This is a genomic window from Psychrobacillus sp. NPDC093180 (assembly GCF_044754065.1).
Lineage (GTDB): Bacteria > Bacillota > Bacilli > Bacillales_A > Planococcaceae > Psychrobacillus.
Map to the genome: position 1 here is coordinate 1 of NZ_JBIVOJ010000020.1, position 57,671 is coordinate 57,671.

The 57,671-nt window shown below is 37.8% G+C and carries 51 protein-coding genes and 1 pseudogene (1 of these 52 running past the window's edge); 27 read left to right on the top strand and 25 right to left on the bottom strand.

The window, feature by feature from the left end:
* The first annotated feature begins 391 nt into the window (after window positions 1-391).
* Window positions 392-700: an ArsR/SmtB family transcription factor gene (locus ACIP9W_RS21085; protein ID WP_400793122.1), complete on the top strand. Its 309-nt coding sequence runs from the start codon at window positions 392-394 to the stop codon at window positions 698-700.
* A gap of 13 nt (window positions 701-713) precedes the next feature.
* Window positions 714-1,661 (top strand): cation diffusion facilitator family transporter, encoded by a 948-nt coding sequence (locus ACIP9W_RS21090; protein ID WP_400793123.1) that lies wholly within the window; start codon window positions 714-716, stop codon window positions 1,659-1,661.
* Between the two features lie 75 nt (window positions 1,662-1,736).
* Here the strand turns inward: ACIP9W_RS21090 and ACIP9W_RS21095 are convergent, their stop codons facing one another.
* Entirely contained in the window at window positions 1,737-2,156 is a 420-nt protein-coding gene (locus ACIP9W_RS21095; RefSeq protein ID WP_400793125.1) for a pyridoxamine 5'-phosphate oxidase family protein, read from the bottom strand.
* A 1,007-nt stretch (window positions 2,157-3,163) separates the two neighbouring features.
* Window positions 3,164-4,036, bottom strand: coding sequence for a patatin-like phospholipase family protein (locus ACIP9W_RS21100; protein ID WP_400793126.1), 873 nt, complete (start codon window positions 4,034-4,036; stop codon window positions 3,164-3,166).
* Window positions 4,037-4,273: 237 nt separating this feature from the next.
* Here ACIP9W_RS21100 and ACIP9W_RS21105 point away from each other — a divergent pair, with 237 nt between their 5' ends.
* The gene (locus ACIP9W_RS21105; protein WP_400793127.1) at window positions 4,274-5,539 is read left to right on the top strand and encodes an Nramp family divalent metal transporter; all 1,266 of its coding nucleotides are present in this window, start codon (window positions 4,274-4,276) and stop codon (window positions 5,537-5,539) included.
* A gap of 50 nt (window positions 5,540-5,589) precedes the next feature.
* Here ACIP9W_RS21105 and ACIP9W_RS21110 read toward each other — a convergent pair whose 3' ends face one another.
* The 3 genes and pseudogenes from ACIP9W_RS21110 to ACIP9W_RS21120 form a co-directional block, all read right to left on the bottom strand.
* Window positions 5,590-5,769 (bottom strand): hypothetical protein, encoded by a 180-nt coding sequence (locus ACIP9W_RS21110; protein ID WP_282242113.1) that lies wholly within the window; start codon window positions 5,767-5,769, stop codon window positions 5,590-5,592.
* A 72-nt stretch (window positions 5,770-5,841) separates the two neighbouring features.
* A pseudogene (locus ACIP9W_RS21115) lies at window positions 5,842-6,932 on the bottom strand (threonine aldolase family protein).
* A 90-nt stretch (window positions 6,933-7,022) separates the two neighbouring features.
* Window positions 7,023-7,739, bottom strand: coding sequence for a gamma-glutamyl-gamma-aminobutyrate hydrolase family protein (locus ACIP9W_RS21120; RefSeq protein ID WP_400793129.1), 717 nt, complete (start codon window positions 7,737-7,739; stop codon window positions 7,023-7,025).
* 156 nt (window positions 7,740-7,895) lie between these two features.
* Between ACIP9W_RS21120 and ACIP9W_RS21125 the strand changes: the two genes are divergently transcribed.
* The gene (locus ACIP9W_RS21125) at window positions 7,896-8,777 is read left to right on the top strand and encodes an SDR family oxidoreductase (RefSeq protein WP_400793130.1); all 882 of its coding nucleotides are present in this window, start codon (window positions 7,896-7,898) and stop codon (window positions 8,775-8,777) included.
* 63 nt (window positions 8,778-8,840) lie between these two features.
* On the opposite strand, the gene fabF is transcribed toward ACIP9W_RS21125, so the two are convergent.
* From fabF to ACIP9W_RS21140, 3 genes are all read right to left on the bottom strand, one after another.
* Entirely contained in the window at window positions 8,841-10,076 is a 1,236-nt protein-coding gene (gene fabF, locus ACIP9W_RS21130; RefSeq protein WP_400793131.1) for a beta-ketoacyl-ACP synthase II, read from the bottom strand.
* 132 nt (window positions 10,077-10,208) lie between these two features.
* Window positions 10,209-11,048: an aldo/keto reductase gene (locus ACIP9W_RS21135; protein ID WP_400793132.1), complete on the bottom strand. Its 840-nt coding sequence runs from the start codon at window positions 11,046-11,048 to the stop codon at window positions 10,209-10,211.
* A gap of 3 nt (window positions 11,049-11,051) precedes the next feature.
* Window positions 11,052-12,260 (bottom strand): MFS transporter, encoded by a 1,209-nt coding sequence (locus ACIP9W_RS21140; RefSeq protein ID WP_400793134.1) that lies wholly within the window; start codon window positions 12,258-12,260, stop codon window positions 11,052-11,054.
* 182 nt (window positions 12,261-12,442) lie between these two features.
* Between ACIP9W_RS21140 and ACIP9W_RS21145 the strand changes: the two genes are divergently transcribed.
* Entirely contained in the window at window positions 12,443-12,817 is a 375-nt protein-coding gene (locus ACIP9W_RS21145) for a winged helix-turn-helix transcriptional regulator (protein WP_400793135.1), read from the top strand.
* Window positions 12,818-13,749: 932 nt separating this feature from the next.
* On the opposite strand, the gene ACIP9W_RS21150 is transcribed toward ACIP9W_RS21145, so the two are convergent.
* The 3 genes from ACIP9W_RS21150 to ACIP9W_RS21160 form a co-directional block, all read right to left on the bottom strand.
* Window positions 13,750-15,150 (bottom strand): SpoVR family protein, encoded by a 1,401-nt coding sequence (locus tag ACIP9W_RS21150; protein ID WP_400793137.1) that lies wholly within the window; start codon window positions 15,148-15,150, stop codon window positions 13,750-13,752.
* Between the two features lie 19 nt (window positions 15,151-15,169).
* Window positions 15,170-16,333 carry a sporulation protein YhbH gene (gene yhbH / locus ACIP9W_RS21155; RefSeq protein ID WP_400793138.1) on the bottom strand — a complete coding sequence of 388 codons (1,164 nt, stop codon included), beginning with the start codon at window positions 16,331-16,333 and terminating at the stop codon, window positions 15,170-15,172.
* A gap of 109 nt (window positions 16,334-16,442) precedes the next feature.
* The gene (locus tag ACIP9W_RS21160; protein ID WP_400793139.1) at window positions 16,443-18,338 is read right to left on the bottom strand and encodes a PrkA family serine protein kinase; all 1,896 of its coding nucleotides are present in this window, start codon (window positions 18,336-18,338) and stop codon (window positions 16,443-16,445) included.
* Between the two features lie 1,069 nt (window positions 18,339-19,407).
* Between ACIP9W_RS21160 and ACIP9W_RS21165 the strand changes: the two genes are divergently transcribed.
* Window positions 19,408-19,743, top strand: coding sequence for a L,D-transpeptidase (locus ACIP9W_RS21165; RefSeq protein WP_400793140.1), 336 nt, complete (start codon window positions 19,408-19,410; stop codon window positions 19,741-19,743).
* Between the two features lie 28 nt (window positions 19,744-19,771).
* Complete coding sequence (locus ACIP9W_RS21170; protein ID WP_400793141.1) at window positions 19,772-20,488, top strand: YwaF family protein; 717 nt, start codon at window positions 19,772-19,774, stop codon at window positions 20,486-20,488.
* 57 nt (window positions 20,489-20,545) lie between these two features.
* Here ACIP9W_RS21170 and ACIP9W_RS21175 read toward each other — a convergent pair whose 3' ends face one another.
* On the bottom strand, window positions 20,546-21,430 hold the full coding sequence (locus ACIP9W_RS21175; protein ID WP_400793142.1) for a DUF4349 domain-containing protein: 885 nt from the start codon (window positions 21,428-21,430) through the stop codon (window positions 20,546-20,548).
* A 407-nt stretch (window positions 21,431-21,837) separates the two neighbouring features.
* On the opposite strand from ACIP9W_RS21175, the gene hutU reads away from it, so the two are divergent.
* The 8 genes from hutU (at window position 21,838) to ACIP9W_RS21215 (ending at window position 29,033) form a co-directional block, all read left to right on the top strand.
* Window positions 21,838-23,514: a urocanate hydratase gene (gene hutU / locus ACIP9W_RS21180; protein ID WP_400793143.1), complete on the top strand. Its 1,677-nt coding sequence runs from the start codon at window positions 21,838-21,840 to the stop codon at window positions 23,512-23,514.
* Window positions 23,511-24,770, top strand: a complete 1,260-nt coding sequence (gene hutI, locus ACIP9W_RS21185; protein WP_400793144.1) for an imidazolonepropionase — start codon at window positions 23,511-23,513, stop codon at window positions 24,768-24,770. The genes hutU and hutI overlap by 4 nt, the downstream gene beginning before the upstream one ends.
* A 35-nt stretch (window positions 24,771-24,805) precedes the next feature.
* Window positions 24,806-26,305, top strand: a complete 1,500-nt coding sequence (hutH, locus tag ACIP9W_RS21190) for a histidine ammonia-lyase (RefSeq protein WP_400793145.1) — start codon at window positions 24,806-24,808, stop codon at window positions 26,303-26,305.
* Window positions 26,306-26,650: 345 nt separating this feature from the next.
* Window positions 26,651-26,824: a hypothetical protein gene (locus ACIP9W_RS21195; protein ID WP_400793146.1), complete on the top strand. Its 174-nt coding sequence runs from the start codon at window positions 26,651-26,653 to the stop codon at window positions 26,822-26,824.
* Window positions 26,825-27,095: 271 nt separating this feature from the next.
* Window positions 27,096-27,341, top strand: coding sequence for a hypothetical protein (locus tag ACIP9W_RS21200; protein ID WP_400793148.1), 246 nt, complete (start codon window positions 27,096-27,098; stop codon window positions 27,339-27,341).
* Between the two features lie 422 nt (window positions 27,342-27,763).
* Window positions 27,764-27,892 (top strand): sporulation histidine kinase inhibitor Sda, encoded by a 129-nt coding sequence (locus ACIP9W_RS21205; protein WP_142540426.1) that lies wholly within the window; start codon window positions 27,764-27,766, stop codon window positions 27,890-27,892.
* A 416-nt stretch (window positions 27,893-28,308) separates the two neighbouring features.
* Window positions 28,309-28,755, top strand: a complete 447-nt coding sequence (locus tag ACIP9W_RS21210; protein ID WP_400793150.1) for a hypothetical protein — start codon at window positions 28,309-28,311, stop codon at window positions 28,753-28,755.
* The gene (locus ACIP9W_RS21215) at window positions 28,743-29,033 is read left to right on the top strand and encodes a YxcD family protein (RefSeq protein ID WP_400793151.1); all 291 of its coding nucleotides are present in this window, start codon (window positions 28,743-28,745) and stop codon (window positions 29,031-29,033) included. The genes ACIP9W_RS21210 and ACIP9W_RS21215 overlap by 13 nt, the downstream gene beginning before the upstream one ends.
* A gap of 118 nt (window positions 29,034-29,151) precedes the next feature.
* Here ACIP9W_RS21215 and ACIP9W_RS21220 read toward each other — a convergent pair whose 3' ends face one another.
* From ACIP9W_RS21220 to ACIP9W_RS21235, 4 genes are all read right to left on the bottom strand, one after another.
* Window positions 29,152-29,361, bottom strand: coding sequence for an alpha/beta-type small acid-soluble spore protein (locus tag ACIP9W_RS21220; RefSeq protein WP_282242093.1), 210 nt, complete (start codon window positions 29,359-29,361; stop codon window positions 29,152-29,154).
* 133 nt (window positions 29,362-29,494) lie between these two features.
* Window positions 29,495-30,289: a VLRF1 family aeRF1-type release factor gene (locus tag ACIP9W_RS21225; protein WP_400793152.1), complete on the bottom strand. Its 795-nt coding sequence runs from the start codon at window positions 30,287-30,289 to the stop codon at window positions 29,495-29,497.
* A gap of 294 nt (window positions 30,290-30,583) precedes the next feature.
* The gene (locus ACIP9W_RS21230) at window positions 30,584-31,807 is read right to left on the bottom strand and encodes an amidohydrolase family protein (protein ID WP_400793153.1); all 1,224 of its coding nucleotides are present in this window, start codon (window positions 31,805-31,807) and stop codon (window positions 30,584-30,586) included.
* 3 nt (window positions 31,808-31,810) lie between these two features.
* Window positions 31,811-32,908: a hypothetical protein gene (locus tag ACIP9W_RS21235; RefSeq protein WP_400793154.1), complete on the bottom strand. Its 1,098-nt coding sequence runs from the start codon at window positions 32,906-32,908 to the stop codon at window positions 31,811-31,813.
* A 168-nt stretch (window positions 32,909-33,076) separates the two neighbouring features.
* Between ACIP9W_RS21235 and ACIP9W_RS21240 the strand changes: the two genes are divergently transcribed.
* Window positions 33,077-34,891 carry a sulfatase family protein gene (locus ACIP9W_RS21240; RefSeq protein ID WP_400793155.1) on the top strand — a complete coding sequence of 605 codons (1,815 nt, stop codon included), beginning with the start codon at window positions 33,077-33,079 and terminating at the stop codon, window positions 34,889-34,891.
* Between the two features lie 255 nt (window positions 34,892-35,146).
* Here the strand turns inward: ACIP9W_RS21240 and ACIP9W_RS21245 are convergent, their stop codons facing one another.
* The 3 genes from ACIP9W_RS21245 to cax form a co-directional block, all read right to left on the bottom strand.
* On the bottom strand, window positions 35,147-37,186 hold the full coding sequence (locus tag ACIP9W_RS21245; protein ID WP_400793188.1) for a Na+/H+ antiporter: 2,040 nt from the start codon (window positions 37,184-37,186) through the stop codon (window positions 35,147-35,149).
* A 280-nt stretch (window positions 37,187-37,466) separates the two neighbouring features.
* Entirely contained in the window at window positions 37,467-38,405 is a 939-nt protein-coding gene (locus ACIP9W_RS21250; RefSeq protein ID WP_400793157.1) for an MBL fold metallo-hydrolase, read from the bottom strand.
* 78 nt (window positions 38,406-38,483) lie between these two features.
* Window positions 38,484-39,542: a calcium/proton exchanger gene (gene cax / locus ACIP9W_RS21255; protein ID WP_400793159.1), complete on the bottom strand. Its 1,059-nt coding sequence runs from the start codon at window positions 39,540-39,542 to the stop codon at window positions 38,484-38,486.
* Between the two features lie 121 nt (window positions 39,543-39,663).
* Between cax and ACIP9W_RS21260 the strand changes: the two genes are divergently transcribed.
* From ACIP9W_RS21260 to ACIP9W_RS21280, 5 genes are all read left to right on the top strand, one after another.
* Entirely contained in the window at window positions 39,664-39,966 is a 303-nt protein-coding gene (locus ACIP9W_RS21260) for a YunC family protein (RefSeq protein ID WP_282242084.1), read from the top strand.
* Window positions 39,967-40,779: 813 nt separating this feature from the next.
* Window positions 40,780-41,265 (top strand): MarR family winged helix-turn-helix transcriptional regulator, encoded by a 486-nt coding sequence (locus ACIP9W_RS21265; RefSeq protein ID WP_400793160.1) that lies wholly within the window; start codon window positions 40,780-40,782, stop codon window positions 41,263-41,265.
* Window positions 41,258-42,982: an ABC transporter ATP-binding protein gene (locus ACIP9W_RS21270; RefSeq protein ID WP_400793162.1), complete on the top strand. Its 1,725-nt coding sequence runs from the start codon at window positions 41,258-41,260 to the stop codon at window positions 42,980-42,982. Before ACIP9W_RS21265 ends, ACIP9W_RS21270 begins: the two co-directional genes overlap by 8 nt.
* Entirely contained in the window at window positions 42,979-44,841 is a 1,863-nt protein-coding gene (locus tag ACIP9W_RS21275) for an ABC transporter ATP-binding protein (protein WP_400793163.1), read from the top strand. The genes ACIP9W_RS21270 and ACIP9W_RS21275 overlap by 4 nt, the downstream gene beginning before the upstream one ends.
* 125 nt (window positions 44,842-44,966) lie before the next feature.
* Window positions 44,967-45,335: a hypothetical protein gene (locus tag ACIP9W_RS21280; protein ID WP_142540444.1), complete on the top strand. Its 369-nt coding sequence runs from the start codon at window positions 44,967-44,969 to the stop codon at window positions 45,333-45,335.
* A gap of 5 nt (window positions 45,336-45,340) precedes the next feature.
* Here the strand turns inward: ACIP9W_RS21280 and ACIP9W_RS21285 are convergent, their stop codons facing one another.
* The 3 genes from ACIP9W_RS21285 to ACIP9W_RS21295 all read right to left on the bottom strand — a co-directional run bounded on the left by ACIP9W_RS21285 (window position 45,341) and on the right by ACIP9W_RS21295 (window position 47,144).
* Entirely contained in the window at window positions 45,341-46,336 is a 996-nt protein-coding gene (locus ACIP9W_RS21285; protein ID WP_400793164.1) for an LLM class flavin-dependent oxidoreductase, read from the bottom strand.
* Window positions 46,337-46,354: 18 nt separating this feature from the next.
* On the bottom strand, window positions 46,355-46,639 hold the full coding sequence (locus ACIP9W_RS21290) for a DUF3219 family protein (RefSeq protein ID WP_400793190.1): 285 nt from the start codon (window positions 46,637-46,639) through the stop codon (window positions 46,355-46,357).
* Between the two features lie 244 nt (window positions 46,640-46,883).
* Window positions 46,884-47,144: a hypothetical protein gene (locus ACIP9W_RS21295; RefSeq protein WP_400793165.1), complete on the bottom strand. Its 261-nt coding sequence runs from the start codon at window positions 47,142-47,144 to the stop codon at window positions 46,884-46,886.
* 165 nt (window positions 47,145-47,309) lie between these two features.
* Here ACIP9W_RS21295 and ACIP9W_RS21300 point away from each other — a divergent pair, with 165 nt between their 5' ends.
* The 6 genes from ACIP9W_RS21300 (at window position 47,310) to qoxD (ending at window position 52,371) form a co-directional block, all read left to right on the top strand.
* Window positions 47,310-47,531, top strand: coding sequence for a small acid-soluble spore protein Tlp (locus ACIP9W_RS21300; RefSeq protein WP_142540447.1), 222 nt, complete (start codon window positions 47,310-47,312; stop codon window positions 47,529-47,531).
* A gap of 111 nt (window positions 47,532-47,642) precedes the next feature.
* Window positions 47,643-48,311, top strand: coding sequence for a hypothetical protein (locus tag ACIP9W_RS21305; RefSeq protein ID WP_400793166.1), 669 nt, complete (start codon window positions 47,643-47,645; stop codon window positions 48,309-48,311).
* 261 nt (window positions 48,312-48,572) lie between these two features.
* A complete protein-coding gene (gene qoxA, locus ACIP9W_RS21310) occupies window positions 48,573-49,490 on the top strand; it encodes a cytochrome aa3 quinol oxidase subunit II (protein WP_400793192.1) in 918 nt (305 codons plus the stop codon).
* A gap of 56 nt (window positions 49,491-49,546) precedes the next feature.
* Window positions 49,547-51,505, top strand: a complete 1,959-nt coding sequence (gene qoxB / locus ACIP9W_RS21315) for a cytochrome aa3 quinol oxidase subunit I (protein ID WP_400793167.1) — start codon at window positions 49,547-49,549, stop codon at window positions 51,503-51,505.
* The gene (gene qoxC / locus ACIP9W_RS21320) at window positions 51,492-52,088 is read left to right on the top strand and encodes a cytochrome aa3 quinol oxidase subunit III (protein WP_400793169.1); all 597 of its coding nucleotides are present in this window, start codon (window positions 51,492-51,494) and stop codon (window positions 52,086-52,088) included. The genes qoxB and qoxC overlap by 14 nt, the downstream gene beginning before the upstream one ends.
* A gap of 1 nt (window position 52,089) precedes the next feature.
* The gene (gene qoxD / locus ACIP9W_RS21325; RefSeq protein ID WP_400793171.1) at window positions 52,090-52,371 is read left to right on the top strand and encodes a cytochrome aa3 quinol oxidase subunit IV; all 282 of its coding nucleotides are present in this window, start codon (window positions 52,090-52,092) and stop codon (window positions 52,369-52,371) included.
* Window positions 52,372-52,397: 26 nt separating this feature from the next.
* Here qoxD and ACIP9W_RS21330 read toward each other — a convergent pair whose 3' ends face one another.
* From ACIP9W_RS21330 to ACIP9W_RS21340, 3 genes are all read right to left on the bottom strand, one after another.
* Complete coding sequence (locus tag ACIP9W_RS21330) at window positions 52,398-52,631, bottom strand: hypothetical protein (RefSeq protein ID WP_400793173.1); 234 nt, start codon at window positions 52,629-52,631, stop codon at window positions 52,398-52,400.
* A gap of 293 nt (window positions 52,632-52,924) precedes the next feature.
* Window positions 52,925-54,388 carry a hypothetical protein gene (locus ACIP9W_RS21335; RefSeq protein WP_400793174.1) on the bottom strand — a complete coding sequence of 488 codons (1,464 nt, stop codon included), beginning with the start codon at window positions 54,386-54,388 and terminating at the stop codon, window positions 52,925-52,927.
* A 226-nt stretch (window positions 54,389-54,614) separates the two neighbouring features.
* Window positions 54,615-57,671, bottom strand: partial view of a S8 family serine peptidase gene (locus ACIP9W_RS21340; protein ID WP_400793176.1) — the 3' portion only. Its footprint extends 1,395 nt past the window's final position; only the last 3,057 of its 4,452 coding nucleotides appear in the window; its start codon lies off the right edge, out of view — the gene reads right to left on this strand; the stop codon is at window positions 54,615-54,617.

Consider the following 57,671-nt stretch of genomic DNA (forward strand, 5'->3'; position numbering starts at 1 on the left):
ATACCCGCACTACCAGTCAGCTATACACTTCCGCCACTACGGCATGTTAGGGACTTTCACCCGTTAGAGAAAAGCGCTGCCAAGCGCACAAAAGACGATAAACCAAGATCTGGTCCATCGTCTTTTAATAGAAAAGAGACATCACCAAATAATTGGTAAGGTCTCGCAAACAACAATCGTTGCCAACAAAGCCGAGGAAATAAATCCTGTATTGACGACTTTGCTGTATAGCTACTCCCCTTAACGGAAGATAAATTATTAATTTTGTAGGCTAATTATAAGCTCTGGATGCCTTCGAGTCAATTTTTTGAATTGACCATTCGACTACTTATTGCGTATAATGTATATGAGCATATGTTCATATACATTATGATGGAAAAGAGGATTTATAATGGAACAACAAGAGCATGCATTTTTATCTCCAAATACGGTTGAGGATGCTTCCCGTATTTTCAAGGCACTAGCCGATCCAACTCGTATAAAAATATTATATTTGCTATCTCAAGAAGAATGTTCAGTAAGTCATATTACGGAAGTGTTGAATATGACACAATCCGCTGTTTCCCACCAACTCAGCTTACTTAGAAATTTACGACTCGTTAAATACAGACGGGACGGAAACACTTTTTACTACACGTACGACGACGAACATGTGATTACTATTTTAAATCAAGTCATTTCACATATTGAATGTAAATAAGGAGGAAATTTTTATGGGTCACCACCATCATCATCATGGTCACGACCACCACGGCCACTCACATCACCATTTTGAGGAGTCTCGGGAAGGAAATAAAAAAGGGTTGCTAATTGCCTTACTTATTACGACCGGAATTATGTTTTTAGAGTTCTTTGGAGGCTTATTTACAAATAGCTTAGCTCTGTTATCTGATTCCGGACACATGTTAAGTGATGCAAGCGCTTTGCTTTTAAGCCTAATAGCCATCTGGTTTGCTTCAAGGGCTCCTTCTCCTCAGAAAACATTTGGGGGTTATCGCTTTGAAATATTAGCTGCACTATTTAATGGTATTACGTTATTTATTATTGCCGGATTTATCGTTTGGGAAGCATTTGGTCGATTGGTCGAACCTCAAGCAGTTGCAAGCGGCACGATGATGCTGATTGCTGCGGTCGGTTTGTTCGCAAATTTATTGAGCGCCTGGGCATTAATGCGTAAGGGCGATGTAAAAAATAATGTAAATTTACGTGGTGCTTATTTGCATGTACTTGGAGATGCTTTAGGATCTATCGGTGCAATTATAGCAGGAATCTTCATGCTATTATTTGATTGGTTTATAGCCGATCCTATTATTTCCGTTCTCGTTGCTTTATTAATATTGCGAAGTGCTTGGGGAATTATTAAGCATTCTGTTCATATCTTGATGGAAGGAACACCAATCTCGATCGATCAAACCGAAGTAAAGGCTGAATTAGAAAAAATCGAAGGCGTTAATCATGTCCATGACCTCCATATATGGACGATAACTTCTGGTTTAGATTCATTAAGCTGCCATATTGTCATTGAAGAGGAAAGGAATAGCCAACATATTCTCCAACAAGCGATTGATATATTAAAAGAGAAATTCCACATTGAGCATGCAACAATTCAAATAGAGACTGATCAGATCAAACACAGTGAATTGAAATGCAGGTTGGAATAACGTCATATACAATTCAACGCAAATTAGCCCCTTCCGCTAAACGGAAGGGGCTGCTTGAATTGGAGTGGTTGAATTCTAAAATTCTACTAATTGTGGTTCTTCCCCTTTAGTATTCATCACTCGGATTTGTGTAGGGGTAATTTTTAAAATGATGAGATTTGGATCTTCTGGTCCCTTAAACCAACCTTCTAATGCCTTATTCCATACCTTTTTCTTCATACTCTCATCATCATGTTCTTCAACTGTTCCTTCAATTTCTAAGAAAGCATCGCCTAATCCTTTGCCATCGTATCCTAAAAGAATATGAGTGTTTGGATTCTTTTGAAGCTCCTCTACTTTATGCGTCTTTTTACTTGTCGCTGTGTAAAGAATGAAATCATCGTTAAAAAAGGTCATATAACGGGAATGCGGTTTGTTTTGTTCAATCGTTGCCATCGTACCAATTAAACTATCCTTTAAGATTTGTTGTGCCAGCTCTTTCGCATCTTTTGCCATGAATTAATCTCTCCTTTATAATGACTTTCCCTTTTATTATTCCTTTTCTGATGTAAATTAATCCTTCAGTAACATAAAGGGAAAAATCCTGTCTCTAATCGGTGTGACCTGTGGGAATGATAATGGAATACCACATATATTGAGGATAACTGCGGGGTGTAGGGAAACTGCGATGTAAGAAATTTTATTAGGTGACCACTAGGATTTTGGCACGGCGGCGCTTCGCTTTCCGCGTGCTCGCGACAAGTCGCTTCGTCGCGAGCGTCTGCAGGATTTTGTTTTTCTCGCTTTCCCGCAGAGTCTCGCGCCGATGGACTAAATCCCTCAAATTATGTAGTTGCAGAATAAGTATCTCCAGAAAATGGATAAGGGCAACCAAAAAGCAGTGAAAGCAACCAGTCCTATCCTGAGAGTAACCAAACGACTGTTGAGAGCAACTAGAGGCAGTCTGAAAGCAACCAAATTACCTCTGAGAGCAACCAATTATTCATAGAACAAGTTTACTTGGAGTGAGACGCCGATAATAATGGCGCATTATTGAGGATTGCTTTACAAAAAGCATCGACTTTGTCGGCTTTGTCGCGTTCAGCCGGTATTTTGTCGTGTTCAGGGGCTAATTTATCGCAGTCACAGTGGATATTGTCGCAGTCCACCATTTATTGGATTTACCCAGTTGAGAAGCTGTTTAATAGTTGGTTTTTTGCAAGTCGATACCTGAATAAACAAGCAGTTATTATTGATTTTTACTGCAGGCGTCGACTCCTGCCGGATGAGGGAGCAAAATGAGACATTCCAACGACGCCCAAAGCGGAGGGAATGGCTCATCGCTCACCCGGCGGAAAGCGTGCGACTGCAGTGAAAATCTAGCGGACAACTTCATCAACTCACTACTTCGCAGTTTCCCTATAATACGCATGAGGTTCTAATAACCTAATGCGTTCGTTTCAACGACTAAATAATCTTATTCTATATATCTTTTAATTTCCTAAAGCATGAATAAAAACGAATCACCACATTTTCAAAAATTGTGTCGCTCGATTTCTCCCCTTTTCTAATAGCTTTGACTTCATCTCTCTATCTAAATCAAACTGTGTAGCGCTATATTCATCAACCGGGATAAAAATAACATTCTTCTCCAGCTTGCGAGAGATATATCTTTCATCATGTGCATTTTTCATCGTGGAAAAAAGTGCTTCGAATAACTGCAAACCATTCTTAATCTTATGTGGTTGCATCTCCTCTGAGCTACTACTTAGCTTCAAGCCAACGATTGGACGCTCTTTGTTTCCATTATCAAAAATCCACATTGGGAAATTACTTAATACTCCTCCATCTACAACAATTGTGTCTCCAGATCCTACTCTCATTTTAACTGGCTCAAAGAAAAACGGAATTCCACAACTCATACGTAAAGCTCTAGCAACAGGAAAGCTATCTGGAGATACACCATACTTCTCCAAATCATCGGGGAGTACCATCATTTTCCCATTCGTTAAATCTGATGCTACAAGTTTCAAAGATCCTGGCGGTAAATCAGAAAAGGAATAAACTCCTTTCGCTGCTAATTTCTCCAGAAACCAATTTTCTAAAGCCTTCCCTTGGTATAAACCTAACCCCCAATATAAATTCAACCACTTCATAAATGGGATAGGAATAACAGTTTTACGTGGATCTAGTAGAGATACAAAGTCTTGCTCTACCATTATTTCTTCAATTTCCTTTCCCGTGTATCCCGCAGCTATAAAACACGCCAAAATTGCTCCGGCACTTGTTCCAGCAACCCTTTTAAATTCATATCCCTTTTCTTCTAATATTTGAAAAGCTCCTACTAACGCTATACCTTTCATTCCCCCACCCGAAAATACCCCGTCTATTAACATACATGACCTACTCCCTTTTCATGTCGTTATAACAATGTAAGAGAAAAGGAGAGGAATTAGAACAATATCCGACATTTATTTACCTATTATTCTAATATGTCAGAATTTTATGTTGCTATAACGAATATTTCTCGTTATAATTAAACGAAATACAAAATACGTACCATTGTACACTATGCGTACATAAATGTAAGGGGTTACAGTAATTATCATTTCTAAGAACAAAGGGGATATAATATGACATTAGAAATTAATCAACAATTGCTTCCACCACAAACCTTTGGGGAAAAGCTAAAAAGTATAGGTCCAGGGATCGTTGTAGCAGCAACTGGGGCAGGAACAGCAGATTTAGTCACTTCGCTCGTAATTGGGACACAATTTGGAATGACATTCGTTTGGGCAATTATCGTTGGATCAGTTCTAAAGTATTTTCTAAATGAAGGGGTTGGAAGATTATACTTAGCGACCGGGGAAACGATGTTACAAGGTTGGCATCAACTCGGCAAATGGGCTACTGGTTATTTCGGAGTCTATTCAATAATTTGGGGATTTGTATACGGAGCTGCTGCCGCCTCCACATCAGGTATGGCGATGCATGCAATGTTCCCAATCATGCCAGTTTGGGCATGGGCTATCATTCATGGGGTTGTTGGATTTATATTAGTTTGGTTTGGCCGTTATTTATTATTCGAAAAAGTAATGACTGTATTAATAGGTGTTATGTTTGTAACAATTATCGGTACTGCCGCTCTATTTTTGCCAAGTTTCGGTGAATTTTCATACGGTTTAGTACCGCGCGTACCTCAAGGTTCCTTCTTCCTTATGCTTGGATTAGTAGGTGGTGTTGGAGGGACAATTACAATGGCATCCTATGGTTATTGGTTAAAAGAAAAAGGATGGAGTGGCAAACAGTGGATTTCTGGAATGCGGACAGATTCAAAAATTGCGTATTTGCTGACTGGACTATTCACTTTTGCCGGATTAATTATTGGTGCGCAATTTTTAGCTGGTTCTGGAGTTAGTATTCGAGATGACGAAGGATTAATAAAGCTAGCGCATATGCTAGGGGCAGAGTTTGGTACTCCGATGAAATGGATGTTCTTAGTTGCTTTCTGGTCTGCTGCCTATTCGTCACTAATCGGTGTTTGGAATGGTGTTCCTTATCTTTTTGCTGACTTTGTTAAAACAGTTCGTAAAAAGAAAAAAGCTGTTAACAGTGAAGTATCTACTAAAGATCCTGCCTATCGCTTTTTCTTATGCTGGTTGACATTCCCACCGATGATTTTATTTTATTTTGGTAAACCTGTTGAACTTATTATTCTTTACGGAGCGTTAGGTTCCTTATTTATGCCATTTTTAGCAGCGTCCTTGCTCATCCTATTAAATTCGAAGAAAGTGGCAAAAGAATTTAGAAACAAATGGGTACCTAATACTGTACTTACTAGCTGTCTCATTATGTTTGGATTCCTTGGTATTAGAGAACTCATAAAACTTTTCAATTAACTAATTAAGAACAAAAAAGGTGAGGGCATGTTGCTCTCACCGTTTGTTTATTAAATATTTAATCTAGAAGGACTATTTTTATTGGTAGGTTTGGCTTTGTTTTCGTTATCATTGGCTGTCTTTGCTTCTTTGTTTTGTCCTCTTACATCTAAATCATCTGGGCTTATATCATAACCAAATCCATATTCTTCACGATCTAGAGATTTTCTCGGGTTTTTACCTTTTGTCATGTATCTTCACCTCCATGACAAATAATTTGTGCATTTGGACAGCTTTTATTCATGTGTAATTAAGAGTTAAAGTTAAGATTTTCTTAGTTTTTCATCCAGTAATTGAAATACTCGCTTCAATTTTTCTTTTGGTAAAATTGCATACTGATTACCAACATTCACTTCAAAACCACATGACTTTTGCGTTATTTCTTTTAAATAGCCTGTTAATCCAATACTTGTTTCTTTATATAATTCTGCTAATATAGGTTCTACCTCTTCTTTAGATGCTTGAAAATGGACATGAAACATATTGGAAACAGGTACTAGTGGAATAGTCGAAACAGAATCACATGTATTGAAAAAGAGAGCAAGCTCTTTAGCGTCATGATAAAACTGATTCATCCTCTGTTCATTTTCATCGAAATAATAATTAGCACTGACGATATATGGGTATAAGCTGATCAGATCCCCCCATGTCGTCTTTTCCATATTTTCGATTTATCCGTAAACGCTTTGTCACCAGCGAGAATAGCTCCGGCAACTCCTCCAATTCCTTTATAAAAGGACACATACACACTATCAAAAAGACTACATACTTCAGCAGCTGTTTTTTCATAATAAGGTAGTATTTCAAAAAGTCTTGCTCCATCCAAATGTAGTCTAATTCCTTGATCACGACAATATGTAGAAATTTTTTCTATTGTTGCATAATCGGGCAATTGGCCACCAATCTCCCGTTGAGGTAATTCAAGTAATATACAAGCAACCTCTTCATCCATATTCGCTATATCTTCTAACTCTATTAATCTATCTTTATTCGCTAACAAAATAGACTGGATATGATGCAATTCTTTTAGCCCATCTTCCTCATGTATTTCTAAATGGCAAAGCGGATGATATGCAACCTTTTTCAAACCTTTATCATCACACCATATCCGCAATGCGATTTGTTGGGCCATTGTTCCACTTGGAAAAAATACTGCTTTTTCTTTTCCAAGATATTCTGCCATCTTTTTCTGAAATTCTTCGATAATACGACCATTACCATAAATATCACTTTCCTGCTTGCTATCTATGTTTTGCAAGGCACTCTTCAAGACTTGTATATCTCTCTTTCCATGTCCTGATACTTGATATTTAGTCTCCTTAAATGCTTCGAACAGTAATTTTACTTCACTCATTTTGTTATCTCCAGTCAATTTTTCGAATAATTGCAATACATTCAATTTACAATAATTCTGGAACTCATACAAATGAAAAGTGTACGGCGTTTATCTATTTTTCCGTTTTAAAGCAGCCTGTATGTAGGCATGGAATACACGTTTCGAAGCCTCGTCACCATCCACTGCAAATTCTTCAGGATGCCATTGGAAACCGAAAACAAAATGATGTTTCGTGCTTTCTACACACTCGATAATGCCATCTGTTGCTCTTGCAACTACATTTAAGTTTTCCCCTACTACATTTACAGCTTGATGGTGGAATGAATTCACTTTAAACTCATCTTCTTGTAACAATTCATACAAATGACTTTCTTTGTTTACTTTTACCGAATGCGACCTATGCGTACGAATTGCTTTTTGAGCATGCTGCATTACTGGTTCTTCGCGCTGAGAGTGAATAGATTGATAAAGCGTTCCTCCTGAAGCTACATTTAACATATGTAGTCCCCGACAAACACCTATATATGGTTTATCCAATTCGAGCATTTTTTGTACAAGTTTGAACTCCATCTGATCTAACATCGGCGTGATTCTACCAAGATGTATATGTGGTTCAGCATTGTAATAGGATGGATCGATATCTTCCCCTCCTGTAACAAAAAGACCGTCGATTTGTGTTGCTAGTTCTTCTATATCTTCTTCTGGTATAAGTGGTATCAATACCGGTATTCCTCCAGCTTGTATAATTGCTTGTCCATAGACAGGTGGCATAAAATAATTGCCATCCTCTTTCACTTCTGCCGTTATTCCAATGATCGGTTTCATTCTTATTCTCCATTCTCCTATTATGTATACGGTAATAAATATACCCAATTTTTCTCTAACAGAAACGAAACTTACAATTCCGACAAACTACTTTGGAAGTTTGTTTTTTTTCTAACGAGGGAATAATAAAATTAACCAATTAAAAGGAGGAGTTACATGACTACAGATAAATACACAAAAATCGATCAAGAGGTTTCTGGACAAACTCAAAGCAAGCAACCTGGGGCAGAGACAGAAATGACTCCACAACCAATTTATGATGATGAAAATTATAAAGGCTCCGAGAAACTTTCCGGTAAAGTAGCGCTTATTACAGGGGGCGACAGTGGAATTGGAAGAGCTGTAGCCGTAGCTTTCGCTAAAGAAGGGGCTAATGTTGCTATTGTATATTTAGATGAAAATGAACAAGAAGACGCGGAAGAAACAATTCAAGCAATAGAAAAATACGGAGTTAAAGCACTTAAAATTAAAACAGATTTAAGTGACGAGGAGAATTGTCAAAACGCGGTTGACGAAGTGGTTCAACAGTTTGGACAACTAAATATATTAGTAAACAATGCCGGAAAACAATTTCCTACAGACGACTTTTTAAAAATTACACCAGATCAATTACAAGAAACGTTTTCCACAAATATCTACTCCATGTTTTATCTAACACAGGCAGCATTGCCTCATATGTCGAAGGGAGATACGATAGTAAATACTTCTTCCATCACAGCATATAATGGTTCACCAGAGCTTATCGACTATTCTGCAACAAAAGGGGCGATTACTGCATTTACCCGCTCCCTTGCATTACACTTAATCGAAAAAGGGATCCGCGTAAATGCCGTGGCACCTGGTCCTATTTGGACTCCGCTTATTCCTGCCACCTTTGATGCGAAGAAAGTAGAACAACATGGGGCTAATACACCAGTAGGTAGACGTGGTCAACCTGCTGAGCTTGCACCTGCTTATGTCCTTTTAGCTTCTGCAGATTCCAGTTATATGTCGGGACAAACAATCCATGTCGATGGTGGGGACTTTGTCAGCTCTTAAAATTAATAGATAAAAGAAGCTTTTTGCACTGGCAGAAAGCTTCTTTTTTCTATTTTCTAGTATTTACTCAACGATTTTTTTGAAAGCAAGTACTGCGTTATGTCCACCGAAACCAAAACCATTTGAAAGCGCATAGTTTATTTCTGTTTCAACAGCTTTGTTTGGTACATAATTCAAATCACATTCTTCGTCCGGAGTTTCATAATTAATAGTAGCTGGTGCAATATTCTCTAACATACTATTAAGTGTAATAATTGCCTCGATGCCACCCGCTGCGCCAAATAAATGACCCGTCATCGATTTTGTGGAGCTGACTTTTAAATTATAAGCATGATCTCCAAATACGGCTTTAATAGCATTCGTTTCAGATTTATCCCCTTCCGGAGTACTTGTTCCATGTGCATTAATATAATCTATTTCAGTAGGATCAATTTGCGCCATATCTATAGCTAGCTTCATCGCTCTTGCCGCTCCATCAAAATCAGGTGATGTAATATGGAATGCATCTGTAGTTGAACCATATCCCACTAGTTCACCTAGAATGGTTGCACCTCGTTTTTTCGCATGCTCATACTCTTCCAACACTAAAATACCTGATCCTTCCGACATAACAAACCCATCACGATTCTTATCAAAGGGACGACTAGCTTTTTCCGGTGCATCATTTAATGTGGACATCGCTCTCATTCTGGAAAACGCTGAAAAAGATAATGGATTTATAGATGCCTCTGCTCCTCCTGCTATAATTGCGTCCGAATAACCATGTAAGATATTTAAATAGGCTTCCCCTATTGCATGATTTGCCGTAGCACAAGCAGAAACTGGTGAAAAACTTGGTCCTTTAAATCCGTATTTAATGGCAATAATCCCTGTTGCCATATTACTGATCATCATCGGTACCATAAATGGCGATACTCTTCTTGGCCCTTTTTCAAGCAATACTTTATGATTTTCTAGTGTTGTGTTTATTCCTCCAATTCCCGAGCCAATATAAACACCAATGCGTTCTTTATTTACCGTCTCCAAATCGAGCTGCGATTGATCTAATGCTTGTTTTGTTGCCGCATAGGCGTATTGTGTATACAAATCATATTTTGCTAAATCCTTCTTATCTAGGTATTCCTCCGCTGGAAAATCATTTATAATTCCAGCTATTTGTGTATTAATGTCTTTAAAATCATCCGATTCAATTTTTTTGATACCAGATTTTCCTTCTTTAATGTTTTTCCATAATGTAGGCACATCATTTCCTAGTGGAGATACGACTCCATAACCAGTTACAACCACTCGACGCTTCATATACATCCTCCTATCTTTTTCCCTTATTTTTATGTTAACTTACTAATAGCTAAATGCCAATTTAAAAACATATGATCCATTACAATATTTGCAATGAATCATATGTTTAATCAAGAAAATAGTTTATATGGATCAAAAATCAAAGTTGTCTGGATCTGGTCCCACGCGGTGATTTTGATTTAAGCTTTCAATAAGCTGCATGTCTTCCGCTGATAGTTCAAATTCAAACACATCTGCGTTTTCTACTATTCGATGTGCTTTCGTAGATTTAGGTATTGTAATAACTCCGTTTTGTAAATCCCAACGTAGAATAACTTGTGCAATCGTTTTTCCGTATTTATTTGCAATTTCCTGAAGCTCTCCATTATCGAGCAATTGCCCTTGCATAAGTGGAGACCAAGCTTCCAGCTGGATATGGTTCTCCTTACAAAATGCTTTGAGCTCATTTTGGGTTAATCGCGGATGATATTCCACTTGGTTCACCATCGGCTTAATTTCTGCGTCTTCCATTAAATCCTTCAGATGATGAATTTGGAAGTTACTTACTCCGATTGCTTTTACTCGACCTTCTTTATAAAGTGTTTCTAATGCTCGCCAAGCTTCTTTGTATTTACCTTCTACAGGCCAATGTATGAGAAACAAATCCAAATAATCTAAGCCAAGTTTAGACAAACTTTCTTCGTAAGCTGCAATTGTCTTTTCATATCCTAACTCTGAATTCCAAACTTTGGATGTGATAAAAAGCTCTTTTCTTGTAATTCCCGTTTCTTCCATTGCTTCTCGAATACCTTGTCCAACTCCAGTTTCATTGCCATAAATAGCAGCCGTATCGATACTTCGGTATCCATGCTTAATAGCAGTTTTCACCGCATCCACTAGTTCTTGCCCTTCTTCTACTTTAAATACTCCCAGACCAAACCAAGGCATTTCCACACCATTATTTAGCACTGCTGTAGATTGTAAATTTTTCATCTTTTATCGTTCCTCCATTTTCATCAGCTGTTTTTTATCTTTTCTTTCGAGCATTCGACTAACACCTGTTAGTATTGCGGCAATTACAACCATTAATGCACCTACCCATGTAGTATGGATAAGTCCAATAGATTCTGCAACAACTCCCCCTAAGTATGAGCCAAGTGCGATTCCCGCATTAAATGCTGCAATATTCATAGCAGAAGCAACATCTACTGCACCGGGAACAAAACGCTCTGCTAATATGACAACATATACTTGAAGGCCTGGCACATTCATAAATGCAAACAATCCCATAAAGAAAATCGTTATCAAGCCCGGCACTTTCAATGGTACTGTAAATAACAGTATAAATAATACAATTGCTTGTACAATAAACATATAAAATAGCGAACCGATTGGGTTTTTATTCGAAAGCTTCCCACCAATCATATTGCCGATTGCAATCGCAACTCCGTAAACAAGCAAAATAATGGCAATCGTTGCTTGCTTGAATCCAGTTATCGTCTGAAGCAATGGGGATAAATAGGTGAAGACGACAAATGTCCCTCCGTAACCAAGCGCTGTAATACTCAAGATTAATACGATTCGACTGTTTGTCACAAGCTTTACTTGATCCCTCAATGTTGTCGGATTGCTTTTTCTTAGGTCAGATGGAACGAGTATACTATTCGCAATAAACCCTATTATTCCAATGACAACAATTGTCACAAAGGCAAAGCGCCAGCCAAACTGTTGACCAATAAACGTACCAAATGGGACACCTGTAATTGTAGCAACGGTTAGCCCTGTAAACATAATGGAAATTGCACTTGCTCTCCGATTTTCTGGAACTAAGTCAGCGGCAATAGTAGATCCAATTGACATAAACACCCCATGTGAAAATGCGGAAATTACACGTGCAAATAGTAAAATCGTTACACTGGTGGCACTTGCAGCAATAGCATTTCCTATAATAAAGACGATCATAATCCATAACAGTAATGTTTTACGTGGCATTCTGGATGTAAGAGAGGTTAAGATTGGTGCTCCAAACATTACCCCTAATGCATATAGCGAAACAGTAAGTCCTGCTGTTGACATGGATATATCTAAATCATGAGAAATTAACGGTAAAAGTCCCACGCTAACAAATTCAGTCGTTCCAATTGCAAATGCACTTACAGCCAGTGCAAGTAGCGCAAACATACTTCGCTTTTTATCTAAAATCATTTTCCCTTTCCTTTCTGTATGCTATCGTATTTCATACGCAAAGTACAAAATACTGAGTAAAATTACCGGCAAATGCTATTATGATTCAAAGGGTTGCTAAAGAAAAGTACGCACTTTTAAGTGATATAAGCACCAAAAAGTAATATAGGTACTTTTTGGTGCCTATAGAGAAGGAGAAGCATATGAAGAAAAAGAAGTATAATATATCGGTGGAAGCAACATTAGAAGTAATCGGCGGAAAATGGAAATGTGTCATTCTATGTCATTTAACCCACGGGAAAAAACGAACAAGCGAATTAAAGCGCCTTATGCCAGACATAACGCAAAAAATGTTAACACAGCAGTTAAGAGAACTAGAAGCAGATGGCGTTATAAACCGAATTGCTTACAACCAAGTTCCACCAAAAGTAGAATACGAATTAAGTGAATATGGTTTAAGCTTAAGAAGCATTTTAGATGCATTATGTGCATGGGGAGAAGTGCATATCACGAAAGTATATGGGGATAAGTTTTCCGTTTTAGAAGACAGCATTTTAAATGACAAATTAAAAAGCTAATCAATATTGCTAATATGAAATTCAAACAGGTGGTCGCTCAGGTTAGTGTGTGGATGAGAGATTGTCCAACTTCGGGTTAAGATTGTCCAGTTCTCAGGAGAGATCGTCCAACTATTTGAATAGATTGTCCAGCTTTGTGAAGAGATTGTCCAACTTTGTGAAGAGATTGTCCAACTTTGCATAGATTGTCCAGTTCTCAGAAAAGATCGTCCAACTAGTTGCATAGATTGTCCAGTTTTAGGAAGAGATTGTCCAATCTTGCGAGGATTGTCCAGTTCTCAGAAGAGATTGTCCAACTATTTGAATAGATTGTCCAGCTTTGTGAAGAGATTGTCCAATCTTGCGAAGATTGTCCAGATCTCGGAAAAGATCGTCCAACTATTTAAAGAGATTGTCCAACATCGAAAAGATTGTCCAGTTCTCGGAAGAGATCGTCCAACTATTTGCATAGATTGTCCAGCTTTGCGAAGAGATTGTCCAACTTTGCGAAGAGATTGACCAGCTTTGCGAAAGGATTGTCCAACTTTGCAAAGATTGTCCAGTTCTCCGAAGAGATCGTCCAACTATTTGAAGAGATTGTCCAGCTTTACGAAAGGATTGTCCAACATTGCGAAGATTGTCCAGTTCTCAGAAAAGATCGTCCAACTATCTGAAGAGATTGTCCAGCTTTGTGAAGATATCGTCCAACTAGTTGCATAGATTGTCCAACTTTGCGTAGATTGTCCAGTTCTCAGAAGAGATCGTCCAACTATCTGAAGAGATTGTCCAGCTTTCGGAATAGATCGTCCAACTAGTTGCATAGATTGTCCAGCTTTCGGAAAAGATCGTCCAACTATATAAGTTGCAGCGGAAGCCTATAATACATTCTAAAACAACTTATTAAAAAAAATGAGATCCCGATAAATCAGGATCTCGTTTTTTTATATATGCAGTTAAATAGCTTTCCGGGATACCTTTTTTCCATCGTATGCATAAACAGTTGGTTTATCGTCCACTACTGTTTCCATGTATACACTTCTTCCCCATAGCTGATAGATATAAGGAAGTACATTTTCTAAATAATGGGGATCGAGTTCCGTCCCTTCGTATCCATGCTTTAAATATAGCTCTCCATTTTTACCGTAGTCACCGTCTTCCACCACGATATAAGGAAAACTTCCATTCGTTCGCATCGAAACTAGCTGATCTCTAACATTTTCATAGTCTTTATCGGTAATTTCATAATTCCCTTTCTTTTTTTCAAACAGGTAGAGATCTTCCTGCTTTACTAGTTCCTTAGTTAAATAGTTTCGAATAAACGAAATATCTGATTCAATTTCTCGCACTTCGAATATTTTTTCACGTCCTGAGTTAGGTTTTACCCCTAACTGCTTCATTTCTTCTGTTGGATTGTTATATCTGTTTTCAATATCTTCAAAGATTTTCAATCCTAAATAATAAGGATTAATACTTGTTGGAGAAGGCTGAACCACATTTGCATTTAGTTTGGCAAACTCGATCGTCTCATCTGTCGTTAAGTCCATTTCTCTTAAAATCCGTTGATGCCAGTAGGAAGCCCAGCCTTCGTTCATGATTTTGGTTTCCATTTGTGGCCAGAAATAAAGCATCTCTTCCCGCATCATCGTTAAAATATCTCGTTGCCAGTCTTCTAATTCACGGCTATATTCTTGTATAAATAGCAATAAATCCTTTTCGGGACTAGGAGGGAACTTTTTTCTTTTTGGGATTGATATGCGTTTAGCATCCGCCGGTTGATCCATATTCCATAAATCATCATATGGTGTTTTTCTTACAACCTCTTCTGTCTCTTCCTCATCCATGTTGTAGTCAGGTAATTTAGGTCGGATGATGGAAGGATCGATATGTTCCTGAATTGCGAGTATAGCATCTAAAAAGCTTTCTACCTCTTCTTTGCCATAGGTCATTTCATAATCTGCAATTCGCTCGGCTGTTGCAGTCATACTTTCTACCATATCTCGTCGTGTATTGGAAAAACGAACGTTATTTTTAAAGAAATCGCAATGCGCGAGCACATGAGCAATGATCAGCTTATTTTGTATCAAGCTGTTTGTATCGAGTAAAAATGCGTAACAAGGATTGGAGTTAATAACAAGCTCGTATATTTGGCTCAAGCCAAAGTCATACTGTATTTTCATTTTATGAAATTGCTTTCCAAAACTCCAATGTGTAAATCGAGTTGGCATTCCATAAGCGCCGAACGTATAAATAATATCCGCTGGACAAATTTCGTAACGCATCGGAAAATAATCTAGTCCAAAACTGGATGCTATTTCTGTTATTTCCCCAATGGCATGATGAAGCTTTGTATCCACTTAATGACCCCCTCTCGTTTCAAGTAGATGTTTCATACTTTCGAAATAAACTCTTGAGTGCTTGATAAACATCACGATTTTCCTTGAGGACATAATGACGAAACTTCGGATTATCAATTTTTTTATACGTATTCATCAGTGTAGAGTACCTGCTATGTGCATTTACTTCCCCGTAACCAAACATGCTAGAAATATCCATTAATTCATTGACCAGCTTAATGCATTTTTCGTTATCACTTGTCATATTTTCACCGTCCGAAAAATGAACCGGATAAATGTTATAACGAGCAGGATTATATTTTTCCCTTATAAGCTCTAATGCTTTTATATATGCAGATGAACAAATAGTTCCTCCGCTTTCCCCTTTGGAGAAGAACGCTTCTTCTGACACTACTTTCGCTTCTGTATGATGAGCTATAAACTCGATTTCTACCGTTTCATATTTTGTACGTAAAAATCTAGCCATCCAGAAAAAGAAACTTCTTGCACAATATTTTTCAAAAGCCCCCATAGATCCACTCGTATCCATCATCGCAAGTACGACCGCCTTGGATTCTGGTTTGACCACTTCATCCCATGTTTTGAAACGTAAGTCATCATTATGGATTGGAGTTATTTCCGCTTTTCCTTTCATCGCATTTCGTTTAATAGCGGTAATGATCGTGCGTTTCTTATCAATATTCCCCATAAGACCTTTTTTTCGAATATCATTAAATTCCACTTTATCTGTGACGATATCCATTTGTTCTTTTTGCTGTAAATTAGGCAGCTCCATTTCTTTAAATAAAGCAGTTTCTAATTCTTCAATTGTCACTTCTGCCTCATAATAATCTTTTCCTGCTTGATCTCCAGCTTGCTTTCCTTTTCCTTGACCGTCTTCCCCTTCACCTGACCCTTTTGCAATTACATCTCCTACTTGGCTGTCCCCGTCTCCTTGGCCTACATGCTTTGTTTTATCATAATTGTAGCGAATTTTATATTCGTCCAAAGAGCGGATTGGTATTTTAATTACATCTCGTCCATTTGACATAATAATACTTTCTTCACTTATTAAATCTGGCAAATTATCCTTTATGGCTTCTTTTACTTTATCCATGTGCCGTTGCTGATCTTGATACCCTTTTCGATGGAGAGACCAGTTTTCCTGGGAGATAACAAATTGTTTTTCTTCTTTTTCACTCACTCTCATCAACACCTACCTATTTTTTATCTTATGCCAGAGAGCCAAAGTTATTGCCAATGTGTATAAAAAAACAAGACTAATAGCTACCATCAGTCTTGTTTTTTTATATTTATCTATTGAGTAGACTTCCAACGTAACGTAGTAATTCATTCGCTGACGTAGTATTATATCCGTGTTCATCTACTAGCCTTGCAATAACTTCATTGACTTTCTTCAAATGCGTTTCATCTGGCGTTTGAGAAGACGTCGTAATTTTTACAACATCTTTTAAATCGGCAAACAGTTTCTTTTGAATTGCTTCTCTTAAACGCTCATGCGAGTTGTATTCAAAACGTTTTCCTTTTCTTGCATAAGCAGAAAGTCGGATTAGTATTTCTTCCCTAAATGCTTTTTTCGCATTTTCAGAAATACCGATTTGTTCTTCTATCGAACGCATTAGCTTTTCATCTGGATTCATCTCTTCTCCCGTTAACGGATCTCTCATTTTGTTTTTGTTACAAAATGCTTCTACGTTATCGAGATAATTATTCATCAATGTGATAGCTGATTCTTCATATGAGTAGACAAATGCTTTTTGCACTTCTTTTTTCGCAATTTCATCGTACTCTTTTCGAGCGATTGCAATATAGTTCATATATTTTTCACGGTCTTCTTGCGAAATGGATGCATGCTGATCTAGACCTTCTTTTAATGCACGCAATACATCTAATGCATTGATGGATGGTATTTCTTTACGAATGATCGCGGAGGAAATTCGATTGATCACGTAACGTGGATCGATTCCGTGCATACCTTCGTTTAACGATTCTTTCTTAAGCTCCTCTAGATCAATTTCGTTAAACCCTTCTACACTTTCTCCGTCGTACAGTCGCATCTTCTTGACGATATCAACGCCTTGTTTTTTAGGTACTTCCAACCTTGTTAATATAGAAAAAATAGCGGCAGCTCGTAGTGCATGCGGAGCAATATGAACGTGAGTCATGTCACTTTCTTTAATCATTTTTTCATAAATTCGTTCTTCTTGGCTTACTTTCAAATTATATGGAATCGGCATAACGATAATTCTAGAGTGAAGTGCCTCATTCTTTTTATTGGAAATAAAAGAACGGTACTCCGTCTCGTTTGTATGAGCTACGATCAACTCATCCGCACTTATCAATGCGAATCTTCCAGCTTTAAAATTACCTTCCTGTGTCAGAGACAATAAATGCCAAAGAAACTTTTCATCAAGTTTCAACATTTCTTGAAATTCCATGATTCCACGGTTTGCTTTATTTAGTTCCCCATCAAAGCGATAAGCCCTTGGATCAGATTCCGATCCGAATTCAGCAATCGTCGAGAAATCGATACTACCAGTTAAATCCGCAATATCTTGTGATTTTGGATCGGACGGTGTAAAAGTTCCGATACCAACTCGTTTATCTTCTGAGAAAAAGATTCGTTCTATCAAAACTTTTTCGATACGCCCATCATATTCCTTTTCCAATCGCATTGTATTGAGTGGAGATAAGCTACCTTCAATTCGGATCCCATATTCTTCTGCAAAATCTTCCCGCAAATGATGCGGGATTAAATGCAGAGGATCCTCATGCATTGGACACCCTTTTATCGCATAGACAGCGCCTTCATCCGTTCTGGAATATTGCTCTAATCCACGCTTTAGCAATGTAACAATGGAGGACTTCCCTCCACTAACAGGTCCCATAAGTAAAAGAATTCGTTTACGCACATCTAATCTCTTGGCAGCAGGATGAAAATATTCTTCCACAAGTCGTTCCAGCGATGCTTCAAGCCCAAATATTTCTTTCCCGAAAAAGTGATACATTCTTTGCCCGTTTCTTTCAGTTAAACCTGAGCTCTTGATCATGCTATAAACACGTGAATGAGCAGTTTGGGCAATTTCTGGTCTTTCTTTCAACATATCTAAAAATTCCTCGAACGTGCCTTCCCACTTCAATTGATTTTCTTCTTCGCGGTAGCTCTTCACCTTACTTAAAATATCCATCTATTCCCTCCATTCAGGGCTCTATTTTATACATAGTATGAAAGAATAAAGTTTATGATACATAATACTTTTAAGAATTAACTCATTTTGTATAAGCTATCCAGGCTAGTCAACGTTCCTCGATCAATTGAAAAAGATGAACTAATCTCTTCAAACGAAAAATGGTGTTTGTAGAGGTTCCCTTTCCAATCATCTGCAAGGTAGAACTAGTTTATTGTACTTTTGTAAAAAAGGTTCTTGAAGTACACATGTGCTAATGATCAACATGCTGTTTGCCGCCATAGGAGTCGCCGCCTTTCTTCTTAGCTAATTGCGTCACTGTTTTAACACTGATAGTCAGCAGATATTTGCAACTGAAAAATTTTGATAAATGGTGTAACGTGATGACGCGGATGTTTTTGTAAAGTAAACCTAAATAATGCTCCATTATTATAGGCGTCTCGTTCCAAGTAAACTTGTTTTATGAAAAATTGGTTGCTCTCAGGGGTAATTTGGTTGCATTCAGACTGCTCCTAGTTGCTCTCAACAGTCGTTTGATTGCTTTGAGACTAGAACTGATTGCTTTCGACAGCTATTTGGTCGCCCTTATCCATTTTTTGGAGATACTTATTCTGCAACTACTTAACTGGAGGAATTTAGTACGGCGCCGCCAGACTCTGCAGTCGTCCTCGGAAAGCGAAGCGCCGCCGTGCAAAACCCTAGTGGCCACTTTCTTCAAACTCACCACCTAACCATTGCAAAAAAGCCACACTCGTTAAGAGAATGACTTTTTAAATGAATTAATTTTTAGAGTGAAATAAGCATAATATGGATATTGACTTATATATCCACATTACTTACATTTACAAGTACCAGCACCTGTTTTATTGCATTTTTTACATTTCTGATTTGCCATTCATTCACTCCTTTAGTTGATTGATAAAGTATATGGAGGAGAATGTTTGTCCAATACATTGAACTTTTAAAAATATTTGGGACAAGTCTCATTAAGCTCGTCAAATTCTTGTCCTGTACACTTATTCTTCATCTCCCCCATAAGATAAAACTAGACTTATTAGGAGATGATTTTATGACCCTATGGATTGATGTTTCCGTTAAAAAGCGGCAATTAAAGCTGTACAATGCTAGTGTATTATTAAAGACATATCCAATTGCTGTTGGGAAAATATTGACGCCTACTCCAACAGGAAATTACATTATCATTAACAAGGAAGTTGACCCTGGGGGACCTTTTGGTGCATTATGGATGGGTTTATCCAAACCACATTACGGTATACACGGAACTAATGATCCGTCATCTATCGGGAAAGAAGTTTCGCATGGATGCATTCGGATGCATAACAAAGACGTATTAGAACTTTCCTCTATGGTTCCAACGAGTACGAATGTGTATATTCACCAATAAGATCGATAGACGAAATGAGGGATAGCATGTGAAGGAAAATACGATAACTACATTCGACTTGTTTTCGCTCGAACATTTAATCGCAATTGCAGTTTTATTCTTCTGTGTATTACTCTTATATATATTAAGAAATGTATTGGCTCGTCCATTTCACCACACACTTCTCTTTGAACGTTTATTCGCACTTTCCTTACTGGTAATGGAAATTTCCTACCATGTTATATTAATTCGAGATGGGATATGGACTTTCAGTGAATCACTACCACTTCATCTATGTAGTTTAAGTCTTTTTTGTTCCTGTTTTCTCTTATGGACTGGATGCAAACGACTATATGACTTTATCTTTTTTGCTGGCATGGGAGGTGCGCTTCAAGCCGTGCTAACCCCTTCAATCATTGTGCATTTCCCAGACTTTAAATTTATACAATTCTTCTTTGTGCATATCGGAATTATTTTAACCGCATTTTATATTCTTTGGGTGAAAGGCTATAGGCCTACTTTTAAAGGGATAATACAAACAATGCTTGTATTAAATATCATCTTTCCTATCATTTTTATCCTAAATATCCTTATTCAAGGTAACTATATGTTTTTAAGAGCAAAACCGATTAATGGGAGTTTACTAGATTTCTTAGGACCATATCCTTGGTATATCATTTCTTTAGAAATAGTCGCCTTTATTATATTTGTTCTTGTCTGGTTAATCTTTCGAAAATGGAAAACTCCTCAAAATGATTTAGTATGATACAAAGTTTTCTTTCATAAAAGCCAACCTCTGTGGAAGTTGGCTTTTTCAATGAATTTACTTTTTCTCAACCAATCTTCTTCTTTTGATTATCCAATACACGGCAAAAGCAATTAAACCCAATATTAGAAAGACCGGTAAATTTCCAATGAAAAATACTAAAATAGCAGAACCACCAGCAAGTAATGTGTTTGTACTAGTGATAAATTGTTTTTTCGTCTTTTCCCAAGTATTTAAATCATTATTTTCAATTCCGGGAACGATAACCCGATTTTCAATCATTGTTAGTTCAATTGTTGAAAAGGAAGACTGGTTCTCCAAATATTTCATCTTACCTACGATCACTTCTATTTCTTCTTGGACTTTTGCTAAATCAGAAGAAATTTTCAATAAATCCTCCGTTTTCTCTGCTCCTTCCATAAACGTGAGCAAACGTTCTTCGACTACTCTTTTAGATTTTAGACGGGAAGTTAAATCCACATATTGCTCTGTAACATCCTGACCAGTAACGTTACGCTCTAATACCTTTGACGCTTCCCCTTCTGCATCGGATAAAAAAGTTTCGAAATGCTTTTCTGGTATTCGGACAATCATCTGACCATTACTTGTCTGGTCATCTTCTTTATATACATTAGACTCAACGATATAGCCTCCGTACTCCTTCACCTTCTGCTCGATATTACTTTGCGCTTTTGCAAGTTCTTTTACATTCGTTCGAATAATAGCATTATGAATAATCATACGCTGCTCATTTGCCTCAATGGGTTCTTCTGCACTTTTTTCTTCACCTTCCACCGCCAAACTTTCCTCTTTCTCTCCATATGCGGCAGAATCATTTGCACTATCCATTTCTGATACACTCTTACTTTCTTCAGCTGCACTACAAGCTACAAGGAAACCCAAAAGTACGAGTAATAGAAAATAGAAGACCCCTTTTTTCATGTTTACCTACCCCCTTGTCTATATATAAACAGACGGTTTGTTAAATAAAGAGTTACAAAAAGTCAGAAAATTTTATTTTACCAAGCTAATAAAACAGTCTATTAGCAGATGAGAAATTTTTACTTTTTTCTCAAAAACACTTAAATTAACGAAAGATTCAGATAGAATGGATATAAAGTGAAACTTCAATCAGTGGGGGTTTTTCGATGTAAAGGACGTGCTAAGGGGGACGTTGCGACATGGACGTCTTGCTGTTAGTCCCCGTCATCCCCCCTGATTGTTAGTTGAACCAATCGGGCTTTTACGGGCAGTTGATCTCCCACTTATCTATTTCGCTTTTCTTAATTCTTGAAGTGGGAGTCTCACTGCCCGTTAATGCGGGATAAAAATAGAAGGAGGACTTTCATATGAGTAAAGCAAGTGAAAAAGTAATCCGATACAGAGGAACAAAGTTAAATACTAAAGGTTGGCTTCAAGAAGCTGCTCTTCGCATGCTGATGAACAATTTGGATGCAGAAGTCGCAGAACATCCAGATGACTTAGTCGTATATGGCGGTATCGGAAAAGCAGCACGTAATTGGGATGCTTTTGATGGAATTATCCGCTCTTTAAAGGAATTAGAAAATGACGAAACATTGCTTGTCCAATCCGGTAAACCAGTTGCGGTATTTAAATCTCATGCAGATGCTCCTCGAGTTCTTATAGCAAACTCTAACTTAGTCCCAGCTTTTGCAACATGGGAACATTTCCATGAGCTCGATAAAAAAGGACTGATGATGTATGGACAAATGACTGCTGGAAGTTGGATATATATTGGCTCTCAAGGAATTGTTCAAGGTACGTATGAAACATTTGCAGAGCTTGCAAAACAGCATTTTGGTGGAACTTTAAAGAATACTATAACCCTTACTGCGGGTCTTGGTGGCATGGGTGGAGCTCAAACACTCGCCGTGACGATGAATGGTGGAGTTTGCATCGGAATTGATGTGGATGAATCACGTATTGATCGCAGAATCGAAACGGGTTACACCGATTCCAAAACAGATTCTTTAGAGGAAGCGATTCGTTTGGCTAAAGAAGCTAAACAGGAAGGGAAAGCCCTATCGATTGGTCTTATAGGAAATGCATCCGATATTCTACCTGAAATGATTGCTCGTGGTTTTATACCGGATATATTAACAGATCAAACATCTGCCCATGATCCTTTAAATGGATATATCCCTTCCCGAATGAGTCTAGAAGATGCAATGAAAAAGAGAGTTGATGATCCAGATGGATATGTAAAACTAGCTAAAGCCTCTATGGAAAAGCATGTTCGTGCAATGGTTGACATGATGGATCAGGGTGCCGTGACATTTGACTACGGAAATAATATTCGTCAAGTAGCAAAAGATGCAGGCTTTGAACGTGCATTTGACTTCCCCGGGTTCGTTCCAGCTTATATTCGTCCCCAGTTTTGTGAAGGAAAAGGCCCCTTCCGTTGGGTTGCACTGTCTGGTGATCCGGAAGACATTTATAAAACAGACGAAGTGATTTTACGTGAGTTTAGCTATAACACCCATCTGTGTAACTGGATCAAAATGGCACGTGAAAAAATACAATTTCAAGGTCTTCCTTCCCGTATTTGCTGGCTAGGCTATGGGGAACGCGCCCGCTTCGGAAAAATTATAAACGATATGGTCGCTTCTGGTGAATTAAAAGCCCCTATTGTCATTGGTAGAGATCATCTCGATTCAGGTTCCGTCGCTTCCCCGAATCGGGAAACAGAAGCGATGAAAGACGGTTCGGACGCAGTAGCAGATTGGCCAATACTTAATGCCATGATAAATGCAGTTGGCGGTGCAACATGGGTATCTCTTCACCATGGGGGCGGTGTTGGTATGGGATATTCCATCCATGCAGGGATGGTTATTGTCGCGGACGGAACGAAGGCTGCAGAAGCAAGACTAGAACGAGTTCTAACAACAGACCCTGGTATGGGAATTGTGCGTCATTTTGACGCTGGTTATGAGCTTGCTGAAAAAACAGCACGTGACAAAGGGATTCACATTCCAATGATGAAACAGGAGGACTTATTACAATGAGAAAAGCAGTTTGGATCAAGCATGCATCACAGCTGGTCACTTTAGCAAGTAAATTAAAAGGTCCCCGTGTAAAAGGCGCAATGAGTGAATTAGCGATTATTGAAAACGGAAGTATATGGCTTGAGGATGGAATTATTCAAGCAGTTGGCACTACGGAAGAATTGGAAGTTTACTATACGGATAGTGAAGCGGATGTAGAAATCATCGATGCAACCGGGTATCTCGTAACGCCTGGCTTAGTAGACCCTCATACCCATATTGCATTTGGTGGTAGCCGAGAGAAGGAGTTCGAAATGCGCCTGGAAGGCGCTACGTATATGGATATTATGAATGCTGGTGGTGGGATTCATGCGACGACACGAATGACCCGCGAGGCGACAGAAAACGAACTTGTCGTTCAAACTTCCAAAAGACTAGATTCTTTTTTGGCGCATGGAGTCACTACTATTGAAGGAAAAAGTGGATATGGACTAGATTTAGAAACGGAAATAAAACAACTTCGTGTACTGAAACGATTGCAAGAAGAGCATGTAATGGATATTGTTCCTACTTTTATGGGAGCACATGCCGTTCCCGTAGCATTTAAAGATCGTGAAGAGGATTATGTAGATCTCATTATTAACGAAATGCTGCCCTTGGTTGCTAAAGAAAAGCTAGCAAAGTTTAATGATGTTTTTTGTGAGGTTGGAGTTTTTACACCAGAACAAACCGAGCGTATTTTAGAAGCCGGTAAATCTCACGGTCTTATCCCGAAAATACATGCAGATGAAATTGAACCATACCAAGGAGCAGAGCTTGCAGCTAAAGTTGGTGCAATTTCTGCAGAGCATTTATTGAAAACAACAGAGGAAGGTATCCAAGCAATGGCTGAGAAAGGAGTTATTGCTTGTTTACTGCCAGCTACAGCTCTTTATTTGAGAGAAAAGGCTGCAAAAGGTAGAAGGATGATTGATGCAGGGGTGCCTGTTGCAATTTCTACAGACTGCAACCCCGGCTCCTCCCCCACTACTTCTATGCCACTAGTAATGAATTTAGCTTGCATCTCTATGAGACTCACACCTGCAGAAAGCTTATGTGCCGCTACTTATAATGCAGCTTGTGCAATTCAAATGGAAGATAAGGTTGGTTCTTTAGAAGTTGGAAAACAAGCGGACGTCGTTCTTTGGAATGTCCAAAGTTATCAGCAGCTACAATATTTGTTTGGTGTGAATCACGTAAAAACAGTGTGGAAAAAAGGTTTGAAGGTCGTTGGTTAAAGTAGAAACTTTACGAAGAAAGAACGTGAATAGAAATGATTAGTTTAAAAGGAAATGGACTGACGCTGGAAAATATGCGTGCCCTTTTATACCAGAATAAACAAGTTAAGCTTGAAAAAAATGCTATAGAAGCGGTTGTTAAAAGTAGAAAAGCGGTAGAAAAAATAGTAAAAGACCGACGAACCGTATATGGCATCAACACAGGCTTCGGAAAGTTCAGTGATGTAAGCATTGATGAAGGGAACGTTCGTGCACTTCAACTTCATCTCATTCGCTCACATGCCTGTGGAATCGGTCAGCCTTTTGATGAAATAGTGTCACGTGCAATGATTATATTAAGATTGAATGCATTGTTAAAAGGATTTTCGGGTATTCGCCTGGAAGTACTTGAGCGGCTCGCATATATGGTAAATCACAGAATTCACCCAGTAATTCCTCAACAAGGTTCACTTGGTGCATCTGGTGATTTAGCTCCCCTCTCTCATTTAGCCCTAGTCCTTATTGGGGAAGGTTTTGTATGGGATGACGAGAAACATATCCCCTCTAATGAAATATGGGCTAAACATAATCTACAACCAATTGTACTCGAAGCTAAAGAAGGGCTAGCACTTATAAACGGAACCCAAGCGATGACAGCACAAGGCGTTGTAAATTGGTTAGAATCGGAAACACTTGCCTATCAAAGCGAGTGGATTGCGGCTATGTCAATGGAAGCTTTGCATGGTATAACCGACGCATTCCACCCAGCAATTCATGAGGCGCGCGGTTACTCGGAGCAAGTGGAAGTTGCACAACGTATGCTAAAATGGCTCGAAGGAAGCAAACTTGTGACTAAACAAGGAGAGAAACGTGTACAGGATGCTTATTCTTTACGTTGTATCCCTCAAATCCATGGAGCTAGTTGGCAAGTATTAGAGTATGTAAAAGAAAAACTAGAGATTGAGATGAATGCTGCAACAGATAATCCGTTAATAGTAGAGAATGGAGAAGCCGTTATTTCAGGTGGAAACTTTCATGGACAATCGATTGCCTTTGCAATGGACTTCTTAAAATTAGGGATTGCAGAGCTTGCGAACGTTTCCGAAAGAAGAATAGAAAGACTCGTGAATCCTCAATTGAACGAAGGACTTCCACCTTTTTTGAGCGCGCAACCTGGACTGCAATCAGGTGCTATGATTTTACAATACGCTGCCGCAAGCTTAGTATCGGAAAACAAAACACTTGCCCATCCGGCCTCTGTTGACTCTATCCCTTCGTCTGCAAATCAAGAAGACCACGTCAGTATGGGGACAATCGGCGCAAGACACACCTCACAAATTATTCAAAACGCACGTAGAGTTCTTGCGATTGAGGCTTTATGCGCAGCACAAGGCGTAGAATATCGTGGAGTTACCCTAATGTCTCCTTCCCTCTTCAGGAAATGGGAGGATATAAGAGAAATAACCCCATCAATCACGGAAGATCGTATCTTTCATGAAGATATAGAAAAACTAAACGACTATCTGAAAAAAGAAACTATCAATAATAAATATTGAATGATTTAATCAGTGATTAATCCAAGGCATTTATATTCGGATATTTACTAAGTGCTTTCAGATTGATGAACAAAAATAAGTTTTACACTATTACAGAGATTTTTAACGGGAAAAGGATGCGACTTTGTTGCATCCCTTTCGCATTTTTTGCGGCAATCATATGGGAGCCTTCGTTCGTCGCACGCTAAAAGTGCAGGCAATCAAAATGCCAAACAAAACATTGTAATATCCTTCCGCAAAACAGCTATGTGAGAATGATTCCAAACAAAAGGTTTACCTAGATAGAAATATGGGGTAGTTAATATCTAAGTATTAAAAAGAAACTACGATTAGGAGGAAATTCATATGACAACGAATTCAATCGCAGAACGTAAATGGTGGAAAGTCGGAGCAGCAACATTTCTTTCAGTAGCCTTTTTGGCAGCATGTGGGGACGGGGAAAATGAATCAGATGTGGATGACACTATTGATGAAGAAATAGAACAAGAGATTGAAGAGGAAAATAAAGACGGCGAATAAAGTGAAACTTCAATCAGTGGGAGTTTTTCGACGCACAGGACGTGCTAGTGGGGACGTCGCGCTTTTAGTCCCCGTCATCTCCCACTTATCTTTTCGCTTTTCTTAAATCTTAAAGTGGGAGATCCACTACCCGTTAATGCGGGATAAAATCCAAAAACCACCATGGTGGTTTTCTTTTATGCATCAATTTTAAAATAAAGGTTTAGAAAATAATAAGTATGGGCAAATACATAGGAAGATCTATTTGTACAACCTATAGGAGGAAATCAAAATGACTATGAATTTAAATAAGGGACATAAATGGTGGAAATTAGGTGCTGCAGCTTTTCTTTCAGTAGGATTACTAGCAGCTTGCGGTGATGATCCAGATGATAATGATGTGAATGACCCGGCAGAAGAAGATGTAGATTTAAATGTGGATGTAGAAGACAACGATAGCGAAGTAGAGGATACGAACGTAGATAAAGAAAATGTAGAAGACACAGACGAGGAGGTAATGGATAAAGATCGAGAATAACTTAAGATATGCACAATAAATATTTGAATTATTTGTGGATAAGTCCGACATATTAATATCGATTTTCTCAAGTATAAGTGAGACTTATGACTAAAAGATAAAATATGGACGAAATAATCTATTTTATGCACATTATGAGAATTTAGAATCTAATATTTAGTTATATCTATAAAAATGTTTCGACAAAATTCGAGTTATATACTTTTGTGGATAAAGTTATTCACAAAATTCCAACTGTTGTATAAACATTTGTACAAACTTATTAACAATTGTTAACAGGTTATCCACCATCATCTGTGGATAAGAGAACAGTTGTTCTTAACCTGGCTTTTTGTTAGATTAAAGTTATAGATATAAACTATTCATTTTATTTTTCACAATAGACTTTAGTGGATGAAATATAATCAGGAGGTGTTATTAAAATGAGTAAAATGCCAGATGAATTGTTATTAGAGTCTTATAAACGAGCAAAAGAGTTGAAACTCTCTAGTGATTTTATATCTCTCTTGGAAAATGAAATTTGCCGACGCTCATTGATTGTGCATGCATAATCTTTATAAGTAGTTTTCACCAATCTATTGTGAATAATAACCTATACTTTTATCTAACAGACACCTACCGAGCAGTTAAATGTAGAGGGTGTCTTTTTTTATACTATTTTTCTTATTAATATTCTTCTCATCCCATTTCTATTCGAAAAAAATTTCGACATTATTCTATAGTTGTGTATTTGTGGATAAAATTATACACAAGTAAAAACGAATAAAACAGTTAGTTATTATCTATACTAATGAATTTACTAACAGGTTTTCCACAGAAATGTGTATAACTTTTATTTTTCATCACTATTTATAAAAGACATATATAAAGTGTAACTTTCTTTTCTTTGGTCCGTAAATAGTATAGAGTTAAACTATATGCTTGTGGTAAATTGGCAAATAGTTATTATTTATGGAGGTTATCTAAATTGAAAAAATTAGCAATATTTTTATTGACAGCACTGCTTGTATTTTCATCAGTTGGAAACTTAGTATTTAACGAGGATACAATCACAGCTGAAGCAAAAAAATATAAATCAGGGAAGAAAAGTTTCAATACAAATAACAATACAACAAACAATAATTCAAATATCCAAAAGAAAAAAGAGGATTCTACAACCGCAACAAGCAAATCCAATACTAATACAAACACTAAAGGTGGATTTACTGCAGGTGGTCTAATGAAAGGCTTATTTATTGGTGGGATTGCTGGATTATTATTCGGTAGCTTGTTCGCTAATATGGGCTTGCTTGGATCTATTTTAGGATTTGCAATAAACGCTGCAGCGATTATTTTAATTGTTGTAGTTATTCGTAAAATCTTCCGTTTGTTTAAAGACAAGAAAAAAGAGGATGCTAACTCATGGAGAAGTTAATAATCCCAGAACAAAACATTATTAACGCTGTATGTGTTTATATTGCACGTCAAAAAAATACAATCCCTGAAGAAGTTGAAGTCGAGCTTATGTATGATGACGATTCTGGTTTTACCGCAGAGGCTTATGTCAATGGGCAACAACAATTCTTAAGTACATTAAATTTAATTGAAGCACTGCGCATGACACTGAAAGAGTTTTTGAATCTTGATCCTACCTCTACAGGCATCGAATTAATTTTGGATGATGAGGAAGGCATTGTAGCAGCAGTCCATTGAGTCAGGATTTTATCCCGCATTAACGGGATGAAGAAAACCCACACTGATTGAAGTTTCACTTAATTATTTTCTAAAGCGTGAAAAACCGGCGGCAATTTTTTGCCACCGGTCTATTTTGTTATTGTTGGTTAAATGATTGTCCACTCATTTGCGCTTGAGCTTGAGCTACTAAACGCTTAGTAATTTCTCCGCCAACGGAACCGTTAGCACGCGCTGTAGAGTCTCCGCCAAGGTTTACACCGAATTCTTGTGCAATTTCATATTTCATTTGGTCAAGAGCTTGTTGCACCCCTGGTACTAGAAGTTGATTTGAATTACGATTTGCCATGTTGTTTCACCTCCTTGTGAGATTATATTGTGCGATTTAAGATCATTTATGCAATAAAATTAAAGTTTATTTTTGTGAGTTTTTCATTTAGGGAAATGAGGCTAAGCAGATTGCTTAGCTCCATCTCTTATTGTTACTTCTCGAAAATTTGATGAATTACCTCATTTGATTTACTGTTATTTAAATTTTTGTGAATGCAGCTCGCAGGTAAATCCCTGATACTATCTGTAAAAGCTTTTGCCATTTCTGCCTCTCCGGCTACGTGGAACTCCCGCCAACCTCGCTTTTTCTTTAATTGTTCGATGGTCACCCTCATTCCTTTAAAGAGGTTATTCGCATTTATTCTATATCCTGGCTCTAATACAGCAGTTCTACTGTCTGCAACTGCACGTCTTCCTTTTGCATCTATTTTTTTCTTTTCTCTCCACTCTTCCGAAACCGGATCAAATTTAAATGTTAAGTCGTCTCTAACTAATCCCATCGCAGTATCCAAAATACGGACTTCTCCAAAGCTTGGCATGATTATTCCCGCTTCTGGATATGCTTTATACATATACTCTAATTGTTCTGTCATCGCATGGTTTTCCCAGTAAAAATTTGTTTTAACCGGTACCTGTGCATAATAGACAGACCATATATCTTCATTTGCAGTAGCAAAAATGACAATTCCCTTTCGAAGATCATGGGCATTTTCTTCTATCTCATTGAACACTTTTTTCTTTATTTGTTCGAATGCTTTTATTTCCCGCTCATCATTTGATGCTTCCAAATATTCACCAATTCTTTTTAAGCCGCTTTTCAGATGGATTTTCCAAGCACCTTTTAGTGTATCTGGGTCTGCAGGATTCGTATTTAAATAAACACTTAACACACAACGATCTGTACAGCTATACGCTTTTAAAGCTTCCAGTTCTTTATTTATCGTCATTTATCCTAAAACCTCCTTTTTTACTTACACTCTTAGCATTTCCCTCGACCGTTTAGAAAATCCGCAATCGAATTGTTATGTTTATAGGTTCATTTTCATTTTTTTAGAAATAAAAAAACTACCCTTCTAAAGGATAGTTTGCGCAATATCGGAATTGTGCATTATATGAAGGCTCAGAGTAAAGACGATCTAGAGTGAAACTAAAAGAGGTAAACTTGCTTTCTTTATATGCATAATTTCCGTTTGGTAAGCGAGTCGCCTGCGCCGTCTATAGCGACTCGCCAAAATCCGATATTATGAAAAGGGTCGACTTATTACCAATTTCCCTTGATAATACACTTTTTTTATTTTCTCTATATCGGTGATTTCCAAGCCCGGAATACCTTCTGCTACTAAAAAATTGGCATCTAGCCCTTTTTCTAAACGACCAAATTGATGTTGCTTGCCTAATATAGTCGCTGGATTATTAGTAAGTAAAGCTAAAATTGCATTTTCATCGAAATTATTTTCCTTTAAAACTTGCATAGATGGGTTAGCAATTAACATTAATTGGTCAGGTCCTTTTAACAATTGATCTTCATAAGGAAGCCAAGGTACTTCTGGATATGGCGGTAAATAAGCATCAGTAGAAATGGAAACAGGAATGCCTGCCTTTACATATTTCAGTATTTCTTCCGGAGAATTTGGTGTTAAATGTGTTCCTCCCATTGGGGTTGCAACTATTTGCGTTCCCTGATCCGAAGCTCTTGCTATTAGCTCATCGGTAATGCTGTGGGCATGATGTAAAACATCCACACCTGCTTCCAACGCCATCTCTATTCCCACTGTACCAGCTACATGTGCACCTATCTTCTTTCCTAACCCATGGTAGATATCCACAATTTGTTGCATTTCCTCTATTGTATAAATTAATTCTCCGGCTTTTGGTACTTCATCTTTAGTGAAATTGGCTGGAGTTGCATTGATAAATATATTTTCACCTGGATATTCACTCTCTTTTGCAATTTGTCTAACTAAAAAAGGATCTACTAAATCCTTTTTAGGAACCGCTTTAGACTGCGTTATCGAAGTAAAATGAACTATTTTTTCAAAGCCAATGGATATACTAGTTGTTGCAAAAGAAACGTTTAGTGGAATTCCATGAACCGCTTTACGATAATCTTCGATAGAAAAATCGCCAAGTGGATGACCGCAAATTTGTTCTCCTAGTGCTGTAATGCCCGTAGATAAAGCATGAAGAAGAATTGCTTTTCCTGCTAGGAAATGAGTATCCGAAGTAACTGGATAAAGCGAAGTTGGCGCAAATTCAAGTAAATGGGTATGGCAATCGACTAAAGAAGGAGTCACTACATCGTTTGTATAATCGATAACTTGTATAGAGGAATATTGTTTACGAAGGTTTTCCCATGTTCCTACTTCTATTATTTTTTCATTTTGAATCACCATTGCCCCATCTTCAATCGTTCCGATATGGCTCACAGTTATAATTTTTTTAGCACGAATCATATAAATACTCATTGTTTATCCTACCAAAAATGGTGTTAAAAAATACGCAAGCAAACAGGCAGTCGCGATTCTAATAATTAGTCCGATAATCGATGCTACTAACGCTTCTCTCTCATTCAAGCTTGAAACTTCTGCCCAAGTTGCAGGAATTTGACCGAAAATAACGGATAATGGCAACCCAGAATTTGCTAAAACAAAAGAGCCAACAATTAATCGTGGATCAATGGACGACGATAATTCTGCCAGCTGGGCTACAGCAAGCGTAGGAGCGGCAAGAATGGATACAATACCTGTCGCTGGCTCGATACTTAAGAATGTTAGTACAGTGGATAAATTCGATTCAATAACATCCCATGCTCCGAAAAATCTTAGTGCACCTATAAAGAAAAACACAGCTGCAACTGCAGGAATAATGATTAAAAATAAAAGCTCAGCGCCTTCTTTCGCAGAAGAAAAAATTGTTTCAAGAAATTTTGTTTTTGGCGTAAATCGGGGTAAACTTTCCAAATCAACCTTTTTGGTATCTCGGTAAATTGTGATGGATAATATCCATGGAACCACAACAATCGGAACAAAGATAGAAAGTATTATAAGCGGAAACGCATTAATGTTGAACGCAGAAAGTGCAATGAGACCTAGCACTAACGTAGCAAAGGATTGCGGAGATTGTATCATTGTTGCAACAGCTATTTTTTGTTCTGCTTTCGTTGCTTTTGCCTTTACCAGAACAGGTCCAGCAATTTTTCCAGCTGCATTTATATCACCTAAAATGTTATAAACACTCGGTACAATGACAGATGGATTAATTTTAAGCAATTTCATAATCGGAACAAAAATCCGGATTAACCCATCGGTAAATCCTAAACGTTCAATCATACGTCCGAAGATCACACTAATAATGATGGCAATTCCTATTTCACTTGTTAAAAAAACATCCACTACAATAGGTTTTACCTCAGCAATAATCGTGTTAAAAAAATTAGAGAGCGAATTAGGATCAAATAATAGGATTAGTAACGAAGCAACAACTAATAGAATTCCGACAGCTTCCACTGGATGCCATTTCGAACGAGAACCCTTTAATTTAAAGCTTGTTTCTTTATTTTTCTCCATACGAACAACCTCCCCACACTTTCTATACTTTATGTCCAATTAAAAAAATGTGTGTTTGTCTCCACTTGATTGATTAAACATTCTTTTAAATTTAGCTAAAAAACTCCCAATCAATTAATAAATTCTAACGTAAAATATAGAAAACGATTTTTAAGGAGATGATAAATTTTGGAGGATAAAGACACGAAATGGTCCGACATAAATTCGTGTGAACGAAAACCTAATTTCCTCATATTCCTAGTAGACGAGCAACGCTTTCCAACTGTTTATGAAAATGATGCGCTAAAAAAGTGGCGGAAAGAAAATTTAAAGACACAAGAATTATTGCGTAATAACGGTTTGGAATTTCTTCATCACTATATCGGAAGTACTGCCTGCTCTCCGAGTAGAACAACTTTATACACAGGGCAGTATCCATCTCTTCATGGGGTAACTAAAACAACTGGAGGTGCTGCTAATGCTTCTGAACCAGACATTTTTTGGCTTGATCCAAATAGCGTCCCTACTATCGGAGATTATTTTCGTGCAGCCGGTTACGACACCTTTTGGAAAGGAAAATGGCATGCTTCCCATCAAGATATCTTAATACCTGGTACACAAAATGCCATGCCAAGTTATCATCCCGCAACCGGTGTTCCTAACACTACAAATGAAGAACTCTATTTAGAAGCAGATCGCCTTGATGAATTTGGCTTTTCAGGGTGGCTTGGACCAGAACCACATGGGACAAATCCAAGAAATTCTGGTTCTTCTGCTCAAATTGGTACGAAAGGACGTGATGAAGTATACGCAAGAGAAGTGGTTAATCTCATCTCCTCACTCGAAAAAAACAGTCCGAAAGCAAATTCTAAACCGTGGTTAATTGTTTCTTCCTTTATTAATCCGCATGATATCGCTTTGTATGGAGATCTAACAGAGGTTTCTCCCTTGTTTAACTTTGACATAGATCCATCTGTTCCATTCATTCCACCTGCTCCTACTACCAATGAGTCACTACTTACAAAACCAGCTGCACAAGAAAGCTATAAAGAAACCTACCCAAAAACCTTTCAACCTACTAGAGATACACTAGTTTATCGACAGCTATATTTTTCGTTGCACAAGCAAGTAGATGATGAGATGTCTAAAGTTTTTCGGGCATTACAACAATCTAAGTTTTACGACAATACGATCGTTATCTTCACTTCGGATCACGGCGATTTGTTAGGAGCACACGGAGGATTGTTCCAAAAATGGTATAACGCCTACGAAGAAACGATTCATGTCCCTTTTATTGTTCATAGTCCCAAGTTATTTTCTGAACGCAGAACAGCGGATATGTTAACAAGTCATGTGGACATTCTTCCCACACTACTTGGGCTTGCTAACATTGATGTGCATAAGATTGCAAAAGAACTTAAGCAAGATCATACCGAAGTTCATCCACTTGTAGGACGTGATCTTACACCTGTTGTACATGACAAAGATAAATCTTATCAAGTACATGATCCAGTTTATTTTATGTCAGACGATGATGTCACAAGAGGCTTAAACCAAGTTAGCTTCTCAGGCGAGCCTTATCAATCTGTAACACAGCCTAACCATCTTGAAGCGGTTATTGCCCGTCTTCCAACTGGTAATAATAATACGTATGAAATATGGAAGTTCACTCGTTACTTTGACAATCCACAATTTTGGAGCAACCCTGGAATAGAAGATCAAACAACCGAGATTAAAAGCCAAATTCCTATTGATGAAACAATCAGTATATCCGTTTCTAAAATAACTACCAAAACCCATCCTGTCCCAGAAGAATATGAATTGTATAATTTGACGAAAGATCCGCTTGAAATAGAAAATTTATCTCCCCTTTCCCCTAAAAATGATGAAATAGATTATATTGAAAAACTCATGAAAAAATTATTAGAGGAACAATGCAAGCAAAAAAGATTACAACCTAGAAGTGGACTAGTACCAGGTCAACCAAATTGCCAAGACAAATAAAGTGAAACTTCAATCAGTGGGGGTTTTTCGACGCACAGGACGTGCTAGTGGGGACGTTGCGACATGGACGTCGCGCTTTTAGTCCCAGTCATCCCCCACTGATTGTTAGTTGAACCAATCGGGCGCATGCCAGCAGTTGATCTCCCGCTTATCTTTTCGCTTTTCTTAAATCTTGAAGCGGGAGTCTTACTGCCCGTTAATGCGGGAAAAAGCAACCTCCCACCATACATTTAAGTAAGGCGGGAGGTTGCTTTTTTAATGGGTTTGTACACTGTTTTCTTCCATCCAGTACGCTTCTCTAATATTAATCTGCCTGCGTATTTTCCTCATAATATCGATGGAAACTTCACCTGCTTCATATAGACTTTGGATCTCATCACGCTCCGCTTGAAAGGCTTTGTCTCTCAACTCTCGCTGCTCGCGAATATATTTACTTGAGTCGGCACCTTTACGTGCTAATTTAAACTTTAAGATCATTTCATTGTACTCTCCGATAATCACTTCATTGATCGCTTCATTTTCAGGATTCATTGTTTCTTTCAAATAGGCAATCGCCGCTTGCGCCATTTCCATTTTAAGCATGGCTACTTTTTTGTTTTTTTCAATACGAGCTCTAAAGGAGTTGTGTTTTCTTGACTTAAACAAGCTTGCTAAATTAAATATAACTCGCTTTACCATTGTCCATATGAATAATCCTCTATATAGTAAGCGATTTGTAACAGCAACACGCATTCGATGGATATGCTCTTCCAATAAATACAGTGACTCCCGATTGATCTGCTCATTTGTTTGCAACTTTTCTATATAATTTATTTCTACTTCTAATGCTTTCAAACGAGTTTCAGTTTCTAATGCTTTCCTTCGAGCACTTTCTTCCTCGCTTAAATAAATCAGATCATTACGAACTTGATTATAGTGCGAGATAATGGAAACAGCTGCTCCTCTGTTTTCGTCAGTAGTTAGTTCACGCATCGTCTTAATCGCAGCATCCATCGAAAGAAGGATTGCTTTTCTTTCCATTTCTTCTTTCAGCTTTTCTGTGTTCCCTTTTTCTGTTTTTGCAATAATAGGCAGGAAAATACTTGCCAAGATAAGTGTGACCAAAATTACACCTGCTGCGATGAAAATAATTAATGAACGTTCCGGAAATACATCGCCATTAGCTAAAAAGTACGGAATTGTAAAAGCTCCAGCGAGTGTTACGGCACCTCGCACACCAGAAATGGTCGTAATGCTAATGTATCGAAGCGAAGGTTTTGGTAATTGCTCTGCTTTAAGCAGCCACCCGCCCCACCATCCTGCAAATATCCAGACAAAGCGTAATAATAAAAGAGAAGCAGTAATGATTAAAATATATGTAATCACTTCAAAATTATTGAACAAAGGACTTTCAAAAATTTCTCGAGAAACACTTGGAATTTGTAGCCCTAGCAACACAAATACAAGTCCATTCAAAATATAAATAAGAATGGTCCATGTACTTTTCGAAACAATTTGTAATTGTACATTCGGTGATTGCTCTCGATCTCGATAAATTGCGTGCACGATACCAGCTGCTACAACTGACAAAATACCTGAAAGATGAAAATGTTCAATTACATAAAATATGATAAACGGTGTCAATAACTGGATGAGCATGTGAAGTGTGACATCTTCCATACCTAAACGTCGGATAAATACTTTCAATCGAATAATGATGAAAGCAAGTACTGCACCTCCAACAAATCCCCCGATTGCGATCAGTAAAAAGCTCCAGCTTGCTTCTGCAAGCGAAAAAACACCGGTTACCGTTGCTGCAACTGCAAATTTAAAGGCAACTAATCCAGAGGCGTCATTCATCAGCCCCTCACCTTCTAATACATGCATAATCGTTTTCGGCATCTTGACTCGGCTCGAAATAGCTCCAACCGCAACCACATCTGTCGGCGACAAAATAGCCGCAAGTGCGAAAGCCGCCGAGAGCGGAATTGAAGGAATTAACCATTGGATTAAATACCCAATAACAACTACGGTTAAAAACACAAGCCCGAGTGCTAGTAATAAAATAGGCTTCCGCAATTTCCAAAGGGCTTTCCTAGACACGTTCTTTCCATCATAAAATAGAAGTGGAGCAATAAATAGGATAAAAAATAACTCTGGCTCCATCGGAACATGTATTCCTAACGGCAAGGCCGCAAGCAATACACCGAGTGCAATCTGAATAAGTGGGACTGGTATGTATGGCATGAAATGATTTATAAAATTAGAAAGCCCAATAATGGCTAACAAGAGTAAGACAATCATTAAAAATTCCATCATCTATCTCCTTTCTATATGTTCTATTAATAAGTGTAAAACTGTTTTTAAAGGAATACAAATACTAGAGATTTTGCTCTCTATAAAATAGTTACTATTTGCATTGTCAAAAACTAGCTTAAATAGGAGGTGCTTTTAGATTGCCTGAAGAACAGACTTAGATAGGATTGTATCGTTATGATACATATAACTGCAAGTAATATAGTCAAAACAGATCTGCACCTCAAATACACATCCTATATGTATTTTGAGGTGCAGATCTGTTTATAAGGTTATTTTATTATTTTGATAAATAGTCTAACAATCCCATTGCACTAACTTCCACATCTAACTGCAAGATGCTATATACCTCATGATCATCAGGAATTCCCACCCCTCTTAGATGTTCCCTCACTAAGCTTTCTAAACGCTCAGCAAGAACCTCATATCCTTTTTGTTCCGCATACACCTTTTTCGCCTCGTGCACATATACTTTCAACCAATTAGAAACTTGACGAAATACTTCTGCCGGATCATTCGTCATCCCATAATGTCCAAAATAAATGGTATCGAGTCGCATTTGCTCCATTCGATCCATCGCTCTTTGCATCGCATCTGGGTCAAACTGATTTGGAGAAGTGGAAGGTAGAAACAAATGAACATTATCAGGTACCAATTGTGGATATCGCACCCCAACCGTATCTCCAGTGAACATGCCATTACTAATTGGATCATAAATACTGAAATGGTGATTGGCATGACCAGGTGTGTCTAAAAATAGCAATTGACAATTTGGTCCGATTTCTAACGTCTCTCCTTCTCCTTTAACAATCAGTCGCTCTTCTGCAATAGGAAGTATTGGTTCAAATAAGCCCGAAAACTTATCACCGTATACAGCCTTCGCGCCAGCAATAAGTCTAGATGGATCTGCTAAATGTCTCGCACCTTTATGGTGTACTACCACTTTAGCATTCGGGCACTCTTGCATTAATAATCCGGCTCCCCCTGCGTGATCCAGATGTATATGTGTGACGATGATATATTTCACTTCATCCAAAGATATCCCTAATGCCTTTAAACCTTCCTTAACATACTTGATAGACGGGCTAGCACTCGTTTCTACAATTGTTAGTTCCTCTTCTTGAATGACATATATGCCTGTCCGCTCCGCTACCCCTAAGTCATGCCCATCGATTAGATAGATTCTTTCATTTAATTGAATCGGAATCGATTGTGTCATTACGTATTCCCCCTAAGTAAGTGTTCTGTCTATTGAATATTCTGTCACTTACTATCTTATCATTTTCTTTCTCCATAATTAAAGAAGATAAAAACCAATCCCCATGATTATATACGCCGCAAATAGCAGCAGTCCCTCAAACCAATTCGATTCACCATCACCGGAAACATTAATAACTAAAAGTGCGGCTGTAACCATTGCGACAAGCTCTGGCCACGTAAACACTAGTGCCATCGTTTGAGGCATGAACAAAGATACAATTACAAGTACTGGTGCTACAAACATAGCAACTTGCAGGGTCGAACCAACCGCTATTTCCACAGACACTTCCATTTTGTTTTTCATAGCCATCGTAATAGCGGAAACATGCTCTGCAGCATTTCCAACAATCGCTACGATAATGACACCGATAAACAACTCCGTCCATCCAAATTTTGATCCGAGCATTTCAAATGTATGAACTAATTGCTCCGATACAAAAGCAACTGCTACCGTTGCCAATAGAAGAATTAAAATAGATTTTCCTTTTGTCCACTCTGGTACTTCTGCTTCTTCTTCTGTTTCCGGTTCATCAGAAGAAGAGAACACTCCACGATGTGTGACGAGTTTAAAAAATAGTCCAGCAAGATAAAGCGCGATTAAAATAATAGCAATACCAATACTTAAGCTTACTGTTTTCTCAGTATTCATGGTCATAGAGAAAACTTCCGGAATAACAAATGCAACAATAACAGCAAAAATAAGCAATCCTGAATTGTACCTTGCGCTATGCACACTAAATTTTTGACGTTTAAACTTTATGCCTCCAGCAAAAAACGATAATCCAAGTACAAGCAGCAAGTTACCGAGAACCGAACCCGTTAACGACGCCAACACAATCCCAACCATTCCCGCTTTTAATGTAAATATGGAAATGATCAATTCAACCGCGTTACCAAAAGTTGCATTCAATAACCCACCAATCCTTGGTCCACTCACAATCGCTAAACTTTCCGTTGCTCGACCTATATATCCCGAAAGTCCAATAATACTTAAACAGCAAAGGAAGAACATAATCATCTTTGGCCAATCTAAAAAAGCTCCTATAAGGACAATTGGAACACCAACAAAGACAAGAACGGCTAATAATTTGTTCACTAAAAACACCTCTTCAAATTAATGCATTTCTAATTTATCTTTCCCTAATATAATAAAGAAGAAACCCTTTTCCATTCACTTACATAACCTATAAGGAGAAGAAAAGGAGTGATGAGTTTTAATGATTAATTTGGAACCTATCAACATTGAAGGACATACATTTTTATCGATTTCTGTAGAGCTACCAAAGACGAATTTACTTGTCGTATCAAACGACAAAGGATATATCATGTGTGGTGCCCTTGACGTTGCATTGTTGAACGAGAAACTAAAGGATAGGAAAGTACTCGCTGGAAGAGCAGTAGGCGTAAAAACAATTGAACAACTTCTTAATGCTCCTTTGGAATCCATCACTTTTGAAGCAGAAGAACGTGGGATCACCAAAGGGATGATTGGTAAAGAAGCGCTTCTGAAAATGATTTAATTTAAAAACAAACGAGCTAGCCATTTTTATATGGTTAGCTTCTTTTTTGTGTACGTTGAATTAGTAAGAAGAGTGTAACAGCCAAATATCAAGGATAGTTTGTACTATAGGAATACTGGCGGTAGTTATAGTCGTCTCACTCCAAGTAAACTTGTTATTTTAAGAATTGGTTGCTTTCATCAGCAAGTTGGTTGCTCTGACTTATAATTTGGTTGCTCTTATGTGGATTTAGTTGCTTTCAGAGTAGAATTGGTTGCTTTCCATGACTGATTGATTGCCCTTAGCCATTAACTGGATATTATTACAGGGAGCTCGATGATACTGCGTAGTAAATCGTAGCCCGTCCTCGCTCTATTGCCAAAAGTGCAACCGCTAGATTAGTTTTGTCGCGTTCAGCAAGAGTTATGTCGCTTTCGGAATAGGTTTTGTCGTGTTCACAAGGGAGTTTGTCGCGTTTACATCCAGTTATGTCTCGTTCAACCATTTACTGGATATTGTGACAGGAAACACTTGCTATTTTCCCCGTCATTCTATGAATTGGTTGGTCCCACCTGCATTTTGATTGCTCTCGTACTGATTTGATTGCTTTCAAACTCGAATTGGTTGCTTTCCACTGTTGCTTGGTTGCCCTTATCCTTATTCTGGAATTAATTATCCACCTACTACATAATTATTTTCCTCGTAAGACTCCCGCATATTTTTTTGAAAAAGCCACCCTTTCTAGTTGACTCTTATCGAAAAAAGGAGTAAATTTGTTAAGCATTAGAGAACTGTTCATAATTGAACAATCCTAAAAAGAACGGAGTGGTAACAGTGAATTGTAATATTCCCCCTGATAGTAGATCTTCACAATTCTTGCATACTTTTTGGCGTGTAAATAGAAACATGATGCGGTTTATACATAAAACTGCACTAGAAAATGATTTATCTATCCCGCAATATTCCATCCTTATGACCATTGCGCCACGTAAAGAAATGACGCAAAAGCAATTAGGTGAAGTACTACAAATTCCCAAAAGCACTTTAAGCACTGCAGTCGATGGACTTGTACAAACCGAATGGCTACATAGACAGCCTGTTCCGGACAATCGACGTGAAATGCAATTAATACTCAGTGAAAAAGGAAACAGCTTGTTTGATAAAATAAGTCAACAAAAAGGGAGTATTCATCGTACGATTGAATCCATTATGGACACACTTACGGAACAACAATTTGAGGAATTTCAAGCAACACTGCTTCATATCGCTGATTTTTTAGAAAGTGAAACTATTTCAAAGGAGAACAACCGAGATGATTAAACTATTGAAAAACTTAACGGTGTATAAGTGGATTGTTCTCGCCGTAATAGGATTAGTTTTTATCCAATCCATGGCTGATCTTTATTTACCCACCCTTATGGCGGATATTATCGATAAAGGTGTAGTAGTTGGCGATACACCTTATATTTGGAAAATCGGTGGAATCATGCTTTTAGTTGCGGCGATTGGAGCGGTTGCATCCATTGTAGCAAGCTTCTACTCCTCCAAAGCTGCAATGGGTTTTGGTAAGGATATTCGCCGTAAAGTATTCAAGCATGTAGAACAATTTTCCCTTCAAGATTTCGATGAATTTGGTACAGCATCACTTATTACAAGAACAACTAATGATATAACGCAAGTGCAACAAGTGGTCATCATGATGCTACGTATGGTCGTTAGCGCGCCTATTATGTTGGTTGGTGGGATCATTATGGCTGTCTCAAAAGATGCTAAATTATCGCTTGTCATAGTACTTACAATGCCTGTGTTAGTTGGTGCAGTGTTATTAATTATGTATAAAGGTGTACCGCTCTTCAAAACAGTACAGACAAAATTAGATCAGTTAAATCTTGTATTACGTGAAAATTTAACTGGTATCCGAGTTATTCGTGCTTTTAATCGCGAAAAACAAGAAAAAGATCGACTTCAAAAAGCAAACAAAGAATTGACCGATGTTTCTATTAAAGTAAATAAAGTTATGGCCATTTTAATGCCGGTTATGATGCTAGTTATGAATATCACCGTAGTATTAATCATTTGGTTTGGTGGCATTCGTATTAATGGCGGGTCTATGGAGATCGGTGATTTAATGGCGTTTATACAATACGTTATGCAAATTATGTTCGCACTTGTGATGGCTTCTATGATGTTCATTATGATTCCTCGTGCCGCAGTATCTGCAAACCGGATTAATGAAGTACTGAATAGAAAACCAACCTCTCTAAACGAAGGAACGGAACTAGCAAATAAAGAAAGAGGTACACTTGAATTTGACCATGTATCTTTTAGCTACCCTGGAGCAGAAGAATCCGCATTATCTAATATTACTTTTCAAGCTAAAGCTGGGGAAATTACAGCAATTATTGGAGGAACAGGTGCTGGGAAATCAACGCTTGTGAATTTGATTCCACGTTTTTATGAGGTAACAGACGGAACCATTCGTGTAAATGGTGTCGATATTCGAGAGACCTCTCAAGAAGAGATTCGTTCGAAAATCGGATTCGTTCCTCAAAAGGCACTGCTTTTTTCTGGAACGATTAAAGAAAATATTCTTTTTGGAAAACAAGATGCAACTGACGAAGAAGTGGAACATGCTGCTCACATTGCTCAAGCAGAAGATTTTATTGGCAAAATGGAAAAAGGATATGACTCGGTTATTTCACAAGGTGGCTCGAATGTATCCGGGGGACAAAAACAACGTCTATCCATTGCAAGAGCACTTGTACGAAAACCGGATATTTACATTTTCGATGACAGCTTTTCAGCACTCGATTTCAAAACAGATGCAAACCTAAGAGAAGCGCTAAAAGAAGAAACGAAAAATGCGACAGTCGTCATTGTGGCCCAACGAGTAAGCACTGTAGCAGATGCAGATCAAATTATCGTATTAGATAAAGGAGAAATTGCAGGAATTGGTACACATAAAGAATTATTAGAACATAATACTGTTTACCAAGAAATCGTAGAATCCCAGCTAAGAGAGGAGGAAATCGCATGAGCAAACAAAAAAAATCGACATCTCAAGGTGGGCATCCAACGGGACCTGGCGGAGGGAACATGATGATGATGGGCGGACAAAAAGCGAAAAACTTTAAAGGTACTTTGCGACGCCTTTTGACTTACTTAAAACCTCGGAGCAATCAATTAATCGCCGTGTTTATCGCTGCTATTTTAAGTACCGTCTTTGCCATTGTCGGTCCTAAAATTATGGGGAATGCAATTACAGAACTATTCGAAGGTGCATACGCAAAAATGACCGGTGTTCCAGGAGCCGCAATCGATTTTGAAGCAATCGCAAAACTACTCTTTCTCCTAGCCGCTTTGTATGTGATCAGTAGCTTGTTTACGTATATTCAGCAGTATATTATGTCCAGCGTTGCGCAAAAAACGGTTTACGATTTGAGGGAAGAAGTAAATGGAAAACTAGAAAGACTTCCGCTTAAATATTACGATGGTCGACCAAATGGGGAAACGTTGAGCCGTGTTACGAACGATTTAGATACAATCGGAAACACGCTTCAGCAAAGCTTAACGCAATTTATCACTTCGGTGGTAACTATTGTAGGTATAATCATTATGATGCTAACCATTAGTCCAATATTAACTTTAATATCGATTGTAAGTTTACCAGTATCGATGTTCGTCATTCAACCAATCTTAAAAAGATCTCAAAAGCATTTTGCCGATCAACAACGAACACTCGGACAACTGAATGGACACATTGAAGAAATGTATACTGGGCACCAAGTAGTTAAAGTGTTCGGACATGAGAAAAAAGCAGTCGCTGAGTTCGATGAAGTAAATGAACAATTGTATGATGCCGGTCGCAGAGCGCAGTTTATATCGGGCATTATAATGCCAATGATGTCTTTTATCGGGAATTTAAGCTATGTCGTGATTAGCGTTGTTGGTGGGATATTAGTTACACAGCGCGCTATTTCAATCGGTGACATCCAAGCTTTCATTACCTATACTCGTCAGTTCACACAGCCAGTTATGCAAACGGCTAATATCGCTAATATTATACAATCAACTATTGCCGCTGCTGAACGGGTTTTTGAATTACTGGACGAAGAGGAAGAAGAAAAAGAAGTGACATCAGAAAGTCTATCTAAAGCAGCAGGTGCAGTTACATTTGAACATGTGGACTTTGGATACGGAGATGAACTGTTAATAAAGGATATGAATATTGATGTATTACCAGGTCAAACGGTAGCAATTGTTGGACCTACTGGGGCTGGTAAGACAACATTGATTAATTTATTGATGAGATTTTATGAATTAAACAATGGGAAAATCACTATTGATGGACATGATACTAGAAAGATGTCCCGGACGGATCTTCGGACAACATTCGGGATGGTACTGCAAGATACGTGGCTCTTTAATGGGACAATTAAAGACAATATTGCATTTGGAAAAGACGGAGCAACAGATGAAGAAATTTTCGCAGCCGCAAAAACGGCACGTGCTGACCATTTTATCCGTACTTTACCTGAAGGCTATGATACAATTTTAAATGAAGAAGCATCCAATATTTCGCAAGGACAAAAACAATTATTAACAATCGCTCGTGCCGTTCTCGCAAATCCATCTATCATGATTTTGGATGAAGCAACATCGAGTGTAGATACACGAACAGAATTACTTATCCAACAAGCGATGAATCGCTTAATGGAAGGAAGAACAAGCTTTGTCATCGCCCATCGCCTCTCTACCATTAGAGACGCCGATTTAATATTAGTGATGAATCAAGGAATGGTAATTGAACAAGGTACTCATGAGGAGCTTATTAATGCAGACGGCTTCTATGCTGATCTTTATAACAGCCAGTTCTCTACCAAAAAGGCTATTTAAATAGTAGATAGATGAAAAGAGAGACAGCAGATTATTTGCTGACTCTCTTTTTTATATTATATATGGACCGTCATAATCTCCATTCTCTATTAATATATTTACTATATAAATTAGGAGGGATAGTTTTGGACAAAGTAGAATTCAAAAAGGCCTTTGATATAGGATATGAAGAGATGATGTTTGTTGCAAATAATGACGAAACTTTCATCCGTATAAAAAATAGCTATTCCGTCCCTTCCTCTAAAGTGTCCTCCACAATCGTCCATATTAACGGAAAACTATTTGAAGAAAATAGATACTGGATTTTCTTCACCGAGCTAGTAGAAATTGCTGCAGACGTGAGTGCAGACGTTCACATTGAATTGGATAAATTTGAAGTAGATATAAAAGACTTTGAAGAAGAAGAATTTATTCAACACTTAATAGATGAAATAACGGACAAATTAGAAGAGCATCAAGTTCATACAGTACTCAAAGAAATGGAAGTACTTTAACAGCTTTACAGCATTTCATCCGCTATCAGTCTATACGAATTAAAGCGATCTTCTGCAGAATATGCTATAGTATTCAACATAATTTCGTCTGCTTTATAATTCGTTTGTAATTCGCTTAGCTTCTCCTTTACTTCAGTTGGATCACCAATTATTAGTTTCTTTTTCATACTTTTCAACGTCTCTTTTTCCACGTCATTTACTATGTATTGCTTCGCCTCTTCTATAGAAGGAATTCCTTGCTTCCCTTCCCCTTTTGCTTTTTGCAACGCCCAAATGAGTGTGCTTTTCGCTACTTCTTCCGCCTTTTCACTTGTTTCTGCACAAATAATGGATACCGTTACAATCACTTCTGGGTTTTTTCGTTTTTTACTAGGTGTGAAAGCATCTAAATATTGGGTAACAATAGCCGTTCCGTCCTCTTCGCTCATAAAGTGACCGAACGCGTAAGAAAGTCCATTTTCCGCAGCGAGCAAAGCACTTTTTTTACCCGTTCCAAGAAGCCATGGTACTGGTGACACATCAGGAATTGGTGAGGCAGAAACTTTCGAATATTCATGACCAACAGGAAAATCATCGTCTAGAAAATGAAGAAACTCTTCCACCAAACTAGGCATTTTATAGACGTTCTGTAGGAAATTATCCGATAAAGCATTAGTAGCTTCCGCAGAGCCACCAGGTGCACGACCTAGCCCAACATCAACTCGATTAGGAAATAGAGTGGCAAGCGTATTATAGACTTCTGCTACCTTGAAAGGTTTATAATGTGGCAACAAAACAGCACCAGAGCCAATGCGAATGGTGTTTGTATTCGCACCAATATAAGCTAGCATCACTTCAGGAGCAGAGCTTGCTAGCCCCGTTAAATCATGATGTTCCGTGATCCAATAGCGCGTATACCCTAACGATTCCCCTAGTTTTGCTAACTCCATCGATTCAATTAAAGCTTCTTTCGCAGTTTGATTGGAGGAAATCGGGGATTGATCTAATATACTTAACTTCATTGTCTCATCTCTCCTTTCTTAGTTCGGAACTTCCAGTAAGCTCAGCTTATACTCCCCAACCTGTCCTTTTTCGTATAAATTTGTAATGGAAGTCGAATACTGATGTATGCTTCCTTTAAAAAACAATCCTTGCGCAGGTACTTTTACGTCAAACGTCCCTTTATAAAGCAATACGGCTATATCGTGATAATCCTCACTTGTAACATTGAAAACAACAGAAATTAGATGTAAATCATTCACTTTTTTTGATTCGTAATGATTTACTTTAACATTTGTATCATCTAATACAATTTCTTTAATCATTGTATCTTCTAGGTTTCGGTTCATGGTAAATACCCCCAATTTAATACTTTTTTAAGTGTACCATTAATGTGAACTTCTCATCATTCTATGCCTTTAGGGAAGATACCTCTAATTATTTGCTTATAATTTGGGAATAATAGAACCGTTTGAAGAAATCCATTATTAATAGAAATAAAATGGAGCTATACCTAAGTCAATTTTGACTTTTGGAACAGCCCCATAATAGGCGTTATACATTTCATTATTAATGTATTCTATTTAATTTCTCTTTATCTTGGTTCAATTGATCTTGAAGCATGTTAATTGGTCCCAAATCTCCTCTACTCTCAAGGGCCATTGTGACAGAACGCTCTGCACGTTCAATCATATTTTGTGCATTTTGAATTGCCTGCTCAGTCGGATGAGTGAGAGCTTGACCTACAGCCAGCGTGACATTATCGACAGAATTATGCAATTGACCAATAACATTATCTTCTTTCCAGCTCATTTGTGTATGATCTTCCATTGCAAGTGCCTCCTTTATCTTTTCCTAGATTTCAATACGTCTTTACTATGGCGATATAGGAGCTTTTTATGCATGGAAACTCACTAGCTTGAAAATTAATCCTTCAATAATTTTGACGACGTTGGGCACACTACATTTAACCAATGATTAAAGGAGGAAAAAGGAATGACTATACATGAACCAGGACCAAATGATTCGGCTAACAATGTAGAAAGGCTAAAGAAAACGATTCGTAATAAGGAAGCAGCAGAAATGGCCATGGAATTTGCAGATGGTGAAGAACTAGCTGCTATTAAAAGAAAAAATGAACGACGTGAAGAAAGTATTGATGGATTACGTGCAGAAATTCTTGCAGAAGCTAAATCACGCATAAACGGATATATTTAAGCTGATGTACGAACGAGCCAGTAATCTTTTGAATACTGGCTCGTTTTTTATAGAATAATCACACTAACGATAAAAGAAACGTAAGCTAAGGGAAAAAGGAATGAGCTTTGCTTGCACTTTTACCCAAATGAGTTTTCTCCTCTTCCCCAGAACACTATTTATAAAACACCATATTCACAATACACCGCACCCATACGGTATATTTTGAACAAATCATCTCATTTTCCACAAGGCTACTACATGAGTAAAGCAGCTGTTGACTTTGAAAGCATGAACCGACTTCTTTGGTTGGAGCATGTCAACTGGACCAGAATGACTATTACAAGTATTGTATTCAACTTGCCTGATCTCCCTTCTGTGCAAGAACGCCTTTTACAAAATGCAACCGATTTAGGAAATTGCATTCGACCTTTTTATGGCGATCAACTCGCTGACAAATACGCAGAACTCATAAAAGAACACTTAGTTTTAGCAGCCGAACTAGTAACAGCAGCAGTTAAAGGGGAAACGAAAAAGGCAGAGGAAAAAGAAAAAGAATGGTATCGTAATGCAGATGACATTGCGACATTTTTAAGTAATATTAACCCGTTTTTAACGAAAGTAGAAGTACAGCGAATGTTTTATATGCATCTCGCATTAACGAAATATGAAGCAGTATGTATGATTCAAAAAAATTACAAAGAGGATATTAAAGTATTTGACCAAATAGAAGCAGAAGCATTAGAAATGTCCGATATGATTTCGCATGCAATCATCAGGCAATTTCCTCATATGTTTTAATTACGAAAAGAGCTTGGAACTGTTTCCAAGCTCTTTTTGCATTTACATATTCATCCATACGAGTGACAACTTTTTGACGTTCGTTACAACTTTGTTAACAAATATTGAATTTATATAGAAATCTAGATGAACGTTTTGTGAAGTCCCCTTTTAGACGTTGTTATTATGGGTGGTTCTAAATATGATAGAGGCAACGGAATACGGATCAATTCGTAACACGTTTAATAAATTCAAATAATCGAAAGGGGTACAACTATGAAAATGAAAGTGAAATGGGCTTTACTTACGATGATTTTCACTATAGCCACTGTGCTAACTGGTTGTGAACCATTATTAGTTTTAGATCCAAAAGGTCCTCAAGCAAAAACGCAAGCTGATGACATTATGTTATCCATCTTGCTTATGTCAGGTATTGTAATTGCGGTACTTGCAATATTAGTATACGTGTTAGTAAAATATCGTGCTTCTAATCAAAGGGACGATTACGAGCCTCCTCATATTGAAGGAAGCCCACTTGTAGAAGCAATCTGTATTGGTATTCCAATTGTTATCGTCATTTTCCTTTCTTTCGTTTCAGTTAAAAGTAATTACGAGGTAGAGTCAACTCCAGCCGGGTATGAGGATACAAAACCGTTGATTGTTTACGCTTCTTCTTCTAACTGGAAATGGCATTTTAGTTATCCTGAAGAGGGTATTGAGACAATTAATTACTTATATATACCTGCCGGTCGTGCGATTGAATTTAAACTATATTCTTACGGGCCAATCACTAGTTTTTGGATTCCGCAACTAGGCGGACAAAAATATGCGATGGCTGACATGGTTACAACCTTACACTTAGCAGCAGACAATCCAGGTGAATTTATGGGAAGAAACGCAAACTTCAGCGGTGCCGGATTTGCCGAAAATACGTTTGAAGTTACAGCGATGTCTCAAACTGATTTTGACGAATGGGTAGAAGAAGTTCACGAAACAGCTGAACCTCTTACAGAAGAAAAGTTTGAGGAGTTATTAGAACCAGGACATCTTGGACGTTCTACTTATACAGGAACACATTTAGAGTTCTCACCAGCTCCTGAACATAACCATGGTTCCACTGATTCTGAAATGGATCACTCAGAACATGAAGATCATAATTCTAACCATTCTGATGAAGAATCAGATCATTCTCATCATTGATAAATAAGTTTCAGTATCGTAACAAACAATAGATTTTCGAAAGGAGTTACAAAAGTATGGATTTCTTTGATCGTTTTGCAGTACCACATCCAAGCTTTTTAATATATGCATCCATGGTTGGTATCGGTCTAACAATGGTTGCCATCGTTTTAGGTATTACCTATTTTAAAAAATGGGGATACCTTTGGCGCGAATGGATTACCACAGTAGATCATAAACGAATTGGTATTATGTATTTACTAGTTGCTTTACTTATGCTATTCCGCGGAGGAGTAGACGCGATAATGATGCGTTATCAGCTCTCAATGCCTGATAACAAGTTTCTAGAATCGCAACATTATAATGAAGTTTTCACAACACATGGGGTTGTAATGATCCTATTTATGGCTATGCCGTTCATCACGTTTTTCTTTAACTACCTTATTCCGTTACAAATTGGAGCTCGTGATGTAGCATTTCCTCGCTTAAATGCACTTAGTTTTTGGTTATTCTTTATGGGGATGGGGTTATTCAACATCTCATTCATCGTAGGTGGATCACCTGATGCAGGTTGGACTTCTTATTTCCCACTTGCAAATAATGAATTCAGTCCATCTGTAGGTACGAATTATTATATGATCGCTATTCAAATAGCTGGTATGGGTACATTAATATCAGGTATTAACTTTATAACGACTATTCTTAAAATGAGAGCACCTGGTATGAAGTTAATGAAAATGCCGATGTTCACATGGTCTGCATTTATCGCAAACGTAATCGTTGTTTTTGCTTTCCCTGTATTAACAGTACTTCTTGCAATGGGAACAATGGATCGATTGTTTGGAACAAACTTCTTTACAACCGGCGATGGTGGTATGGATATGCTTTGGGCTAACTTGTTCTGGGTTTGGGGACATCCTGAAGTATATATCTTGATCTTACCGGCATTCGGTCTATACAGTGAAATAATCTCTACATTTGCACGCCGTAATCTGTATGGTTATAAGTCAATGGTTGCCTCAATGGTAGTCATTTCAGTATTTTCATTTTTAGTATGGACTCACCATTTCTTTACAATGGGTCAAGGTGCATTCACCAATAGTATTTTCTCTATCACAACAATGGCGATAGCTATACCAACTGGGGTTAAAATATTTAACTGGCTATTCACGCTTTGGAAAGGGAAAATTGTTTTTACAACTCCTATGTTATATTCCATGCTCTTCATTCCACTGTTCACATTAGGTGGGGTTACTGGAGTTATGCTTGCGATGTCAGCAGCTGATTATCAATATCATAATACGATGTTCTTAGTTGCTCACTTCCATAACGTAATTATTCCAGGAGTAGTTTACGCTATGATTGCAGGTCTTACATTCTATTGGCCAAAAATGTTTGGTTTCATGTTAAATGAGAGAATTGGTAAATGGACTGCATGGTTAATGTCTGTTGGTTTCGTTTTAGCCTTTATTCCAATGTATATTACTGGATTAGATGGGCAAGCACGTCGTATGTACACATACTCTGAATCGACTGGTTTTAGTACGCTGAATATGGTTGCATTTATCGGTGCAGGAATTATGGCAATTAGTTTTGCTTTACTTGTCTACAATATTTACTATAGTATTCGTTATGCTTCTAGAGATATTGGTAGTGACCCATGGGATGCACGTTCACTTGAATGGGCTACTCATACTCCAGTACCAGAATATAACTTTGCTATTACACCACAAGTTGTATCAACTCAAGGATTTTGGGATGCAAAGAAAAATGGACATGAGTTATTTAAAGGTAAATACGAAAAAATTCATATGCCAAATAACAGTGGTTGGCCATTTATACTAGGTTGTATTTTCTTCGTCTTTGGATTTGCGATGGTATTTAGCATATGGCCACTTGCTATCGTCACATTAATTGGTATTTTAGTTTGTCTGGTTTATCGTTCGTTCGAGAAAGATCATGGTCGATATATCTCCGTTGAGGAAATTGAAGAAACTGAAGCAAAATTGCGAGGTGTAAAAAATGAAGATAGATAACTCGCTTCCGCTTGAATATAGTACGGAAGAAAATAACTTGAAAATTTTAGGTTTTTGGATCTTCCTGGGTGCAGAAATAATGCTTTTCGCAACACTGTTCACTATGTATTTCACTTTAGAAAATCGAATTGGCAATGGCCCTTCTGGTGGAGAAATCTTTGAAATTACACCAGTATTAGTTGAAACAATCTTACTTTTAACAAGTAGTTTTGTTATCGGTCTTGGCATACACGCTATGCGTTTAGGCAACAAAAAGGCAATGATGGTGTTCTTTTCAATCACCCTACTACTTGGTGCTGGGTTCTTAGGCTTTGAAATATTTGAATTCGTTCACTATAATCATGTGGGTGCAACACTACAAACTAGCGCATTCACTGCCGCTCTATTAACTACATTAGGGACACACGGATTGCACGTAACATTTGGTTTGTTTTGGGGAATAGCTATCCTTATTCAAATTAAAAAACGTGGTTTGACTCCTGAGACTACCAATAAATCTTTTATCTTTTCGCTTTATTGGCATTTCTTAGATGTCATTTGGATTTTCATCTTTAGCTTCATCTACTTGAAAGGAATGATGTAATATGAAAGAATTATTCCCTGCTAAACAAGTAATGGGCTTTGTCTTTTCATTGGTTCTTACAGTAGTTGCTTTGTTAGTTTATTTCACAGATATGTCATTTCCGATTGGTATGACAATTCTTCTAGTAACTGCATTTATCCAAGCTGGTCTTCAACTAGTTGTATTCATGCATGCTGGTGAGACTGATGACAAAAAATCGATCTATACAAACGTATATTACGGTTTAATCATTGCGCTTGTCACCATTTTTGGTACACTATTAATACTAGTTTGGGATATGTAAATAACGAATTAAAAGAGAGCGTCTTTTCAGGCGCTCTCTTTTTTACATTTTCTAGAGTTCGCAATCATTTCTTCAGATGCCACTAAAAACATACCTATTAAGAAAGTAAAAACAGCCCCCATTACTGTCCCAATACCGATACCCATTACTGTACTGTATTCGCTTACAAAAACCCCGTATAAGAAAATGGCAATTCCAATAGTGAGCACTGTTGCTCCTACATATTTTGTAGCATGAAACATTTTCACGTTCGATTCCATTTCACTCATCCTCTCTTTATATATATATTATTCATCTTGTTCACAATATTGTCAAATAATTTTTGTTTTTTCGTCACATATTTTTTAAAAAAATAAGGAAACCAAGTAATTCCTCTCGTCATATGGGATAGTGCTTTGACTCGTGCCCACTATGTCTTTCGCATCTGGACGAATCCGTTTTGACAAACGGGAATGCTAAGTTCAGTAATTATTCCTTACTACTCAGTATCCCTAAATTGTGTAAAAAGAGAACTGCTCCACTGTCTAATGACTTTGTAGCAATTCTCTTTCTTTTACATTAAATCTATATTTTCTCCAAATACTATGACACTTTGACGTTCTGTTATAAATTCTCTGCCATTCCATTTCAAAATGTTTTGCACATATCCTAGAGCTTCCCCGTTATGCTTGCCGGAAATCTCTTGCAACGCAACAAGCTCATACACATCGTTACCTGCAAAATCTATTGGATAAAGCCCGTGGATTGGTTCTACCCAGCCTTCTATCGGCGCTTTCAAAGTTCCATCTTCATTATAGATTTCCATTAAATAATCTTTATCTTTAAACATTAAATCTAGCGTATACTTCTTTTTAGGAATGGCACTAGCTACTGTTAATTTATATTGATCTTGATAATCGATTTTATAATCATTGCTATCATTAAATTCATCCGAATCGAATACTTGTCGCATTTCTCCCTCTAAAAAGGTAAATAAATAAGCTTTTATCGTGCTTTCACTTTCGCCAGTATCGATTACTACTAATATGTCATCCAGCTGGTTTCCAGTAAAATCTCCAAGAAATAGCCGTGGGTTATAACCAACAGTTTCTTTTAAAGAAAACCCTTCATATAAATCTACTTTTTTATTTAAAATATTTAGCGTAATATCTTCCCAATACGAGCTTCTGTCGGTCATACTACCTGTTAGATAAACAGTTTCCCGAAAACTATCACCCGTTATATCTCCTCTTTTTTTATCAATAACCGTCTGACCGTTAGTTCTAGCATGTGTTAGACGGCTTAATACTTGCTGTTTTTTCTCTAATAGTTGCTCTTTTGACGGGTATGGGGATCGAAAAGATAGAGCTTTATCGATGGCAGTTAAATTTTGTTCTAAATTACCAGCTTTTCTCTGTGCATCTGATAAGTAATACCAATAATAGGAAAAATCGTTTGTTTGCAATAATTTTTCATAATAAGCTGCCACTTTTTTAAAATAATACGGATAAACATCTTTTGCTCGCACTAGCTCCCCTTCACTAAAGCGGTAAACGTCTACCTTATAAGCATCTCCTGTATCATGTATCCAAATAGCAAGTTCATATTGACCATCTTTTCCGTAATGATCAGGCATATCCTCCACTTCCAATTTACTATAAACAATATTATTTGTAGGTAACCTTAAAATTCTACCGTTTGTCCATTGTAGTAGATCTAGTTGTGAACTCATATTGTCTATTTGCCAACCGACAATTAATGTATTTACCCAGTTTTCTGTTACTGGAGCGACTCTTAAATCGGAAATATTATACCCTTTGCCTTCGATATGTTTTAAAGGTAGCCACTGATTGTCATGTTTTTTTAATACCACAATATAATTCTGCTGCTCATACCTATATGCGCCTATTAGTTCGGTCACTTGATCCCCATCAATATCAGCAAGCAAGACCGCCATTCTTTTTTGGGGTTGCTGCAATTCTAGTACGGTAGCCCCAAGCGGCAAAAAGTTCTGCAGTATATTTATATAATCGCCCATTGTACCCCCCATTATGTTTCATTATTAACTATCATATGCGGGTTAATATAAGCTTTAATCATATTTTGCAAAGTTTAAGTTAAAAGTTTCATTTCATTTATTAAAAAGCGCCAATTTATTTTTTTACATTACGAAGCCTCTTCGAAGACAACAAACACACTACTCACATTGTTAAACCATAAAAAAGACTGTCTCAAAAATAAGCCTTTTGAGACAGTCTTTAAAATTATTCTGCCAATTTTTCTTCTATCGGCGATTCTACTGATTCATCTGTAGGTTGTTCTACAGATGGTTGTGAAGATGGGGATGGTACGTTGATATATAGTTTACCATTAGCTTTTTGGCGCGTTTCGTTGTTAAAGCTGTCTACAACTTTCACTTCGAGATCTGCTCCATTCGCTACAGTGTCAGCTGGTACTGTCCAATATCCAACGTAATGACCGTTTGCTTGTTCCATCATTGGCAGTTCAGTCGCATTTTGGACTTGACCACCTAAATTCGTTAGCGGCATATGGATAACAAATGTTGCTTTCAATCCAGGTGCACTATCGAATTCAATCTTAACACTTTTACCAGTAGCCAAATATAAGTCTTCAGCTGGTTTTAGATTTTCGATTGCAGGTGCATCATACTGAGCTGTAACTGTTACTTTTTTCGTTATACTATTATTTGCTTTGTCTTTAGCGACTACTTTAATTTCGTTTGCACCATTCTCTAGAAGAATTCGTTTAGAGTACTTGCCATCAACCACTGTTGCATTTTGACCGTTTACTTTTACAGTGTCAAGGTTTGCATCTTTAATAGTTCCTTCTACAGTTACTGATTCACGATTTGTTTTTTCTCCATCTTTCGGACTGTCGATTGTCAGTTCAGGTTTTAAAGTATCTAAAATGACTTCAACAGAAGCAGATTCACCTGTTACTTTGCCATCTAGAAGGGAAACTGCTGTAAATTCATTGACACCTTCCGTTAATTCAACTGGAATTGCAAATTTACCGTCTTCCCCTACCTTAATAGATCCCGCTTCTTCACCATTTTGTTTCAATTTAATCGTAGTAGTCGGAGATGCGGTTCCTTCTACAGAAATTGAAGCTTCATTTGTGACTAAGTCAGCTGTTGGTGAAGTGATAACTGGACCGTGTACTTCATAGCTCACACGAGCACGGATCATATAGTTCCCTTCAGCAGTTGGTGATGGTGACCAAGCACCTGAAATTCCTTGGAAACTTCTACCCGCATTTGTTCCATTCTCATCTGTTGCAAGACCTGGAGTATTTGGATTAGCAAATGTTTGACGATATACCATAAAGAAGTCACCATTTACTACGATATTATGCTCGCTTAGATCAACAACAGTCCATTCACCATTACGTTTAGCTGTTGCATCAATTGGACCGGCAAGCATTTTACCTGGAGATCCGTCAGCTCCCGTTGCATCCCATACTTCAACTGCGAATGCAGTTCCACCAGGCACAGGCCATTCTGTATCCCAGAATCGGAATACACCATCTGTTACGATTCCGTTTTCTTTACCTTCTGGTAGAGACATTTTCACTGCCCAAGCATTGCCAGCAGCGTTGAATGCACGTGCATTTTCAGCAGTCCCGTCATCGTAACCGATTTCTCCACCTGGATAAGTGTAGAACGGTTCAAGCGCAATATTTTGCGATGTTGCTTCTGAGCTGATCGTAATCGCTATTTCTTGGCTATGATAACCACGTGCAATTACTTTTAATGTGTAATCGCCTTCATATGCAGTAAGAGAGTAATTACCTGCTGCATCTGTTTCAACAGGTGTAATGTTTGCATCTTCTACAAGTAATAGAGTTGCTCCAGCTACTCCTTCACCTGTCGATTGATCAGTGATTGTTCCACTCACTGTGTTTTGTGCAACTTCATCCAATGGGAAATTAGCAGTTGCCGTGCCATCTGCTTCAATGGAAACAGATTGTTCTTCAGAAGTGAAGCCATAAGCCTCTGCTTTCACTGTGAATGTTCCTGCACCATGAGTTAGTGAATAAGAACCGTCAGCAGGATTTGTATAAACCGAACGTCCTGATTCAAGTACACTCACTTGAGCACCTAATGGTAATAGCGTTGGATTTGCAACTTTTTCTACTACTGGTGGTGCTTCTTTAATCGGTAATACAGGACGAATCTTTGTTGGGTCAATATCCTCTTTTTTAGCAAGTTTGTCTGTACCATTTCCAATAGTCACTTTGTTATTTGCATTGTTAGTGGTTACGCTATTTGTTTTATTTACATTATTGTCTATTCCTTTTGCTACCTTGCCAGTCTGCGAAGTCCCAGCAAGTGCTACGTCATCGATATACCATCCCTCTTTCACAACGCTTCCATCAGAAAAGGCATTAAAGGCAATATAGACGCGTTGTCCAGCATAAGCTGACAGGTCCACTTCACCATCAATCCAACCGTTTGATGCGCCTTGGACCATTAGTAATTGTGTCCACTCTACTTGATCAGTTGAAATAAATACATGACCGTAATCCCAAGCTCTTCCTGTAGAAGATTGCTCAAAGTTATGCCATTGTTTGAACTGCAAATAAGAGTTTCCTTCCGGCAAATCGACTGGAGGCATTACCAATGTAGCGTTCATTCTGCTATCGTAATTACCTTCTAGGTTTGTGGCATATACTTTTTCACCGGATGCAGCATTTCCTGGACCTGAAGTTGGTACGCCCCACTCCCAGCTATTTGCATCTCCAAAGGAAGTCCAGCCCACAGGTGTCGATTCAAAGTCTTCTGAATATCCTACTGTTATGCCAGGCTTCACTTGAACAACATATTCTTCACTGTTCACTTCATTATTTCCAAAATCATTTATGGACCATTTGTACGTAAAGGAGTTGCCCGTGATTATGTCACCAGGAAGCACTACACTGTACTCACCAGATTTGTAATCACCAGATTTGCGACCAGCTTCGATTGATTGCCATGCACCATTTGCATCTTTGTAGTTTAGAAGGACAGATGCAACGCTAATGTTATCGCTAACTGCAATTGTCAATTCTAAATCCATTCCTGCATATGTTTCTCGAGGTGCTGCATGTTCGAATACAGGAGCCTCACTGTCGTCTCCTTGTTGTGTCACTTGTCCTTTCAGTGTGCCAAGTCCAGTGATTATGGAAGATACAGCCTCGTAAGCATCTACTAATCCATAACCATATGCGTGGTTAGGAGTTGTTGGATATTGAGTGTCCGTTAATGGATTTGCTGTATTAAGAAGAATTTCCTCCATTTCATCGACTGTCAAATTGGCGTT

Coding starts and splice junctions, on each gene's coding strand:
- ACIP9W_RS21165 (WP_400793140.1), top strand. CDS start 19,408: ATGACCCTATGGATTGATGTTTCCGTTAAAAAGCGGCAATTAAAGCTG.
- ACIP9W_RS21245 (WP_400793188.1), bottom strand. CDS start 37,186: ATGGAATTTTTAATGATTGTCTTACTCTTGTTAGCCATTATTGGGCTT.
- qoxB (WP_400793167.1), top strand. CDS start 49,547: ATGGATTTCTTTGATCGTTTTGCAGTACCACATCCAAGCTTTTTAATA.
- fabF (WP_400793131.1), bottom strand. CDS start 10,076: ATGAAGCGTCGAGTGGTTGTAACTGGTTATGGAGTCGTATCTCCACTA.
- hutH (WP_400793145.1), top strand. CDS start 24,806: ATGATTAGTTTAAAAGGAAATGGACTGACGCTGGAAAATATGCGTGCC.
- ACIP9W_RS21125 (WP_400793130.1), top strand. CDS start 7,896: ATGACTACAGATAAATACACAAAAATCGATCAAGAGGTTTCTGGACAA.
- ACIP9W_RS21275 (WP_400793163.1), top strand. CDS start 42,979: ATGAGCAAACAAAAAAAATCGACATCTCAAGGTGGGCATCCAACGGGA.
- ACIP9W_RS21205 (WP_142540426.1), top strand. CDS start 27,764: ATGAGTAAAATGCCAGATGAATTGTTATTAGAGTCTTATAAACGAGCA.
- ACIP9W_RS21250 (WP_400793157.1), bottom strand. CDS start 38,405: ATGACACAATCGATTCCGATTCAATTAAATGAAAGAATCTATCTAATC.
- ACIP9W_RS21330 (WP_400793173.1), bottom strand. CDS start 52,631: ATGGAATCGAACGTGAAAATGTTTCATGCTACAAAATATGTAGGAGCA.
- qoxD (WP_400793171.1), top strand. CDS start 52,090: ATGAAAGAATTATTCCCTGCTAAACAAGTAATGGGCTTTGTCTTTTCA.
- ACIP9W_RS21220 (WP_282242093.1), bottom strand. CDS start 29,361: ATGGCAAATCGTAATTCAAATCAACTTCTAGTACCAGGGGTGCAACAA.
- ACIP9W_RS21110 (WP_282242113.1), bottom strand. CDS start 5,769: ATGACAAAAGGTAAAAACCCGAGAAAATCTCTAGATCGTGAAGAATAT.
- ACIP9W_RS21160 (WP_400793139.1), bottom strand. CDS start 18,338: ATGGATATTTTAAGTAAGGTGAAGAGCTACCGCGAAGAAGAAAATCAA.
- ACIP9W_RS21100 (WP_400793126.1), bottom strand. CDS start 4,036: ATGTTAATAGACGGGGTATTTTCGGGTGGGGGAATGAAAGGTATAGCG.
- qoxA (WP_400793192.1), top strand. CDS start 48,573: ATGAAAGTGAAATGGGCTTTACTTACGATGATTTTCACTATAGCCACT.
- ACIP9W_RS21295 (WP_400793165.1), bottom strand. CDS start 47,144: ATGGAAGATCATACACAAATGAGCTGGAAAGAAGATAATGTTATTGGT.
- ACIP9W_RS21215 (WP_400793151.1), top strand. CDS start 28,743: ATGGAGAAGTTAATAATCCCAGAACAAAACATTATTAACGCTGTATGT.
- ACIP9W_RS21335 (WP_400793174.1), bottom strand. CDS start 54,388: ATGGGCGATTATATAAATATACTGCAGAACTTTTTGCCGCTTGGGGCT.
- ACIP9W_RS21235 (WP_400793154.1), bottom strand. CDS start 32,908: ATGGAGAAAAATAAAGAAACAAGCTTTAAATTAAAGGGTTCTCGTTCG.
- ACIP9W_RS21135 (WP_400793132.1), bottom strand. CDS start 11,048: ATGAAAAATTTACAATCTACAGCAGTGCTAAATAATGGTGTGGAAATG.
- ACIP9W_RS21230 (WP_400793153.1), bottom strand. CDS start 31,807: ATGAGTATTTATATGATTCGTGCTAAAAAAATTATAACTGTGAGCCAT.
- ACIP9W_RS21200 (WP_400793148.1), top strand. CDS start 27,096: ATGACTATGAATTTAAATAAGGGACATAAATGGTGGAAATTAGGTGCT.
- ACIP9W_RS21095 (WP_400793125.1), bottom strand. CDS start 2,156: ATGGCAAAAGATGCGAAAGAGCTGGCACAACAAATCTTAAAGGATAGT.
- hutI (WP_400793144.1), top strand. CDS start 23,511: ATGAGAAAAGCAGTTTGGATCAAGCATGCATCACAGCTGGTCACTTTA.
- ACIP9W_RS21300 (WP_142540447.1), top strand. CDS start 47,310: ATGACTATACATGAACCAGGACCAAATGATTCGGCTAACAATGTAGAA.
- ACIP9W_RS21090 (WP_400793123.1), top strand. CDS start 714: ATGGGTCACCACCATCATCATCATGGTCACGACCACCACGGCCACTCA.
- qoxC (WP_400793169.1), top strand. CDS start 51,492: ATGAAGATAGATAACTCGCTTCCGCTTGAATATAGTACGGAAGAAAAT.
- ACIP9W_RS21120 (WP_400793129.1), bottom strand. CDS start 7,739: ATGAAACCGATCATTGGAATAACGGCAGAAGTGAAAGAGGATGGCAAT.
- ACIP9W_RS21270 (WP_400793162.1), top strand. CDS start 41,258: ATGATTAAACTATTGAAAAACTTAACGGTGTATAAGTGGATTGTTCTC.
- ACIP9W_RS21290 (WP_400793190.1), bottom strand. CDS start 46,639: ATGATTAAAGAAATTGTATTAGATGATACAAATGTTAAAGTAAATCAT.
- ACIP9W_RS21145 (WP_400793135.1), top strand. CDS start 12,443: ATGAAGAAAAAGAAGTATAATATATCGGTGGAAGCAACATTAGAAGTA.
- ACIP9W_RS21175 (WP_400793142.1), bottom strand. CDS start 21,430: ATGAAAAAAGGGGTCTTCTATTTTCTATTACTCGTACTTTTGGGTTTC.
- ACIP9W_RS21195 (WP_400793146.1), top strand. CDS start 26,651: ATGACAACGAATTCAATCGCAGAACGTAAATGGTGGAAAGTCGGAGCA.
- ACIP9W_RS21225 (WP_400793152.1), bottom strand. CDS start 30,289: ATGACGATAAATAAAGAACTGGAAGCTTTAAAAGCGTATAGCTGTACA.
- ACIP9W_RS21260 (WP_282242084.1), top strand. CDS start 39,664: ATGATTAATTTGGAACCTATCAACATTGAAGGACATACATTTTTATCG.
- ACIP9W_RS21285 (WP_400793164.1), bottom strand. CDS start 46,336: ATGAAGTTAAGTATATTAGATCAATCCCCGATTTCCTCCAATCAAACT.
- ACIP9W_RS21140 (WP_400793134.1), bottom strand. CDS start 12,260: ATGATTTTAGATAAAAAGCGAAGTATGTTTGCGCTACTTGCACTGGCT.
- ACIP9W_RS21085 (WP_400793122.1), top strand. CDS start 392: ATGGAACAACAAGAGCATGCATTTTTATCTCCAAATACGGTTGAGGAT.
- ACIP9W_RS21105 (WP_400793127.1), top strand. CDS start 4,274: ATGACATTAGAAATTAATCAACAATTGCTTCCACCACAAACCTTTGGG.
- hutU (WP_400793143.1), top strand. CDS start 21,838: ATGAGTAAAGCAAGTGAAAAAGTAATCCGATACAGAGGAACAAAGTTA.